The organism is Bacteroides sp. An19 (assembly GCF_002160215.1).
In the GTDB taxonomy this organism is placed as follows: domain Bacteria; phylum Bacteroidota; class Bacteroidia; order Bacteroidales; family Bacteroidaceae; genus Phocaeicola; species Phocaeicola intestinalis.
On the sequence record NZ_NFKD01000004.1, the window covers coordinates 57,672 to 115,342 of the forward strand.

The 57,671-nt window shown below is 48.1% G+C and carries 48 protein-coding genes (2 of these 48 cut by a window edge); 21 read left to right on the plus strand and 27 right to left on the minus strand.

Annotated elements, in window-relative coordinates:
* The 4 genes from B5F25_RS02620 to B5F25_RS02635 all read left to right on the plus strand — a co-directional run.
* Positions 1-886: the 3' portion of a DUF5687 family protein gene (locus B5F25_RS02620; RefSeq protein ID WP_022039344.1), read on the plus strand. It extends 599 nt beyond the left edge of the window; the window shows 886 of its 1,485 coding nt (coding positions 600-1,485); its start codon lies beyond the left edge, outside the window; its stop codon occupies positions 884-886.
* Between the two features lie 29 nt (positions 887-915).
* On the plus strand, positions 916-1,629 hold the full coding sequence (locus tag B5F25_RS02625) for an ABC transporter ATP-binding protein (RefSeq protein ID WP_087247410.1): 714 nt from the start codon (positions 916-918) through the stop codon (positions 1,627-1,629).
* Between the two features lie 211 nt (positions 1,630-1,840).
* Entirely contained in the window at positions 1,841-2,353 is a 513-nt protein-coding gene (locus tag B5F25_RS02630) for an NlpC/P60 family protein (RefSeq protein WP_087247412.1), read from the plus strand.
* A gap of 16 nt (positions 2,354-2,369) precedes the next feature.
* Complete coding sequence (locus B5F25_RS02635) at positions 2,370-3,272, plus strand: DUF4858 domain-containing protein (RefSeq protein ID WP_087247414.1); 903 nt, start codon at positions 2,370-2,372, stop codon at positions 3,270-3,272.
* Positions 3,273-3,299: 27 nt separating this feature from the next.
* Here the strand turns inward: B5F25_RS02635 and B5F25_RS02640 are convergent, their stop codons facing one another.
* The 6 genes from B5F25_RS02640 to pheT form a co-directional block, all read right to left on the minus strand.
* Positions 3,300-4,316, minus strand: a complete 1,017-nt coding sequence (locus B5F25_RS02640; protein WP_087247416.1) for an iron ABC transporter permease — start codon at positions 4,314-4,316, stop codon at positions 3,300-3,302.
* A 4-nt stretch (positions 4,317-4,320) separates the two neighbouring features.
* Entirely contained in the window at positions 4,321-5,463 is a 1,143-nt protein-coding gene (locus B5F25_RS02645; protein ID WP_087247484.1) for an ABC transporter substrate-binding protein, read from the minus strand.
* 184 nt (positions 5,464-5,647) lie between these two features.
* A complete protein-coding gene (locus B5F25_RS02650; protein WP_087247418.1) occupies positions 5,648-6,217 on the minus strand; it encodes a flavodoxin family protein in 570 nt (189 codons plus the stop codon).
* 4 nt (positions 6,218-6,221) lie between these two features.
* Positions 6,222-6,467, minus strand: coding sequence for a TIGR03905 family TSCPD domain-containing protein (locus B5F25_RS02655; protein WP_022039351.1), 246 nt, complete (start codon positions 6,465-6,467; stop codon positions 6,222-6,224).
* Positions 6,468-6,690: 223 nt separating this feature from the next.
* The gene (locus tag B5F25_RS02660; RefSeq protein ID WP_022039352.1) at positions 6,691-7,422 is read right to left on the minus strand and encodes a YebC/PmpR family DNA-binding transcriptional regulator; all 732 of its coding nucleotides are present in this window, start codon (positions 7,420-7,422) and stop codon (positions 6,691-6,693) included.
* 252 nt (positions 7,423-7,674) lie between these two features.
* Positions 7,675-10,137 (minus strand): phenylalanine--tRNA ligase subunit beta, encoded by a 2,463-nt coding sequence (gene pheT / locus B5F25_RS02665; protein ID WP_087247420.1) that lies wholly within the window; start codon positions 10,135-10,137, stop codon positions 7,675-7,677.
* 379 nt (positions 10,138-10,516) lie between these two features.
* On the opposite strand from pheT, the gene crcB reads away from it, so the two are divergent.
* From crcB to B5F25_RS02695, 6 genes are all read left to right on the plus strand, one after another.
* Positions 10,517-10,897, plus strand: coding sequence for a fluoride efflux transporter CrcB (crcB, locus tag B5F25_RS02670; protein ID WP_013616800.1), 381 nt, complete (start codon positions 10,517-10,519; stop codon positions 10,895-10,897).
* Positions 10,898-11,949: 1,052 nt separating this feature from the next.
* Entirely contained in the window at positions 11,950-12,759 is an 810-nt protein-coding gene (locus tag B5F25_RS02675; protein WP_087213089.1) for an RNA methyltransferase, read from the plus strand.
* Positions 12,760-12,953: 194 nt separating this feature from the next.
* A complete protein-coding gene (locus tag B5F25_RS02680) occupies positions 12,954-14,183 on the plus strand; it encodes an LL-diaminopimelate aminotransferase (protein WP_022038935.1) in 1,230 nt (409 codons plus the stop codon).
* 51 nt (positions 14,184-14,234) lie between these two features.
* Positions 14,235-16,424, plus strand: a complete 2,190-nt coding sequence (locus tag B5F25_RS02685) for a glutamine synthetase III (RefSeq protein WP_022038936.1) — start codon at positions 14,235-14,237, stop codon at positions 16,422-16,424.
* A gap of 198 nt (positions 16,425-16,622) precedes the next feature.
* Positions 16,623-18,284, plus strand: coding sequence for a putative transporter (locus B5F25_RS02690; protein ID WP_022038937.1), 1,662 nt, complete (start codon positions 16,623-16,625; stop codon positions 18,282-18,284).
* A 129-nt stretch (positions 18,285-18,413) separates the two neighbouring features.
* Positions 18,414-20,411 carry a fructose-1,6-bisphosphatase gene (locus B5F25_RS02695; RefSeq protein ID WP_087211328.1) on the plus strand — a complete coding sequence of 666 codons (1,998 nt, stop codon included), beginning with the start codon at positions 18,414-18,416 and terminating at the stop codon, positions 20,409-20,411.
* Between the two features lie 79 nt (positions 20,412-20,490).
* Here B5F25_RS02695 and panD read toward each other — a convergent pair whose 3' ends face one another.
* Together panD and panC are read right to left on the minus strand one after the other, a co-directional pair.
* On the minus strand, positions 20,491-20,841 hold the full coding sequence (gene panD, locus B5F25_RS02700) for an aspartate 1-decarboxylase (RefSeq protein ID WP_022038939.1): 351 nt from the start codon (positions 20,839-20,841) through the stop codon (positions 20,491-20,493).
* A 7-nt stretch (positions 20,842-20,848) separates the two neighbouring features.
* Positions 20,849-21,694: a pantoate--beta-alanine ligase gene (gene panC / locus B5F25_RS02705; RefSeq protein WP_022038940.1), complete on the minus strand. Its 846-nt coding sequence runs from the start codon at positions 21,692-21,694 to the stop codon at positions 20,849-20,851.
* Between the two features lie 201 nt (positions 21,695-21,895).
* On the opposite strand from panC, the gene B5F25_RS02710 reads away from it, so the two are divergent.
* From B5F25_RS02710 to B5F25_RS02720, 3 genes are all read left to right on the plus strand, one after another.
* Positions 21,896-22,717 carry a glycogen/starch synthase gene (locus B5F25_RS02710; RefSeq protein WP_087247422.1) on the plus strand — a complete coding sequence of 274 codons (822 nt, stop codon included), beginning with the start codon at positions 21,896-21,898 and terminating at the stop codon, positions 22,715-22,717.
* A gap of 30 nt (positions 22,718-22,747) precedes the next feature.
* Entirely contained in the window at positions 22,748-24,205 is a 1,458-nt protein-coding gene (locus B5F25_RS02715) for a DUF4270 domain-containing protein (protein WP_087211325.1), read from the plus strand.
* 114 nt (positions 24,206-24,319) lie between these two features.
* Complete coding sequence (locus B5F25_RS02720) at positions 24,320-25,099, plus strand: DnaJ domain-containing protein (RefSeq protein ID WP_087211322.1); 780 nt, start codon at positions 24,320-24,322, stop codon at positions 25,097-25,099.
* 48 nt (positions 25,100-25,147) lie between these two features.
* On the opposite strand, the gene B5F25_RS02725 is transcribed toward B5F25_RS02720, so the two are convergent.
* The 5 genes from B5F25_RS02725 to pulA all read right to left on the minus strand — a co-directional run bounded on the left by B5F25_RS02725 (position 25,148) and on the right by pulA (position 30,302).
* Complete coding sequence (locus tag B5F25_RS02725; RefSeq protein ID WP_022038944.1) at positions 25,148-26,278, minus strand: glutathionylspermidine synthase family protein; 1,131 nt, start codon at positions 26,276-26,278, stop codon at positions 25,148-25,150.
* Positions 26,279-26,290: 12 nt separating this feature from the next.
* Entirely contained in the window at positions 26,291-26,644 is a 354-nt protein-coding gene (locus tag B5F25_RS02730; protein WP_022038945.1) for a hypothetical protein, read from the minus strand.
* 46 nt (positions 26,645-26,690) lie between these two features.
* Complete coding sequence (locus B5F25_RS02735) at positions 26,691-27,728, minus strand: bifunctional oligoribonuclease/PAP phosphatase NrnA (RefSeq protein WP_022038946.1); 1,038 nt, start codon at positions 27,726-27,728, stop codon at positions 26,691-26,693.
* A 74-nt stretch (positions 27,729-27,802) separates the two neighbouring features.
* Positions 27,803-28,186, minus strand: coding sequence for a VOC family protein (locus tag B5F25_RS02740; protein ID WP_087247486.1), 384 nt, complete (start codon positions 28,184-28,186; stop codon positions 27,803-27,805).
* Positions 28,187-28,307: 121 nt separating this feature from the next.
* Positions 28,308-30,302 carry a type I pullulanase gene (gene pulA, locus B5F25_RS02745; RefSeq protein WP_087247424.1) on the minus strand — a complete coding sequence of 665 codons (1,995 nt, stop codon included), beginning with the start codon at positions 30,300-30,302 and terminating at the stop codon, positions 28,308-28,310.
* Positions 30,303-30,711: 409 nt separating this feature from the next.
* On the opposite strand from pulA, the gene B5F25_RS02750 reads away from it, so the two are divergent.
* The gene (locus B5F25_RS02750; protein ID WP_087247426.1) at positions 30,712-33,384 is read left to right on the plus strand and encodes a 4-alpha-glucanotransferase; all 2,673 of its coding nucleotides are present in this window, start codon (positions 30,712-30,714) and stop codon (positions 33,382-33,384) included.
* A gap of 91 nt (positions 33,385-33,475) precedes the next feature.
* A complete protein-coding gene (locus B5F25_RS02755; RefSeq protein WP_087211308.1) occupies positions 33,476-34,837 on the plus strand; it encodes an MFS transporter in 1,362 nt (453 codons plus the stop codon).
* A 171-nt stretch (positions 34,838-35,008) separates the two neighbouring features.
* On the opposite strand, the gene B5F25_RS02760 is transcribed toward B5F25_RS02755, so the two are convergent.
* The 4 genes from B5F25_RS02760 to B5F25_RS02775 all read right to left on the minus strand — a co-directional run bounded on the left by B5F25_RS02760 (position 35,009) and on the right by B5F25_RS02775 (position 39,583).
* Complete coding sequence (locus B5F25_RS02760; protein ID WP_241148341.1) at positions 35,009-36,862, minus strand: ComEC/Rec2 family competence protein; 1,854 nt, start codon at positions 36,860-36,862, stop codon at positions 35,009-35,011.
* A 100-nt stretch (positions 36,863-36,962) separates the two neighbouring features.
* Complete coding sequence (rpe, locus tag B5F25_RS02765; RefSeq protein ID WP_087211302.1) at positions 36,963-37,625, minus strand: ribulose-phosphate 3-epimerase; 663 nt, start codon at positions 37,623-37,625, stop codon at positions 36,963-36,965.
* A 120-nt stretch (positions 37,626-37,745) separates the two neighbouring features.
* A complete protein-coding gene (locus B5F25_RS02770; protein WP_087247429.1) occupies positions 37,746-39,032 on the minus strand; it encodes an outer membrane beta-barrel protein in 1,287 nt (428 codons plus the stop codon).
* A complete protein-coding gene (locus tag B5F25_RS02775; RefSeq protein ID WP_087212366.1) occupies positions 39,029-39,583 on the minus strand; it encodes a sigma-70 family RNA polymerase sigma factor in 555 nt (184 codons plus the stop codon). The genes B5F25_RS02770 and B5F25_RS02775 overlap by 4 nt, the downstream gene beginning before the upstream one ends.
* Before the next feature lie 157 nt (positions 39,584-39,740).
* On the opposite strand from B5F25_RS02775, the gene B5F25_RS02780 reads away from it, so the two are divergent.
* A complete protein-coding gene (locus tag B5F25_RS02780; protein WP_162614346.1) occupies positions 39,741-40,457 on the plus strand; it encodes a NigD-like C-terminal domain-containing protein in 717 nt (238 codons plus the stop codon).
* A 34-nt stretch (positions 40,458-40,491) separates the two neighbouring features.
* On the opposite strand, the gene fmt is transcribed toward B5F25_RS02780, so the two are convergent.
* The 3 genes from fmt to B5F25_RS02795 form a co-directional block, all read right to left on the minus strand.
* Positions 40,492-41,463: a methionyl-tRNA formyltransferase gene (fmt, locus tag B5F25_RS02785; protein ID WP_022038956.1), complete on the minus strand. Its 972-nt coding sequence runs from the start codon at positions 41,461-41,463 to the stop codon at positions 40,492-40,494.
* Positions 41,464-41,487: 24 nt separating this feature from the next.
* A complete protein-coding gene (locus B5F25_RS02790) occupies positions 41,488-43,287 on the minus strand; it encodes a chloride channel protein (protein ID WP_022038957.1) in 1,800 nt (599 codons plus the stop codon).
* A 128-nt stretch (positions 43,288-43,415) separates the two neighbouring features.
* Entirely contained in the window at positions 43,416-43,979 is a 564-nt protein-coding gene (locus B5F25_RS02795) for an L-threonylcarbamoyladenylate synthase (RefSeq protein ID WP_164470539.1), read from the minus strand.
* Positions 43,980-44,145: 166 nt separating this feature from the next.
* Between B5F25_RS02795 and dinB the strand changes: the two genes are divergently transcribed.
* On the plus strand, positions 44,146-45,246 hold the full coding sequence (dinB, locus tag B5F25_RS02800; RefSeq protein WP_087247435.1) for a DNA polymerase IV: 1,101 nt from the start codon (positions 44,146-44,148) through the stop codon (positions 45,244-45,246).
* 14 nt (positions 45,247-45,260) lie between these two features.
* On the opposite strand, the gene B5F25_RS02805 is transcribed toward dinB, so the two are convergent.
* From B5F25_RS02805 to ileS, 5 genes are all read right to left on the minus strand, one after another.
* The gene (locus tag B5F25_RS02805) at positions 45,261-45,596 is read right to left on the minus strand and encodes a hypothetical protein (RefSeq protein WP_022038960.1); all 336 of its coding nucleotides are present in this window, start codon (positions 45,594-45,596) and stop codon (positions 45,261-45,263) included.
* Positions 45,593-46,477 (minus strand): DUF4296 domain-containing protein, encoded by an 885-nt coding sequence (locus B5F25_RS02810; protein ID WP_022038961.1) that lies wholly within the window; start codon positions 46,475-46,477, stop codon positions 45,593-45,595. Before B5F25_RS02810 ends, B5F25_RS02805 begins: the two co-directional genes overlap by 4 nt.
* Positions 46,474-47,127, minus strand: coding sequence for a lipoprotein signal peptidase (locus tag B5F25_RS02815; protein WP_022038962.1), 654 nt, complete (start codon positions 47,125-47,127; stop codon positions 46,474-46,476). The genes B5F25_RS02810 and B5F25_RS02815 overlap by 4 nt, the downstream gene beginning before the upstream one ends.
* A 125-nt stretch (positions 47,128-47,252) precedes the next feature.
* The gene (locus B5F25_RS02820; protein ID WP_013619469.1) at positions 47,253-47,633 is read right to left on the minus strand and encodes a TraR/DksA C4-type zinc finger protein; all 381 of its coding nucleotides are present in this window, start codon (positions 47,631-47,633) and stop codon (positions 47,253-47,255) included.
* A 25-nt stretch (positions 47,634-47,658) separates the two neighbouring features.
* Complete coding sequence (gene ileS / locus B5F25_RS02825; protein WP_087247488.1) at positions 47,659-51,144, minus strand: isoleucine--tRNA ligase; 3,486 nt, start codon at positions 51,142-51,144, stop codon at positions 47,659-47,661.
* A 323-nt stretch (positions 51,145-51,467) separates the two neighbouring features.
* Here ileS and B5F25_RS02830 point away from each other — a divergent pair, with 323 nt between their 5' ends.
* On the plus strand, positions 51,468-52,376 hold the full coding sequence (locus B5F25_RS02830; protein ID WP_087247437.1) for an AEC family transporter: 909 nt from the start codon (positions 51,468-51,470) through the stop codon (positions 52,374-52,376).
* Positions 52,377-52,837: 461 nt separating this feature from the next.
* Positions 52,838-53,413, plus strand: a complete 576-nt coding sequence (locus B5F25_RS02835) for a hypothetical protein (protein WP_087247439.1) — start codon at positions 52,838-52,840, stop codon at positions 53,411-53,413.
* 460 nt (positions 53,414-53,873) lie between these two features.
* Here the strand turns inward: B5F25_RS02835 and B5F25_RS02840 are convergent, their stop codons facing one another.
* Positions 53,874-54,542, minus strand: a complete 669-nt coding sequence (locus tag B5F25_RS02840; protein ID WP_087211755.1) for a bifunctional 4-hydroxy-2-oxoglutarate aldolase/2-dehydro-3-deoxy-phosphogluconate aldolase — start codon at positions 54,540-54,542, stop codon at positions 53,874-53,876.
* Between the two features lie 101 nt (positions 54,543-54,643).
* Positions 54,644-55,666 carry a sugar kinase gene (locus B5F25_RS02845; protein WP_022038972.1) on the minus strand — a complete coding sequence of 341 codons (1,023 nt, stop codon included), beginning with the start codon at positions 55,664-55,666 and terminating at the stop codon, positions 54,644-54,646.
* 208 nt (positions 55,667-55,874) lie between these two features.
* Here B5F25_RS02845 and B5F25_RS02850 point away from each other — a divergent pair, with 208 nt between their 5' ends.
* Positions 55,875-56,957, plus strand: a complete 1,083-nt coding sequence (locus tag B5F25_RS02850) for a LacI family DNA-binding transcriptional regulator (RefSeq protein WP_022038973.1) — start codon at positions 55,875-55,877, stop codon at positions 56,955-56,957.
* A 106-nt stretch (positions 56,958-57,063) separates the two neighbouring features.
* Positions 57,064-57,671 carry the start of an altronate dehydratase family protein gene (locus tag B5F25_RS02855; RefSeq protein WP_087247441.1) on the plus strand. The gene runs 883 nt beyond the window's last position, so the window shows 608 of its 1,491 coding nt (coding positions 1-608); the start codon lies at positions 57,064-57,066; the stop codon falls past the right edge of the window.

The window sequence follows — 57,671 nt, forward strand, 5'->3', positions numbered from 1 at the left end:
GATGAATTTAGGTGAAGCCTTTATCCTGTGGAATCCGCTTGCCTTCATCGGCGCCCTGATACTGGCAGGTATGCTGGGTATGCTTAACCGCAAAGTGCAGCTACACCTTATTTACAACGAACTTTCCCGCGTAGAAGATACCCGCCTCAAACACATCAGCGACTATAGCTTCCTTGACCGTTACGGAAATGTAGGCGATTATATCCGGCTCGAACTGAAGATGCTCGTCCGGAACAAGACCCCCCGAAGCCAGTTCTGGAGTTTCACCATACTGACGGTGCTCTTTGCACTGGCACTGACTTTCGAAGTATATGGAGACGGACTCATGAACGATTTTATTTGCCTGTATTGTTATTGCGTAATGGGACTTTCTACCCTGATACAGACGATGGCAATAGAAGGGAACTACATCGACGGGCTGATGGTTCGCCGGGAAAGTATTTATAATATGCTTTGTGCCAAATACTACGTACAATGTGCCCTTCTTATCATCCCCTTTGTATGCTGCCTGATACCGGTATTCAGAGGAAGCATCTCCTTGCTCATGTCGGTGACTTACCTGATTTTTACAGCAGGCGTCATCTTCCCCGGTGTGATGCAAATGGCGGTGTACAATGACAAGACGGCCCCTCTCAATATGGGACTGATGGGCAAACGCCAAGGCAACAATGCCTATCAAACCGTTATACTGGTCGCTTCGTTCACCCTGCCACTGGTTATCTATAAAGGACTGGAACTGGCATTGGGGGCAACGACAAGTTACATTGTGATGTGCACCATGGGCATAATCGGATTTGTTACCCACCCTCACTGGATACGCAACATCTACATACGATTCATGGCACGGCGCTACCGGAACATGGAAGGATTCAGGAATACAAGATAAAAACAATCAGAAAACTTCAAACTCATAAAATGGATATAACAATCAACCATCTGAAGAAAATATATGGCAAGCGTACCGTGCTTGACGTAGACGACTATACCATACACAGTGGAGAAATCCTCGGACTGGTGGGCAACAATGGAGCCGGAAAAACCACTCTCTTCCGGCTTATCCTGGACCTGCTGAAAGCAGACGAAGGAAATGTTTACATCGGTGAAACCGAAGTGAACCAAAGCGAAGCATGGAAAGACACAACCGGTGCCTATATGGACGAAAGTTTCCTTATCGATTACCTCACGCCCGAAGAATATTTCTACTTTGTGGGCAAGATGTGTAACCTTGACAAGACAACCGTAGACCAGCGTCTGGTACCCTACGAACGCTTTATGAACGGAGAAATACTGGGACAGAAGAAACTTATCCGGAACCTCTCGGCGGGCAACAAGCAAAAAGTGGGCATCCTTGCCGCATTGCTCAACCAACCGCAACTCCTGATACTGGACGAACCCTTTAATTTTCTCGACCCCAGTTCACAATCGGCATTGAAACACCTGCTCCATACCTACAACCAGGAAACAGGAGCCACCATCCTCGTATCAAGCCACAACCTGACACACACCATCGAAATCAGTACCCGCATCGCCCTGCTGGAACACGGAAAAATCATCCGCGACATTACTCCCATCAATGATGAAGCCAAGCAGGAACTGGAAAACTATTTTGAAATCGAGACACAGGAATAAACAACATGCTCTCTGTAAAAGAAGGCTACCCTATCGGAAAAGGATAAACTTCTTTTGCAGAGAGAATACTGGTATGCTTTCTATTCCAAAATAGTGTTACGATTCCGTTTTATTCTACTATAATTAGTTATTATTACTCGAAAAAACCGAGCCTTCCACGTCTCTGTATTTGTATTTTCATTACATTTGTTTCCCAATAAATAAAGGAAACATGACCAAACATATCCATATACTCATCGGGACAATCCTGCTCATCCTCCTGTCCGCATGCGGTACACGTGCTCCACACTACAATTATCGCGAACTGGCACAAGCTGCCATCCGGCTGGATATGGACATCGCAATGGATGACAACCATTCCTTGTACGTGGAAGCCGCAAAATGGATAGGCGTACCTTATCGGTCCGGAGGGACTTCGCGAAGGGGAGTAGATTGTTCGGGACTAACCTACAACATTTACCGCAAGGTATACCGCAAACGGCTGGAACGGAACTCGGACGAACAACGCAAAGAAAACTGCCACAAAATACGCAAAGGAAAACTGCGTGAAGGAGACTTGGTATTCTTCCACAACGGACGCAATAAACGTCGCGCCACCCATGTAGGCATTTACCTGAAAAACAACCGATTCATCCATGCCAGCTCCAGCCAAGGAGTTATTGTAAGCGAACTGGATGAACCCTATTACCAGAAATGCTGGATGCAGGGAGGAAGAGTACGTTGAAAAAACAAAAAGCAAAATGAGGAACGAAGAATGGAACATCAAGTGGAAAGTACTGACTCTTGTCATACTCTTATCAAGTGAGGCATTTCCTCTGGCTGCCCAAACGCAGGAAAAGAATAAGGAAATCCGCCTGAATGAAGAAGCGGTACGGATGATACAGTTTGACTTTAGCGGCATCGAAAAACCGCAAGAAGAACTGAAAACACATCCGATGAACCAACCCTGGATGGAATTTAAGAAAGACCTGCGCATACCGCGAAGCCTTATCGACACTACGAAAGTAAAGAAACCCACAGGATACATCCGTGCCGAACCTTATACCATATGGACACGCTTTGGCGAGGACCCCGTGTATGATGTGCTGGTACTGGGACGCCCAAAAAAATGGACCATCCACTGGGAGCTCAACCCAGGTGCCGTTTCGCCGGAAGAATACGGGCAAAGTCTTGCGCCAGGGACGGGCATGATGTACGACCGTGCTTCCGGACGTGTCGGAGGCTCTTTAGGTGCCGGAGCTGTTATCGGAGGATTAGATTTCATCGGATTCATATACAACAACCTTACACCTCACGGACGGATGCTGAAACACAACCGTAAACATGCCAATGCCTGGAAAACCTACAAGAATTATCGCCCTACACGTGAGGACAGCCTGAAATTTCCTACTTATTACCGCTTACTACCCGTCTATGCACCGGCAGACAGCGATACCCTTACACACACAGTTCAGGCGGATACCCTTCCGAAAGCAGCCACACCTGCACAAACTCCCGATACAGACCGGTTTTCCAAATACATCCGCCAGCGACAAAGAGAAGACTCCATACGCCGGCAGGAGTATTTCCGCAAAGATAAAATACGAGGAAATTCGTACGACATAGAAAAACAAAACCGACGTTTGCGCGAACGTCAGGAATAATGCGATTTCAAGGAAGGAAATAACCGGCTAGCCTTTACGCCAACGAACCAAGACATAAAGAATGACAGGCGCACCCAGCACAGGAGTGACGGCACCCAAAGGAAGAATGCCACGCTCGCCAGGCAAAAGGCAAAGCAAGTTGCACAAAAGCGCCACGGCACATCCCGCCAGCAAGGTCACAGGAAGAAGAGAGCGGTGATTAGACGTACCCAATAACATACGCGCCACATGAGGAACGGCAAGCCCGATGAAAGCGATAGGACCGCAAAATGCCGTGACCACCGCCGTAAGCAAACCGGCTATCACCAGTAATATACCCCGGACACGGCGTACACGAATACCTAAATTTTCAGCATAACGGGGACCTAACAACAATGCATTCAAGGGTTTCACCATCAACAAGGCGGCCAGCAAGCCCATAAGGGCTATGAACGAAAAAGCGGGCAACTGGACCGAAGACACACCGCCAAAACTTCCCAATCCCCAAATAACAAAAGAATGCACCCCTTCATCGGTAGCAAAGAAATTCAGCAAAGAAATGGCAGACGATGCCAGATAGCCTATCATTATGCCTGCGATGAGCAACATCACATTGCTACGCACCAGCACCGAAAGAAAAAGTACAGCCGACATCACCACCATTGCCCCCACAAAAGCACCCGCCACCATCGAAAGAAAACCCGAAAGCACAAACTGACCTGCCACAATACTCCCGCCGCCTGCCAACAATACCAATGCTACCCCCAAACTGGCTCCGGAACTGATGCCCAAGACCGATGAATCGGCAAGCGGATTATTGAACACGGTCTGCAAAATCAATCCAGATACCGCCAATGCGGCACCACAAAGCAAAGCGGTGATACATTGAGGCACACGCGACTCCAATACGATAAAACTCCACCCTGCATCGGCAGAAGTATCCCCCAGCAGGATAGAGGTAACGGCAGAGGAAGGAATCGGGACCGAACCTACATAAACGGATGCCACCGCCAACGCCAACACCGATGCGGCAAGTAACACGACATAGAGAATGCTCTTCTTCATACGTTTATTCAAGGGGCGTGAAATAACGCGGCTGGTAATCCGGAAACAAGCCGGGATGAAAAACGGCTATCAGGTCTTTCAGCACATATTCGGGATGGAAAGGAGACTCTTCATAATACGGTATGCGCCCGGTATTACATCCGTAAACCGTCTTCCGGCGGAACGCATCAAAACCCGTGTATGGCCGATAGTCCTGCTCCAGCCCGGCATAGGTCTTGTCGTGCGACTGGTTATACTTAATGAGCCAGAAATCAGCATGGCGGGCACGGTCGTACACGGTTTCAAACGATAAGGGCACCGAACCACTCTCGCTGATATAGCCGAATACATAACGCGCACCGGCATCGGCATAGAGCTGACCGGTCGTACTCTTGCCTCCCGGCACATACCATGCCGAGCCTTGCTTCAACTCGGCAAACACCAGAGGCTTCTCTTCCACCTGTTCCACCGACCGCCGCAAAGCCTCATACTCCCGCTCTACCTGTGAAAACAAAGAATCGGCTTCCTGCTCCTTCCCCACCAGCATCCCATAAAAACGCATCCATTCGGCACGTCCCAACGGTGAGGTCTCCATATAGTCGGCACATTCTATCAACGGGACATCCAGTTGCCCGATACGCCCGTATGAACCATTCTCGAAAGGTGAAAGCAAGATACCGTCGGGATGCAAGGCAATAACCCGCTCAACGTCGGGACTCATACTGCTCCCTACATCCGCCACCCTGCCGGCACGCACACGCTCATGAATTTGAGGCATACGGATATACGACAAGTCGCACACTCCACTCACCGCATCCAGTGCCTGCAATTCTCCGAACAAGCTGCAATGCACCGACGAATAAACCAGCATCCGCTCTAAAGGAATACGCACCACCGTGCCCTCGGGCAATCCTTCGGGCAATACCCGATGCTTGTCCACCAGCAGATAGGTGTGCAGGATACGCGTAGAATCCCAAGGATTGCGCACCGTAACTTGCGTAAACATCTCATGCTTCACAACGGTAAGATAGCGCGCGTATGCCATCTGCAAGGTATCGCCTTCCTCGGATAGCTGCGCTTGCATATACCGCCTTCCACCGCAAGCCGAAAGCAGGAATGTGCATGCGATAATCCACAAAGACAGGTTCACCCACCATTGTTTCTTCATTTTCTTATTCATCATATACAGTAGATAGAAGAAGTTAGAAGGAGGTATGCCTTCGGCAGGAGTTAAAGGCAAATAGTCCTGCTAGGACTTCCATGAACAAAAGTATTGGCTTCTAACTCCTTTTAACTCCTTGAAATAACTCCCTTTTTACTCCTTGCCGGCTAAATGCCGGCATTCATTCTATTTATAACTTCCGGATCATCCGGCGGCAACGCTCCAATGTTTTCCCGCTTACAGGATGTTTTTTGGTGCCTCCCACTTCGAGCGTGGCGCTGATCTTAAAGCCACTCCAACGGAGGATTTCGCGCAATGCACGAATGGTGCCACGACTCTGGCGGAAAAAAACATTAAATGGAAAAGGAGTGGTGCACGTGCTGAGCAGCATAGCCCGTTTACCCTTGTGCAAAGGCTGGGGAATACCTTGCAAACTCTCGCCCATCATCCCATACACCAGCCGGTCGAACAACACCTTCAGCGTACCTGGCATATTGCCCCAATAGCAAGGAGCCCCGATAACCAGTACATCGCATGCTCCGATGAGCTGAAGCACACGCTGGGCATCGTCTTCAGGCAGTACGCATGCCTGCTTTGTGCGACACACCATGCATCCCTTACAAGGCACGACATGCAAATCGGAAACACGGACCGACATGACCTGCATCCCTGCCTTTACGGCTTCTTCTTCCATCGCGCCCAACATACGGGATATGTTCCCCTTCGGGCGGGGACTGGCATTGAGTATCAGCACATTCATACAACTATGCTTTTACCGTACGCAACGCCTTGCACAACTGGTCGGGACATGAAGTGGGTTTCGAACCGCACCGGATACCTTCCAGCCGGGCTATCACTTCGCTCACGGGCATCCCTTTCACCAGGGCACTGATGCCTTGCAGATTACCGTTGCATCCTCCGGTATAGCGCACGTCTTTCACGATTCCGTCTTCCACTTCTACCTCGATGCGCGTACTGCAAGTGCCCTCCGTCTGATAATCAATTCTCATAATCCAGCTTCTCCTAATAAAGATTATTCTAAGTAAGTGTGCAAAATTAAATGATATTATCAGAAACACAGATTTCCGCAGATTAGCGCAGATTAAGAACAAATATTAGAATAATAATCCGCGAAAATCTGCGTTAATCTGCGTTTCTGAGCCGACACATTATATCAACTAATTCTCAACATCTACTAATTAAACAATCCGTGTAATCTGTGGTGAAAAAAAATCATTCTTCTTCGGGCTTCATATTGGTATATACCGTCTGCACATCGTCGAACTCTTCCAGGCGTTCCACCATTTTGTTGATGGTTTCGCGCTGTTCGGGAGTCACATCCTTCAGGTCGTTCGGAATATAAGTAAATTCACCTCCTACATCCTCAAACCCGCACTCTTCCAAATGCTTCTGGATGGCAGCATAGCTCTTCGGGTCACCATAAATCGTGATAGTGCCTTCTTCGGGGTCTTCATCATATTCATCGTCTACATCGTAATCGATGAGGTCGAGAATCAGTTCTTCCATATCCAGCCCGTCTTTCTTCTTGAAAGTGAACACACACTTGTGGTCGAACAAGAAAGCCAGCGAACCGGTCGTACCCAAGTTTCCGCCGAACTTGTTGAATACCGAACGCACATCGGCAACGGTACGGGTAGTATTGTCGGTCAACGTATCGACGAAGATAGCCACCCCGTGCGGGCCGTATCCTTCGTAAGTCATTCCCTTGTACTCGCTCTGGTCCTTGCCCATCGCGTTTTTGATGGCACGCTCGATGTTGTCTTTCGGCATGTTCTCACGCTTGCAGGTAGCGATGACCGAACGCAAGGTCGGGTTGTTTTCGGGTTCCGGTCCGCCCGCCTTTACGGCAATGGCGATTTGTTTTCCCAGACGAGTAAATGTTTTGGCCATGTGGCCCCATCTTTTCAGTTTTGTAGCTTTTCTATATTCAAACGCTCTTCCCATTGGATTATATATTTTAAATGTTGTTGTTTTTTTAAGGGACTAGGTAACTAGGGACTAGGGGACTGGGTTTAGATAGTTCTATACCCTGCACGGTATGAATTTGTACACTTCCTTGAACATTTCGTACCGTTTCTGTAGAGACGATGTGCACATCGTCTCTACTACATGGCATATACAAAATGCACAAATTAATGCGCGAGAAGTATAAGTATTCAGAACCTTGTCACCTTGTCAACTTGTTACCTAAAAAATTTATCTCAATTTCGCTCCCAGCTTTGTTTCCAGGTTCTGCACCAGCTTGTTCATGAGCTTGTCTATCTGCTTGTCGTTCAGCGTGGCGTTTTCGTCCTGCAGGGTGAAGCTCACCGCGTAACTCTTCTTTCCGGCTTCGAGGTTCTTGCCTTCGTACACATCGAAAAGCTCTACGCGCTTCAAGAGCTTCTTGTCGGTCTCGTAGGCGATTTTCTCGATTTCGGCAAATTGCACCTGCTTGTCGAGCAAGAGCGCCAGGTCGCGCTTCACGGCAGGATACTTGGAAATGTCCTTGTAAGTCACCGCGTTGTTCTTGACCGCCTTCATCAGCTCCCTCCAGTTCAGGTCGGCATAATACACTTCGTTCTCGATATCGAACCTCTTCAGGAGCTTCTTGTGCAGGATGCCGAGCGTAGCCAGCAACTTTCCGCCACGGGTATGCACCGACATGGCGGCGGCATAGATGTCATCGCTCAAGGTGCCGAACACCAGCGCGCCGAAGTTCACGCCCAGACGGCGCAGGATGTTCAGCACGTATGCCTTCAGCTCGTACACCGACGAGTCCTCATCGGCGTGCGCCCACGAGTTGCTTACCCGCTTGCCGGTCACCCACAAGCCCATGTGCAGTTCTTCGGAGTAAGGCGCGAGCGCTTTTTCAGGGTTCCGCTTTCCGGCATTATAATGATAGCAATTGCCGAACTCGAAGAACTTCAGGTCGGCATTCTTGCGGTTGGCGTTGTGCTCGATGCTTTCCAGCCCGCCGAACAGAAGGGTGCCGCGCAATACGTTCAGGTCGTTGCTCAACGGATTCATCAGCCGCACCAGGTTTTCGGGCTTATACGTTTCCAGCCCTTCGTAATACGAAGCGGAGGTGAGCGAGTTGTTCAGGATTTCGTTGAACCCGCATCCCACCAGCTGCTCCGACACGAGGTTCTGGAGCTTCACCGACTTGTCTTCGGCTCCTTCCACGCTCAGGCACGCCTTTACCGAAGTGGGGATTTCCACATTGTTGTATCCGTAGATGCGCAGGATGTCTTCCACCACGTCGCACGGACGCTGCACGTCCACACGGTAAGGAGGCACCACCAGCGAAAGCCCTTCTCCGGTCTCGCCCGTGATTTCCATTTCCAGGCTCGAAACGATGCGCTTTATCACCCCGGCAGGGATTTCCTTGCCAATCAGCGAACGGACATACGCATACGGAAGCTCTACCGGGAAGCCGGCTATCGGGCTGGGATAGTTATCCTTGATTTCACAAGCGATTTCACCTCCCGCAAGCTCTTTCGCCAGGATAGCCGCCTCTTTCAGGGCATAAATCACGCCGTTCGGGTCGATGCCCCGTTCGAAACGGAACGAAGAATCGGTGCTCAGCCCTTGGCGGCGTGCGGTCTTGCGCACCCACGTAGGATGGAAATAAGCGCTTTCGAAGAACACGTTGCGGGTCTCTTCGGTAGTGCCCGAATCGAGTCCGCCGAACACGCCCGCGATGCACATCGGCTCTTCGGCGTTGCATATCATCAGGTCGCGGTCCGAAAGCTTGTGTTCCACGCCGTCCAGCGTCACAAACGGAGTGCCTTCCGCCACGGTCTTCACCACAATCTTGCCACCCTTTATCTTGTCGGCGTCGAAGCAGTGCATCGGCTGGCCGTAAGCGTGCAGGATGTAGTTGGTGATGTCCACAATGTTGTTAATCGGACGCAAGCCGATGGCTTTCAGCTTCGCCTGGAGCCATTCGGGGCTTTCCTTCACCGTGACGTTCTTTACCACCACGCCGGCATAGCGCGGGCAAGCCTCGGTGTTCTCTACCACCACGTCGATGTCCAGGTCGTGATTGTCTACCGCAAACGCCTCTACCGAAGGGCGCTTCAGTTCCGCCTCATGCCCGTTCTGCACGAGCCAGGCGTACAGGTCGCGCGCCACGCCGTAGTGCGAGCAGGCATCCGCGCGGTTAGGCGTAATGTCCACCTCCAGCACGTAGTCGCTCTTCACGTTGTAGTAATCCTTGGCAAGCGTGCCCGGCTCCACGTCATCGGGCAGCACGATAATGCCCTCGTGACTGGTTCCGATGCCGATTTCGTCTTCGGCACAAATCATGCCGTTCGATTCCACGCCCCGGAGTTTCGATTTCTTTATGGTGAAACACTCGTCTCCGTCATACAGCTTGGTGCCCAAGGTAGCTACCACCACCTTTTGCCCTGCGGCTACGTTCGACGCCCCGCATACAATCTGCACGGGGTCGCCCTGCCCCAAGTCGACCGTCGTAATGTGCATGTGGTCGGAATTGGGATGCGGCTCGCAGGTCAGCACTTTTCCGATGACCAAGCCTTCCAGCCCTCCTTTAATCGACTGGACTTCTTCCACTTCGCCTGTTTCCAGCCCGATAGAGGTAAGCGCCGCCGCCACCTGTTCGGGGGTCAAGTCGAAGTTGACGTATTCTTTTAGCCAGTTATACGAAATATTCATATTAAGTATGTTTTGATGTTTTCCTTGTTTTTGATGCGCAAAGTTACAATAAATCTATGAAAAACCATACAAAATTTAAGGACATCAACGAAAATATTCGGTTTTTACGGTGCACAAGAAGATGCGGAAACCTATTTTCTGAAACGCAGATTCACGCGGATTTCCGCAGACTATTTTCATTTGCGCCGCTTTTTTCATTCAAATCCACCGGAAAAAGGCCTATATTTTTGTACCTTTGCGCCCCGAAAACGGATGCGCGGAACGCTGATTCACGCAAACATCCCTACATGAATAAAAAATACAATCTGCGGAAATCCGCGTGAATCCGCGTTTCAAAAAAACCGTAAATCGTAAATAATAAAAACCGTAAATAAACAACATGTCCAACGCATTGATAACCATTTTCTTGGGAGGCGGCATCGGGAGCGTGATGCGCTTCGGGGTGCAGGCGGTGATGAACGGGCGCATCCCTCCTCTTTTCTTCCCGTGGGCTACGCTCGGCGTCAACGTGGCGGGAAGCTTCCTCATCGGGCTGTTCTACGCCCTCTCCGCCCGCTTCGGCTTCTCCGACGAGACACGGCTTTTCCTCACCACGGGGCTTTGCGGAGGGTTCACCACCTTCTCCACCTTCAGCCAAGAGAGCCTGACGCTGCTCCGCCAGGGGCATTACGCCGCCTTCGCGCTCTACACCCTTGCCAGCGTGGCGGCAGGCATTGCCGCGGCACTTGCCGGAGGGTGGGTAGGGAAAGCCCACGTATAGACGACCTTGTTTCAACCAAGGTCATCCCACGGGACAGGGTAATTTGAAATTACCTCGTCTCAGAGATGAGGTAGTTTGAAACAACCTCATCCCACGTACATGAGGCCGGTTGAAACGACCTCGTCTTACGTGCGGATGCAAGAGGAGGATTTATCCGATAAACACCCCTGCGCACGGCATGGTTTCAACTCATATCTCAGAGACGACCTGCTTTCAAGGTAGGTCGTTGTTGTCTTGCGCAGAGACCCCCTCTGTCAAACATACACCGTCTCAGCACGTATGTCGGTATGGAGAGGGGAATAGTGAGGGAGGATTCACTCCACAAAGATACGAAAAATTTTCAATTGGCAATGGATATTAGGCAATGGACAATGGAAATTTGACAATCGGCAATTATTTTTTTTGGCAAGTTATACTTAAACCGCTGAAATGCAACTATTTGCACAGGCGCGCGGAGCTATATATACCGGGCTTTGCATATAGATGCGTGATATATGCAAGATATAAGCATAATGATGACAATGACAAATGACAAATGACAATTAACTTTTTCCGGAAAAATTGCCTTAATGGCAGGTGAGCGACATTATAAATTATATTATATATATATTATAATATATATATAATATAATTTAATTTACAATTCTCTTTTCTTCTTCGTGGTGCGTTACATCACTTTGTTAATTGTCATTTGTCATTTGTCATTGTCACGATAATACAAGCATAGAAATAACATTTTCACATCTTATACAATTCTCATTTTCAGCAATATAGATAGAAAAACGATAATCAGTTAACAGATTTTTACGCCCACCTGTTCCAAATCCATTGCCACATGGAAAAGATTTCTTACCTTTGCAGAGGAGAGAGGGAGGAACATTATAGGCAACAAGGCTTTTTATAGGCAACAAGGCTTTTATAGGTAACAAGGTACCAGTTGACAAGTTTTGAATTGCCTTGTAGGGGCGTATCGCATACGCCCGAATGCGTCAACTAATCCACATGGATGTTTTCAGGGCGTATGCGATACGCCCCTACACAAAAAACAAATTATGGAGAAGGAACGAATCATCGAAATTACGTCGCTGGAGCAGCCGGGGGTGGAGCTGTTCGGCGCACTGACCGAGGCACAACTGCGCAACCGGCTGGAACCGGAGAAGGGCGTGTTCATCGCCGAAAGCCCAAAAGTAATCCGCGTGGCGCTGGACGCGGGCTACGAGCCGCTGGCGCTGCTGTGCGAGCGGAAGCACCTTGCGGGCGACGCCGCCGACATCCTTGCCCGATGCCCGGACATACCCGTCTACACCGGCGGACGCGAGCTGCTCGCCCGGCTTACGGGCTATACCCTGACACGCGGCGTGCTCTGCGCCATGCGCCGGCCGCCGGTGAAAAGCGTGGAAGAAGTATGCGGCGGGGCACGGCGCATCGTGGTGATTCACGGGGTGACCGACACGACCAACATCGGCGCCATCTTCCGCTCTGCCGCCGCATTGGGCATCGACGGGGTGCTGCTCACCCCCGACTCGTGCGACCCGCTGAACCGCCGTGCCGTGCGTGTCTCGATGGGTTCGGTGTTCCTCATTCCGTGGACGTGGGCCGACGCTCCCCTCGCCGCCCTGCACCGCCTGGGCTTCCGCACCGCCGCCCTGGCACTCTCGGATGACTCCGTCCCGCTCGACACGCCTGCCCTCAAGCAAGAGCCGCGGCTGGCACTGGTGATGGGCACCGAAGGCGACGGGCTTCCGCACGCCACCATCGCCGAAGCCGACTACACGGTGCGCATCCCGATGGCGCACGGGGTGGACTCGCTCAACGTGGCGGCAGCATCCGCCGTAGCGTTCTGGGAGCTGCGGACGATTTGAATTTACGATTTGGCGATTTACAATTTACGATTTTGCGATTTTTGAAACGCAGATTTTCGCAGCTCACACTTTAAATGATTTAGAAGCTGTGCGGGATATAAAAAAAGAAGTCCTCTTTACCCTGCAATACCGGCAAATTTTCGTACCTTTGCACCGGAAACAGACTAACGCATAAACTTCAACACATATCGAATATGGCACTGGTAAACGAACATTTCCTGAAATTGCCGAACAACTACTTCTTCTCCGACCTGGAAAAGAAAGTCAACTTGTTCAAGGTGACCCATCCCAAAGCCGACCTTATCCGGCTGGGTACAGGAGATGTCACCCTGCCCCTTCCACAGGCGTGCACCGAGGCAATGCACCGCGCTGTCGACGAACTGGCACACGCCGCCACCTTCCGCGGCTACGGGCCCGAAGAAGGATACCCGTTCCTTATCGATGCCATCATCAAACACGATTATGCGCCACGCGGCGTGCACCTGGAACGCAGCGAAATCTTTGTGAGCGACGGGAGCAAAAGCGACACAGGACACATCGGCGACATCCTTCGCCACGACAACAGCATCGGAGTGACCGACCCTATCTATCCTGCCTACATCGACTCGAACGTATCGTGCGGACGCGCAGGCGAGCTTTTGGCGGGAGGGAAATGGAGCAATGTAATTTATATGCCCTGCCTGCCAGAAAACAATTTCATCCCTCCCATCCCCGACCATCGTGTCGATATTATTTACTTATGCTACCCGAACAACCCTACCGGTACCGTGCTGGACAAATCCGAACTGAAAAAATGGGTGAACTACGCCCTCGAAAACGATACCCTCATCATCTTCGACGGTGCCTACGAAGCCTATATCCAACACGCCGGCATCCCTCACTCCATCTATGAGATAAAGGGAGCACGCAAAGTAGCTATCGAGATGCGCAGCTTTTCGAAAACAGCCGGTTTTACAGGTGTGAGATGTGGCTACACGGTTATCCCGAAAGAAGTGACCGGAGGCACACTGGCAGGGAAACGCATCCCCCTGGGCCCCCTGTGGAAACGGCACCAGGAAACGGTATTCAACGGCACCTCCTACATCACCCAGCGTGGAGCGGAAGCCATCTATACCCCCGAAGGGAAAGAACAGGTAAAAGCCCATATCCAATATTACATGAACAACGCCCGCATCATGAAGCATGCACTTACCAGCATCGGGCTGAAAAACACCGGAGGCGAAGACGCGCCCTACCTGTGGGTCAAAGCTCCCGACGGAATGTCATCGTGGAAGTTCTTCGAAAAACTACTGTACGAAGCGCAGGTGGTGACCACTCCGGGGGTAGGTTTCGGCCCAAGCGGGGAAGGCTACCTGAGACTGACCGCCTTCGGCGAAAAAGAACGCATCCAAGAGGCGATGCAACGCCTGTGCAGATGCCTGTAACCGGAATTTCATCAAACAGAACATAAACAAGAAACAACAGAGGTAATTATTATGTCAAAACTAAGATTCAGAGTAGTAGAAAAAGCTTTTCATAAAAAGCCGGTCGAAGTGGTCCCTCCATCGGAACGCCCCAGCGAATATTTCGGCAAATACGTGTTCAACCGTGAAAAGATGTTCAAGTACCTGCCCAGCAAGGTGTATGCCAAACTGACAGACGTCATCGACAACGGTGCGGCGCTCGACCGCAGCATCGCCGACGAGGTGGCGGCAGGAATGAAGAAATGGGCCATCGAGCTGGGTGTCACCCACTACACGCACTGGTTCCAGCCCCTGACCGAAGGTACGGCGGAAAAGCACGACGCCTTCGTGGAACACGATGGCAAAGGCGGCATGCTGGAAGAATTTTCGGGCAAACTACTGGTACAGCAGGAAGCCGACGGCTCATCGTTCCCCAACGGAGGCGTGCGTAACACGTTCGAAGCCCGCGGATATAGCGCCTGGGACCCCTCGTCGCCAGTTTTCGTGGTAGGCGACACCTTGTGCATCCCCACCGTCTTCATCGCCTATACGGGCGAGTCGCTCGACTACAAGGCACCGCTTCTGAAATCTATACAGGCGGTCAACAAATCGGCACTGGATGTCATGCACTACTTCGACCCTTCGGTGAGAAAAATCATCACCTACCTGGGCTGGGAGCAGGAATACTTCCTGGTAGACGAAGGACTGTATGCCGCACGCCCTGACTTGCTGCTGACCGGCCGCACCCTGATGGGCCACGAGGCTTCGAAGAACCAGCAGCTGGAAGACCACTATTTCGGTGCCATCCCGCCCCGCGTGGCCGCTTTCATGAAAGACCTCGAAATCCAGGCACTGGAACTGGGCATCCCCGTCAAGACCCGCCACAACGAGGTGGCTCCCAACCAGTTCGAGCTGGCTCCCATCTATGAGGAATGCAACCTCGCCGTAGACCATAACATGCTCATTATGTCGCTGATGCGCAAAGTGGCACGCAACCATGGTTTCCGCGTGCTGCTCCACGAAAAACCCTTCAAGGGCATTAACGGCTCTGGCAAGCACAACAACTGGTCGCTGGGTGCCGACAACGGCACATTGCTGATGGCTCCGGGCAAAACTCCCGAAGAAAACCTGCGCTTCATCACCTTCATCGTCAATACGCTGATGGCGGTATATCACCACAACGGCTTGCTGAAAGCCTCTATCATGAGCGCTACCAACGCGCATCGCCTGGGAGCACACGAAGCACCTCCGGCAATCATCTCCTCCTTCCTCGGCACACAACTGAGCAAGGTGCTCGACCACCTGGAAGAAAGTACCAACAGCGACCTGATAGCCCTGGGCGACAAACAGAGCATGCGCCTGGATATCCCGCAAATCCCCGAACTGCTCATCGACAATACCGACCGTAACCGCACCTCGCCGTTTGCCTTCACCGGCAACCGCTTCGAATTCCGTGCACCGGGCTCGGAAGCCAACTGTGCCAGCGCAATGATTGCCCTGAACACCGCCGTGGCAGAGCAGCTCATCCAATTCAAAAAAGACGTAGACAAACTGATAGAAGACGGCGAACCGAAAATCTCCGCCATCATCGAGGTGGTGCGCCGCTACATCAAGGAGTGCAAGCCCATCCGTTTTGACGGCAACGGCTACAGCGAAGAATGGAAAGCCGAAGCGGCACGCCGCGGACTGGATTGCGAAACCAGCTGCCCGCTCATCTTCGATAATTACCTGAAACCGGAAACCATCCGGATGTTCGAATCGACCGGCGTGATGAACCGTAAGGAGCTGGCGGCACGCAACGAAGTGAAATGGGAAATGTACACCAAGAAAATACAGATTGAGGCACGCGTGTTGGGCGATCTGGTGATGAACCACGTGGTACCCGTCGCCATCGAATACCAGACCAAACTGATAGACAATGCCTATAAGATGAAGTCGCTCTTCGATGCCGACGAAGCCACCCGCCTCTCATCCGAAAACATCGCCATCATCAAACAGATAGCCGAACACACCGGATACATCAAGGAGCACGTGGACGCAATGGTGGAAGCCCGCAAAGTAGCAAACAAAATCACCGGCGAACGCGAAAAGGCTATCGCCTATCACGATACCATCGCCCCCATGCTGGAGCAGATACGCTACCACATCGACAAGCTGGAACTGATTGTGGACGACCAGATGTGGACGCTCCCGAAATACCGTGAACTGCTATTCGTAAGATAATCTCTTTAAGGTGACTAGGTACTAGGTACTAGGTGACTAGGTACTAGGTACTAGGTGACGAGGTACTAGGTGACGAGGTACTAGATACCATTAGCAAAACTATTCAGAACCTTGTCACCTAGTCAACTTGTCACCTAGTCAACTTGTCACCTAGTACCTAGTCGCCTAGTCACCTTGTCAACTATAAAACAGACCAAAATGGAATGGTTATACGATTTGTTTTTTGAGCAGACTGCCCTACAGGCGGTTATCATCATTTCCCTGATTATCTCCACAGGGCTTGCCTTGGGGAAAATACATGTTTGCGGCATCTCGTTAGGGGTGACATTCGTGTTTTTCATGGGTATCCTTGCCGGTCATTCAGGACTTGCCATCAATCCCCAGATGCTGAACTATGCCGAAAGTTTCGGACTGGTATTATTTGTTTATGCACTGGGGCTGCAGGTCGGACCGGGATTCTTCAGTTCCCTACGCCAGGGTGGATGCCAACTGAACCTGCTGGGACTGGGGGTCATCTTACTGGGCACGATAATGGCAATCGTGCTGACCTTGTTCACCCCCATCTCGATGTCGGACATGGTGGGAATCCTTTGCGGAGCCACCACAAACACACCGGCACTGGGAGCTGCACAACAAACATTGAAACAACTGGGCGAACCTACCAGCGGTGCCGCACTGAGCTGTGCCGTCACCTACCCGCTGGGAGTGGTAGGAGTGATTCTTGCCATCGTAGCGGTAAGGAAACTGTTCGTACGCCCTTCCGATATGGAAGAGCATCCGCACGACGACCCTAACCACACCTATATCGGTACCTATCAGGTACACAATCCTGCCATCTTCGGCAAAAGCATCCACGAACTGGTGCATATGGGTTATTCCAAGTTTGTCATCTCCCGCCTGTGGCGCGACGGACAGGTGTGTATTCCCACTTCCGACAAGGTGCTGCAAGAGAACGACCGCCTGCTGGTAGTGACCACCGAAAAAGACGTGGAAGCCCTGACCATCCTGTTCGGCGAACAAGAACAGAAAGACTGGAACAAGGAGGATATCGACTGGAATGCCATCGATAGCCAGCTTATCTCGAAACATATCGTTATTTCCCGTCCCGAAATAAACGGGAAAAAGCTGGGTTCGCTCCGCCTGCGCAACGTGTATGGCATCAATATCAGCCGTGTGCTGCGCAGCGGTGTACAACTGCTTGCCACCCCCGAACTGGTATTACAACTGGGCGACCGCCTGACCGTGGTGGGCGAAGCCGCAGCTATCAAGAATGTGGAAAAAGTATTGGGCAACACCGTAAAAACCCTGAAAGACCCCAATCTGGCTTCTATCTTCATCGGCATCGTGCTGGGACTGATAGTCGGCTCCATCCCTATCGCCATCCCGGGCATATCGACACCTGTCAAGCTGGGACTGGCAGGAGGACCAATCGTCGCCGGCATCCTCATCGGCTCGTATGGCCCACGCCTGCACATGCTGACCTACACCACCCGCAGCGCCAGCCTGATGCTACGTGGCATCGGACTTTCCCTGTATCTTGCCTGCCTTGGACTGGATGCCGGAGCACATTTTTTCGAAACCGTGATGCGTCCGGAGGGTGCTTTATGGGTTGGTATCGGATTTATTATTACCTTTGTACCCGTAGTGATTATGGCACTGGTGGCATTACGGTGTTTCCACCTCGACTTCGGAAACACCTGCGGCATGCTCTGTGGAAGTATGGCAAACCCAATGGCACTGAACTATGCCAATGACATCATCCCGAACGATAACCCTGCCGTGAGCTATGCCACGGTCTATCCGCTGGGGATGTTCACCCGTGTCATCATCGCCCAACTGATACTGATGTTGTTTTTATGAATATATATACAATTAATAATTAATAATTAACAATTAATAGTTAACAATTACGACCGCTTTACCCGTTCTCCTTTAATTGCCAATTATTAATTGTTAATTGCTGATTATCATTTTTAACCTGAAGAAGATATGAAATCCTACAACCAAATCACAACGGAGATGATACAACAAGACCTCCGATACCTGGAACTGCTTTCGCACAACTTCCCGACCATAGCCTCTGCCAGCACCGAAATCATCAACCTGGAGGCCATTCTGAACCTTCCCAAAGGTACGGAACACTTCCTTGCCGACTTGCACGGGGAATACGAAGCGTTCCAACACGTATTGCGGAATGCTTCGGGTGCCATCAAACGAAAAGTGAACGAAATCTTCGGCAATACGTTGCGCGAAATGGAAAAAAAAGAATTGTGCACACTTATCTATTATCCCGAACAGAAACTGCAACTGGTAAAGGAAGTGGAAACCGAACTGGAAGACTGGTACGTCATCACCCTGAACCAGCTGGTAAAGGTATGCCAGAATGTATCATCGAAATACACCCGCTCGAAAGTGCGCAAGGCCTTGCCCGAAGAATTTTCCTACATCATACAAGAATTGTTGCACGAAAGCAGCATGGACCCCAACAAGCAGGCATACATCAACGTCATCATCAGTACCATCATCGACACACACCGTGCCGATGACTTCATCGTGGCATTGAGCAACCTTATCCAACGGCTGACCATCGACTCGCTTCACATCCTGGGCGATATCTTCGACCGCGGACCAGGTCCGCACATCATCATGGATACCCTGTGCGACTATCACAACTTCGACATCCAATGGGGAAACCACGACATCTTGTGGATGGGCGCCGCATCGGGAAACGATTGCAACATCGCCAATGTACTCCGGCTCGCCATGCGTTATGGCAACCTCTCGGTGCTGGAAGACGGCTATGGCATCAACCTGTTGCCTCTCGCCACATTCGCCATGGATACTTATGCCGATGACCCTTGCTCGTTCTTCGAACCAAAGATTGACGATACCCTTAATACAGACAGTGCAAAAACCATCCGCCTGATAGCACAAATGCACAAGGCTATCAGCATCATCCAGTTCAAACTGGAAGCCGAAATCATCCGCCGCCGCCCGGAATTCAGGATGGAAGACCGCATGTTGCTGCACCACATCGACTTCGAGAAACACACCATCACACTTAACGGCAAAGAATATCTGCTACGCGATAGTTTCTTCCCTACCGTAGACCCATCAGACCCCTACCGGCTGACCGACGAGGAACGTGATGTGGTAGACAAGTTGCACAAATCATTTACAAGCAGCGAAAAACTACGCAAGCACATGAAATGCCTCTTCCGCTACGGATGCATGTACAACGTATGCAACTCGAACCTGCTGTTCCACGCTTCCATGCCGCTCAATGCCGACGGTACCTTGAAAGAAATCGACATTTTAGGTGAAAGCTACAAAGGACAGGCTCTCTTAAAACGTGTGGGACAACTGATACGTACCGCCTATTTCGATGAAAGCGAAAGCGAAGAAAAGGCATTCGCCCTGGATTACATCTGGTACCTGTGGTGCGGAAAAGACTCACCCGCCTTCGACAAAGACAAAATGGCCACCTTCGAACGATACTTTATCGAAGACAAGGAAACGCACGTGGAAACAAAAGGATATTATTACCAGTTACGCGACCGCGAAGATATCTGCGACATGATCCTGGACGAGTTCGGTGTGGAAGGCGAACACCGGCATATCATCAACGGACATGTACCGGTAAAAGCCGGAAAAGGTGAAAAACCCATCAAGGCGAACGGAAAACTGATGGTAATAGACGGAGGATTCTCGAAAGCCTACCAGCCTGAAACAGGTATTGCAGGCTATACCCTGGTGTACCACTCGCGCGGATTCCAACTGGTACAGCACGAACCGTTCACCTCCACCCAGCGAGCCATCGAAGAAGGACTTGACATTAAATCGACCACTCAAATCGTAGAAATGAGTGCCAAGCGGATGATGGTGAAAGACACCGACAAAGGAAAAGAATTAAGTATTCAGATAGAAGACCTTAAAAAGCTGCTGGTGGGATACCGCACCGGTATCATCAAAGAAAAGGCAGACTGAAACAAACAAGGGGATGCCGGAATAAAAACAAACACTATTCCGACATCCCCCTTAATTATTAATTATTAATTGTTAATTGTCAAACAAGCTTGTTCGTCACCGTATCGGGAAAAATCACTGAGGGCTTGAAGTGTTTGGCTTCTTCAAAATCCATCAATGCATACGACATGATAATCACGGTATCGCCTACCTGGACTTTGCGGGCGGCTGCACCATTCAGACAAATGCACCCAGATCCGCGCTCACCTTTTATTATATAAGTCTCGAAACGCTCGCCGTTATTATTATCCACAATCTGCACCTTTTCGCCGGCTATCATATTGGCGGCATCCAGCAAATCCTCATCTACCGTAATACTGCCCATGTAATTCAGATTTGCCTCGGTAACACTTACACAGTGAATCTTCGACTTCAGTACTTGTATCATCATCACACGCTCACTCCTTATATTTAATGTTATCTATCAAACGTACATCCCCACAGAATACAGTAATACAACCTACAATGTAGCCGCTTTCGTCCCACGAACTTACAGGCTGCAAGGTATTCCCGTCTACAATTTCGAAATATTCCAGACGCAACCCTTCAGCATCTTCAATACCCTTTTCCACAAATGCTTTTGTTTCTGCCAGCGAATGCACCTTGGCATAATCTACACTGGCAAACAGGGTTTTCGATATCTGCAAAGCCTGCATACGCTGTTCTCCACTCAAACGGGCATTACGACTGCTCAATGCCAGCCCATCGGCCTCACGTACGATGGGACAACCCACAATCTGCAACGAAAAAGGATACTTACGTACCATTTCACGGATGATGGCAAGCTGCTGGAAATCTTTTTCACCAAAATAGGCACGCGTAGGCTCTACAATCAGGAAAAGCTTGCTCACAATCTGGCATACACCGTTAAAATGTCCCGGACGATATTTGCCCTCCATCACCGTATCCAGCGGAGCATAACTGAACGTACGTGTGTCCGGTTCGGGATAAATCTCTTCTACCGAAGGTGCGAATACGAACGTGACGCCACACGCTTCCAAAAGCCGGCAATCGGCATCCAGCGTACGCGGATACTTCGCCAAATCATTCTTATCATTAAACTGGGTGGGATTGACAAAATCGCTGACCACCACTACATCATTCTCGGCAACGGCGCGTTTCACCAATGAAGCGTGACCGGCATGCAAAGCTCCCATTGTGGGAACCAGACCAATGGTTTTCCCTTCGCCCCGAAGTACATCCAACTTCGCACGAAGCTCATGAATAGTTTGAATTAATTCCATTTTTCTGATAATTAAACCCAATGTTTTTCTAAAAACAGGTGCAAAGTAACCACATTTTTACCAAATAATAAAGCAGTTTTTACAAAAAAGCACCATCCACAGACAGATTAACAAACTATAAGGTAAATAACGTGCACAAATTAACAAAGTGGTCTGATTTTTTTGTACCTTTGCACAACCTTTATGAGCAATAGTAGAAACATGAGTGCAAAAAAAGTATTATTCATTACACAAGAAATTACTCCTTACGTACCCGAAAGTGAACTATCGTTAATCGGTCAGAATCTTCCCCAAGCTATTCAAGACAAAGGCTGGGAAATCCGGACATTCATGCCCAAATGGGGCAATGTCAACGAACGGCGTAACCAACTGCATGAAGTCATACGCCTGTCCGGCATGAACATTATCATCGATGATACAGACCATCCTTTAATCATCAAAGTAGCTTCTATACAAGCTGCACGCCGCCAGGTCTATTTCATCGACAATGACGACTATTTCCAACACCGGCTGATGACAACCGATGAAGAAGGAAAAGAATATGAAGACAATGGCGAACGAGCCATCTTCTATGCCCGGGGTGTATTGGAAACCGTAAAAAAATTACGCTGGTGTCCCGACATCATCCATTGTCACGGATGGATGAGTGCCGTGGTTCCGCTCTTCATCAAAAAAGCATACTACGACGAGCCTTCCTTTAGAGATTCTAAAGTGGTATTCTCGGTGTACGACAACGGATTCCAGTCAAACCTGAACCCGGACTTCACCAAACAAGTAATCTACAGAGAAATCACTCCCGATGATGTTAAGATGGTACAAAATCCTGTCGATTATGAAGAGTTATGCAAACTTGCTATCACTTATTCGGACGGCGTAGTGCAAAACAGCGAAAAGGTAAACCCTGCCATCATGGATTACGCACGCAGCTTGAATCTTCCTACCATAGATTACCAAGCCGATGAAAATACGTATGCAGACGCCTGCGATGCACTCTATAAAAAAGTGCTTGGCGACGCCGAATAAGACGAACTTATAACAATTAATCAGAAAACAATGAAACTTAAGTTCTGGGCGGCAATAGGACTACTGACAGCCGCTACACTCTACAGCTGTGATGATGAAACAACGGGAATCGGACAATTTGTCGCTGATGAAGACTTTATCCTTGCCAAATCCGATTCATATACAGTATCTACAGAATCGTATTTGCTGGACTCGGTCTATTCCCGTTCAAATACAGCCTATCTGGGCAAGTTTACCGATGAAGGATATGGCACATTTACGTCCGACTTCCTCGTACAGATAAACTGTCCCGAAAACTTCCAGCTTCCCGACCGCCTGCAAAGCATCGACGAAGCAACGCTGGGACTTTACTACACCAGCTATTTCGGTGATTCTCTGGCTACCTTACGTGTACAGGTCGACACCCTTACCACAGCCATTCAAGACAACGGACTGGACAAGAACCTCTATTATACCAACCTGGATCCCACACGTTTCTATAACCCGCAGAGTCTTCCGTTAGCTACGAAAGATTATACAGCATACGACAAAACCGTCAGTGACTCACTTTACAACACCAGCGACTATTACCCGCATGTGTCCATTGACTTGGGAAAAGCATTCTGTGACAATTTCAAAAGCAAATACGACTATAGCGTAGAAGAAAACGGCGTTACCGTACATCCTTATTTCAAAGATGCAGAATCTTTTATCAACAACGTCTTGAAAGGATTTTATGTACACGTAACAAACGGTGAAGGTTCCGTCCTTTATATTTCAGATATTTACCTGCACCTGACGGTTTCTTATCTAGGCAGGAACTCGGCCGATACCGCCGACTCTTTATATACGGGCGTTGTGCCGATGACGGCAACAAAGGAAGTCTTCATGTCTACCCGTTTCCAAAACTCAGGACTGCAAAATCTGGTGGAAGACCCTACACGCACGTATCTGAAGACACCTGCCGGGCTATGCACCAAAGTAACACTTCCTCTGGAAACAATCTACGAAGATCACAAGAGCGATACATTAAATTCTATTTCACTCTCGTTCGAGAAAATGAGAGACCAGAGCAGCAGTCCATATAAAATGGGAACCCCGACCACCCTGCTGATGATAAGGGCAAAAGACATGAAAAGCTTCTTCGAAAACAACGAAGTAAATGACAATCGTACATCGTTCCTTTCCACATATAGCAGTACAAACAATGCTTACTCTTTCTCACAACTGAACCGGTTGATAGCGAATATCTTCAGCGAAATCAGACCGGAAATAGAAAAAGGTGAAACCGAATGGGAACAGTGGAAAGCCGATAACCCGGACTGGGACAAAGTATTACTGATACCAGTAAGTACGGAAACCGATGCCAATAGCAATGTCATTGGTGTAGACAATGACTTGAGCGTCAATTCGGCCATGCTGATAGGAGGAAAAGACCTCAACGAATCGACCGATGAAGACCAGAAAATTCAAATGAACATTATCTATACACAACCCCAACAAAAGTAATTTCCCGAAAACACACAAAGACGCAAAAAACACGGAGATGCATACACAAACAAACAATAAATGACTCTCTGTGCTTTTTGCGTCTTTTGCTTTCGGCATAAAAACAACACGACTATGAAATTAGGAAAATGGATTGGCGGCATCATGGGATTCATCGCCATGGGAGGACCGCTCGGAGCTTTGGCTGGATACGTGCTGGGCTCCCTATTTGACAAGGCGACCGAGGCTCAAAACTCTTTTGACACGACAAACGGTGATACACAAACCAATACCGGACAACGGAACAGCTTCTTGTTCTCTATGCTTGTCATGGCCTCGTACATCATCCGCGCAGACGGAAGAATCATGCATAGCGAAATGGAATTCGTACGCCGCTTCCTGCGTACCAATTTCGGTGAAGAAGCTGTAAACGAAGGACAACAAATCCTACTTAACCTCTTCGAGGAGCAAAAACGGATGGACGCTACAAACCCGTATGCCTTCCGCAATACCATACACGAATGTGGCGCACAAATCGCTGCCAATCTCTCCTATGGAGAACGCCTGCAACTGCTGGACTTTCTGGTGAAGATTTCACAGAGCGACGGTAAAGTATGTGAAAAAGAAATTGAAGCCCTGAAAGAAGTGGCACAAGCCATGCAACTCTCAGAAAAGGAAGTAGAATCGATGTTAAACCTGGGAGGTGACTCGCTGGCCGATGCCTACAAGGTATTGGAAATCGACCCCTCGGCAACTGATGACGAAGTGCGTACCGCCTACCGCCGTCTTGCCTTGAAGCATCATCCCGACCGTGTAGCTACCCTTGGCGAAGACATTCGTAAAGCTGCCGAAGAAAAATTCCAGAACATCAATAATGCCAAGGAACGCATCTACAAGGCAAGAGGGATGAAATGACAATAATTAAGAAACAGTTTCTAATAAAGCCAACCAGAAGTTGGCCTATTAATTATTAACTATTACATGTGGCACGAACTCCGACAGGTTATCGGTTATCTCCATACGGTTTTCACGGATGCCGATACCTGCCGGCTCTCCACCCACAATCCACGAGCCGATTACCGGATAGCGCCCGCCATATACCGTAGGCCTTACATATCCCTGATAAACATACGCACCCTGATTATAATCACCCTCTGTCTCGCGAAGCAAAGGACGCTCCTCCCAGTTCCGTATCTCAACCACGCTTACATTATGCCCCTCGCGCGAAAAGACCGGCTTCTTACAATATACCCCCTCCTGGGGACGTGAAAGAAAACAAGGTAATACATAAGGCGAATCGGGAAACAACTCGAATATTTTTGTCAGAATGGCTTTGTTCGACATCACCAGTTTCCATATCGGCTCCAGCCATGTCAACGAAGCCAGACACCCGTCCGGACTTTCATCTGCCATCCACTCCCATGGGTATAACTTGAAGCAATGCTCAATGCGTTCCCCACTCGGGTCATAAAAACAACCGTCCTGCAAATCCATATCATTGATATCAAGCACACGGGTAGAATAGCCAGCCTCCATAGCCGTACTTGCCAAGTATTGCAGTGTCCCCGAATCTTCATGATTGTCGAGCACACCGGCAAAATGCAAGTTGCTTCCTGATGCGAAAATATCTTTCCACGACTGTACCAGACCTTCGTGAATGCCATTGTATTGGTCGCAATCCGGAAAAACATCTTCTTTCCATTGCCACTGGATCACGGAAGCCTCCAGCAACGAAGTAGGTGTATCAGCGTTGAATTCCAATATACGTGGTGTCCCCTTTTCATCCAGCATAAAGTCGAAACGTCCATATAAGCTCAGTTCATCCGCATTCCACGACTCCCGGATACGTTGACAAATCTCCGGCGGAAGCTGCAAGAAACGCTCCATCCATTCCGGTTCTTTTTCAATGATGTATCCTGCTGCCTCACAATACATACGATAAGCTTCTGCCGTAGCTTCCTCCAGCCGGCCGATTTCGTCCGATGTAAATTGGTAATAAGCCTCCTCACGCCAATAATCGCCGTGGAAATCAAATCCCAATGCTTCTATCTTTTCACGATAATCTGCCCGGGGGGTAACATATTTCCTTTCCATATAGCCTCATCTTTATGCATGAACACCCGAAGAACGGTGTGACGAACCGAACACACGACCGCTCGATTTCGACTTGCTTCCAGCAGGAGAGCTTACTTTCACTCCCGAAGGTGCATTGACCCGCGTACCATTAGCGTCTGTCCACGACCCCGTGTTCGGATAATAATAATGTGTCGTAGTCAACCCGTTCATCGCCGAAGGCATTAATGCCCAGCGCATCAGCATCGCGTTGTATATCCAACTGTTGCCTTGGCTGTCACGATATTCTTCCTTGTCTTTCGGGTCTTCGGGCAATTCAGTCTTTTGGGTACATGCAGCAAGCGTCATCAGACACATTGCCGCCATCAGGTAATGCCGTTTGTTCATATAGCTGCTCTTATTTAATGTTATACGGTACAAATATAACACAAATTCAATTCTTCAGCAACAAATCTTCATATTTCACCAATGCCTGCTTGAAAAGTTGGACAGCATCTGCCATCGTGCCATAAAACTCACCACCGGAAGCATTCAGGTGTCCCCCTCCATTGAAAAACTCGGCCGCCACCTTATTACAAGGGAAATTCCCTACCGAACGGAGCGAAATCTTAATCATATCTTTTTCAGTATCCTCACGGAGGAAAGCCGAAAAACAAATATTCTTTATCTGTAACGGAATATTGACGAATCCTTCCGTATCCCCCTTCACATAATGAAATTTGCCCTGCTCGCCCTTGGTCAGTGTTATCAGGGCAGAACGGAACTGAGGAAACACCTGCATCTTGTCATACAGCACATAACCCATCAGCCGCAAGCGGTCTTCAGAATAAGTGTTGAACACCTTGCGGTAGATTTCATCCTTATCAATGCCTTTCGAAAGCAACTCGCTGATGATAAAATAGATTTCCTGATTATTTGAATTGTATGTGAAACCGCCCGTGTCGGTCATCATCCCCGTGTAGATACACTCGGCACATTCCTTGGTAATGTCTTCAAAACAGCCCATCCGGCAAATCAGGCGGAACACCAGTTCAGAAGTTGAAGAGATTTCGGGATGTGAAATGACAATTTGGCAAAAGGTCTCCGGATTCAAATGATGGTCTATCAGAATTTTCTTCCCTTGCGCTGCCGCCACCGGACTTGCTAATGCATCAATACGCGAAAGAGCATTGAAATCCAGACAACAAACCACATCCGCTTCGGCAACCAACTTGTCGGCAAATTCAGCATATTTATCATAACGGAGTACGTCCTTGGCTCCCGGCATCCATCTCAGAAAATCCGGAAATGCATTCGGCACAATGACCCGAACCTCCTTCCCTTGTGTCTCCAGAAAATGAAGCAATCCCAGTGAAGAACCGATAGCATCCCCATCGGGCGACACATGGGAAACAATCACTATTTTTTCAGCAGCCTCGAAACACTTGGCTACCTTATCGATATTGGCTTGAAGAATGATTTTAGATAACATACCTATATTATTTGAAATTGAGGGTACAAAGATAGGGATAAATTGAAAATATCAGGATTCCCCAAGCCAAAAATTCATTCGGTTATCTCAATCAGATTGCCTTCCGGACCCTCAATACAACTCTCATAATAGCCGTCACCTGTAATACGCGGACCGCTTACCACCCGATAACCATTGTCATAAAGAAGTCCGGTCAACCGATCTACCTCCGATTGGCTACCCACAGCGAAAGACAAATGAATGTACCCGGTGCGGAACATATCTTTCGCCTCATCTTTCATATCGGGACGAGACATGATTTCCAGCCTTGCCCCATCACCAAACGACAAGATATACGTACGTAACCCTGTCCGAGGATTATGATACATCTCATTGGAAACCGCCCCGAAGAAGCGGACAAAAAACGTCTTCACTTCTTCCAATTCATTAACATACAAAGCAATATGGTCTATTTTCATCATACAAATCCTTATATAAAGAAATTCTGTTTTATCAAGCTGAAAATCCCCTCAGAGTGTCTTATTTTTAGAAAAGGCTGGCTCTTCTTTATGAGTCAGCCTTTCCCAAAATAAAACATTATCAACGATGCAGAATCAACGCCGAACGTGCGCCCACACTCACCTTTCCTCCTTGCAACGTGCCCAATCCAGCATCCGGAGCAATCCGTCCGTCACGGCATACTACCTGCCAAACACCTGCCGGCAATTCTACAGACGTAGCATGGTCGCGTGCATTCAGTATCACCGTTATATCCGTCCACGCATCTCCATTAGGCTGTCCTTTCAAGCGGAACGCAACCACATTATCTTCAGTTGCAGGTAAGAACTCCAGATATTTACGTACCGAATCGGCATCCCCCATACGGAAAGCCGGATGAGCACGCCGCATTGCGATAAGTCCGCTTACATAATCGAACAAGTCCCGGTTTTGTTTTTTAAGTTCCCAATGAATGGCATTGATTTCATCCGGACTATTGAATGAATTATGAACACCCTGCTTGTCGCGCATCACTTCATCGCCCGCAAAGATAAACGGCACGCCTTGAGAAGTCAATACAGCTGTCAATGCCAACTTATGCAAATCTTTACGCACATTTACCGAAGCCTGTGGCATAGTAGCCTTCAGCCTGTCTGCCAAGCACATATCATCGTGACAACTTACATAACTGATAAATTGTGTAGGCTGTAATGCCCAGAATTTAGGCACTTTATGAGCCCCTTCGCCATTGACTTGCGGATGCTCGATGCCGCCTGCAATACCGAAACGAATACCAGCCTCATGCCCTTTCAATCCGGCAAGGAAAGCACCTTGGGCATCATTGCCGAAAGGACCACGCAAGCTATCGCGAAACTCATCGCTAAATGCGGCGATGCGGGACAAGCGGTCAATATTGTTTTTCATCGCCAACGAATCCATCGGCAATTGAGGCGCACCTGCAGCCCAACCTTCTCCATATATATAAATAGTAGGGTCTATTTCGTCTACAGCTTTACGGATGGCACGCATGGTTTCCAAATCGTGAATGCCCATCAGGTCGAAGCGGAAACCATCGACATGATATTCGTTCACCCAGTATTTCACACTTTCCACCATATATTTACGCACCATGGCACGCTCAGACGCTGTCTCATTACCACACCCCGAAGCATTGGCAAAATTCCCTTCCGGTGTCTGACGATAAAAATAACCGGGAACGGTACGCTCGAAATTGCTCCCTTCGGTCACTGCCGTATGATTATACACCACATCCATCACCACACGGATACCTGCCTGATGCAGCGCCATCACCATTTGTTTAAATTCACGGATACGAACCTCCGGAGCATACGGGTCGGTCGAATAAGAACCATCTGGCACATTATAATTCTTCGGGTCATATCCCCAATTGTACTGAGGAGTATCCAGCTTCGTTTCGTCCACTGATGAATAATCAAACGAAGGCAAAATATGAACATGTGTTACACCCAGCTCTTTCAGATGGTCGATGCCTGTTTTCTGCCCGCGAGCCGTTTTTGTCCCATTCTCCGTCAGAGCCAAAAACTTGCCTCGGTGGTCGATTCCCGATAAAGAATCGATGGAAAAATCCCGGTGATGCATCTCATAAAGAACTATGTCGGCAAAGCTTTTCAGTTCGGGACGCACGTCTTTGTCCCAACCTTCAGGGTCAGTCGCATTCAGATCGATGACAGCGGCCCGGTCTCCATTCACGCCAACTGCCTTCGCCCATACTCCCGGCGTATCGCCCAACCATACCCCTTTTACCTTTACATCGAACGTATAAAACTGACCGTCCAAGTCTTCAGATACCTCGGCACGCCATAAACCATTTTCGGCTGCCTTCATCGCCACCGTACGCGTAGGCTGCCCTCCCTGACCTTCGGCATACAGCTTCAGGTTCACTTCTTCTGCTGTAGGCGCCCACAGTGCAAACCGGGTTTCCTGCGGTGAATAAACCATCTCTTCCCAGTCACCTTTCACGACCGGATAATCAGCAAACGATTCATAATCGTTTTTTACGGACTGGCAACCCATAGCCGCCAATACCGGCAAAATCAGCAAGTGTCTTAACTTCATGGATTATTTTTATTAAGTTAGATAATGAATTTGTAGCTAAAGATACACCTTTTCATTACATGAGAAAAACCGATAGAAAAAATATAGAACTTTAACGTAGTTTTATTAAGTTGATTATTAGGCATTTTCATCACTCCGCATGAGGTATTTATAGAAGCATTCACTTTTATTTCATACCGGTTTTCTCCCGATACAAACAAAAGAAACCACTAAAACTTACCTTGCTAAAACAGGAAAAGCAACTACAGCTTTTTTATATTTTTATTATCCAAAATCGCGTCTACAAATATCTGAGACCGCTATTTCCACTTAATTTAATTTATATTTTCATTATTCGAAGGGTGGTTTCCGTCCAGTCTCCCTATCTTTGTGAGATAATTCTTAAATCACTCTAATACCAAGATAACGTATGACAATTATTTTTCGAATTCAGTATCACACGAACTGGGGTGAAAACCTCCGCGTTCTTATAGACGAAAAGACCACTGTAGAACTGACCACTGTAGACGGTTATTGTTGGCAAGGACAAACCGATTACCTGCCCGATACACCCGTCCCACTCGTCACTTACCGTTATGAAGTATGGCAAGACAACTGCTGCATCCGACGTGAATGGGGTATCCTGCCACACATTTTGTATATAACCGACACACAAGAACGTCATTATCTGGTGCAAGATACGTGGCGAGACCTGCCTGCCGCTTCTTATCGGTTCAGTTCTGCATTTTGTGGTGAAAATGTTTCACAACGCATCGAAACACTCCAGACACCCGGAAACGATACAGCCATCGTCATCCGTGCCTTATGCCCGTCGAATGGGAAAAGCACGCGCATATTAGGCATCACCGGTAACTGCAAGACATTAGGCAACTGGGGCGAAACAGCTCCCCTCCGCATGCACGAAGTAAAGCCTAATGAATGGCAAGTAGCAATAGATGCTACCATATTGCCCCCTGACTTCACATATAAGTATGTCACCCTCTCTCCAGAAGACGGTAGCATAACCGAATGGGAAGCACACGAAAACCGCAGCATCACACCTCCGTCGCTCCAGCCTGGTGAGACCTATGTCACTCCCGAAGAAGAAGTATTCTTCGCCAGCGAAAGCTACAAGATAGCCGGATGTGCCATTCCTGTATTCTCGCTCCGCTCTGAAGGCAGCTATGGCGTGGGCGACTTTGGTGACCTGAAGAGTTTCATCCGCTGGGCTGCACACACACACCAGCGTGCCGTACAGGTCCTCCCCATCAACGACACGACAATGACCGGTACATGGACCGACTCGTATCCATACAGTAGCATTTCCATCTATGCTTTCCATCCGATGTATGTCGATTTACGGCAACTTCCAGCCTTGAATGACCAGGCATCTGCCATCACATTCGAACAGAAGCGCAACGAACTGAACGCTTTGCCACAAGTAGACTACGAAGCTGTGAACCAGTGGAAACGAGCTTACCTAAAAGCTATTTTCCAACAGGAACAAGATACAGTACTTAACTCGAACGGATTCTGCGAATTCTATCGTGAGAACGCCGAGTGGCTACGCCCGTATGCAGCATTCTGTTACCTGCGCGACAAGTTCCAGACACCTGACTTCCACCAATGGCAAGACTACAGCACTTACCATCCGGAAACAGCCGAACAACTGTGCACACCTGACAACGAAGCCTATCCCGAAACCATGTTCCACTGCTACGTGCAGTACCTGCTTCATGTCCAACTGCTGGATGCCTGCAACTACGGACGTAAACTAGGAGTCATCGTCAAAGGCGACATCCCCATCGGTATCAGCCGTACCAGCGTAGAAGCATGGGTAGAACCTTATTATTTCAACATGAACGGACAGGCCGGTGCACCGCCCGATGCGTTTTCTACCAAAGGACAAAACTGGGGCATGCCAACCTATAATTGGAAGGTAATGGAAAAAGACAATTACCAGTGGTGGCAACGCCGTTTCCGTAAAATGGCAAATTACTTCACCGCTTACCGCATCGACCATATCCTGGGGTTCTTCCGCATTTGGGAAATTCCTATCCACTCTGTTCATGGACTGCTGGGACAGTTCGTTCCATCGCTCCCGATGAGCGTGGAAGAGATAGAAAGTTACGGACTGCATTTCCAGAAAGATTTCATGACCCGTCCTTTCATCAACGACCACATGCTGGACGAAATGTTCGGAACACGCAGTCAGGAAGTGCGCGACACCTTTGTGCGCCATGAACACCACGACATCTACTCGATGCGCCCCGAATTTGACACCCAACGGAAAATAGAAGCATACTTTGCCGGACGCACAGACACCGAAAGTATCAACCTGAAAGAAGGACTGTATGCACTGGTAAGCAATGTTCTGTTCATCCCCGACCGCGACAACTCCACAATGTACCATCCACGCATTGCTGTGCAGAACGATTACATCTACCGCCAACTGACCGGACAGGAACAGGATGCTTTCAACCGATTGTATAATGATTATTATTACCGCCGCCACAATGAATTCTGGTATCACGAGGCAATGAAAAAGCTACCAATACTCACACAAGCCACTTCGATGCTGGTATGCGGCGAAGACTTGGGAATGGTGCCCGACTGCGTACCCTGGGTAATGGAACAACTGCAAATCCTTTCGCTCGAAATCCAACGCATGCCGAAAAACCCGCAAGATGAGTTCGGACACGTACACTCCTATCCGTTCCGCTCGGTATGTACCATTGGTACACATGACATGTCTACCTTCCGGGGTTGGTGGGAAGAAGACCGAAACGTAGCTGCCAGATTCTTCTATCACGAACTGGGACACTGGGGAAATTTGCCTGAACATGCTCCGGGATGGCTGTGCGAGGATGTTGTGCGCCGTCACCTATACAGCCCATCAATGCTCTGCATCCTGACATGGCAGGACTGGCTGGCAATGGATGAACAATTGCGCAACCCCGATGTAACCATCGAACGCATCAACGTACCCGCCAACCCGAAACACTACTGGCGTTGGCGTATGCATCTCACACTGGAAAATCTGATTAAACAAGATGCCTTCAATGACAAAGTACGCCGGATGATAGACGAAAGCGGAAGATAAAAATAATTACGCGACTGCACGGACGATTGTAGTTCGTCCGTGCAGTCGCGTGCTATTCGAAACAATAAGATTATAAAAACACTCATAAACCATGAAAGAAATACCTAACCTTAGTTTCTGGAAACTGTGGAACATCAGTTTCGGCTTTTTCGGCGTACAGATAGCCTACGCCCTGCAAAGCGCCAACATTAGCCGCATCTTCTCCACGCTGGGTGCCGACCCTCACAGCCTGAGTTACTTCTGGATACTACCTCCCCTAATGGGAATCATCGTACAGCCGCTCATCGGAGTGTTCAGCGACCGTACATGGTGCCGTTTCGGCAGGCGCATCCCTTATTTGTTCATCGGAGCCATCATCGCCGTATTGGTAATGTGTATGTTACCCAATGCCGGGAGCTTCGGTATGACCGTATCGGCAGCTATGGTTTTCGGTCTGTTCTCACTGATGTTGCTCGACACCTCCATCAACATCGCCATGCAACCGTTCAAAATGATGGTAGGTGACATGGTGAACGAGAAACAAAAGGGACTTGCCTATTCCATACAAAGTTTCCTCTGCAATGCCGGAAGCCTTGCAGGCTACCTCTTTCCCTTTATTTTCGCTACTCTTGGCATCAGCAATATCGCTCCCAAAGGTGTTATCCCCGACTCGGTCATCTACTCATTCTACGTAGGCGCCACCATCTTAATCCTATGTGTTATCTACACCACCGTGAAAGTGAAAGAATATCCACCGCAACTCTATGCCGAATACCATGGCATTGCCACTAGCGGAGAAGAAGAAAAAACAAATGTGTTCCGCCTGCTGGTCAAAGCACCGAAAGCTTTCTGGACGGTAGGGCTGGTACAGTTCTTCTGCTGGGCAGCATTCATGTTCATGTGGACATACACTAACGGAACGGTAGCCGCCAACGTATTCGACACACCTTCTGTCGAAATCGTGAAAGACGGAATAACCTCGCTGGTACTCGATACACAATCGAAACAATACCAAAATGCAGGCGACTGGGTGGGTATTTTATTTGCCGTACAGGCCATCGGTTCGGTTATATGGGCGGTAATCCTGCCTTCTTTCAAGAGCCGCAAGCTAGTTTATTCCTTGAGTCTGGTACTGGGAGGCATCGGCTTTGTGTCTACCTTCTTCATCCACGACCAATACCTGCTGTTTGTTGCATTCCTGCTGATAGGTTGCGCTTGGGCTGCCATGCTGGCTCTTCCGTTCACCATCCTGACCAACTCACTATCGGGCGGCCACATGGGAACATATTTGGGACTTTTCAATGGAACCATCTGCATCCCACAAATTGTAGCAGCCGCTACAGGAGGACAAATACTTCATTTATTCACCCGTGAAGGCAATGTTCCTCCCGAAGTAAATATGCTGGTACTGGCTGGCATATTGCTCTTTGCCGGTGCTTGCTGTGTGGGATTCATCAAAGAAAAGAAAGCGTGAACAAAAGATAGAATTCATAGCAAGACGCAGCCGGTTGCGGAAGCCCGCGGATATAGGTGCGTCGGCAAACTCATATAAGTCCATCCGCTGTAAGATTAATAATCTTCAGGCTGTAAGATTATTAATCTTACAAGCGGAAGATTATTAATCTTACACCAGACGAAGTTATCTTCACTTTATCAACACACCATACGAACCCTTTTCTGTCATATCCACACAAGCTATCCCTAATGATTCACATTCGTCCCTCAATCGTTTTTTATACGATTCATTCAATGCATTATCAAACACAACCTTCCTCAACTGGAAAAGAGCAGTCAAATCCTCCATATCTCCTTTAAATCCTTTACATATATAAATATAGTCAAGCGGAAGCCGTTCCGTTACTTCTTTGTCTTTCCAGCGTGCATCATTAGCCAGTGCTACCCGTAATGTTTTTATTTGACAGATACCATTCTTTGCAAATAATTGCACGACATTGTGCTCGCGCTTTGTATAGATGCCAGAACGAGAAAAATAAAGATAATCCTCTGTCGAAGCCAGACGGTCAACAAGAAATGTAACCATTAAAACATCCAAACAACACAAAACTGCAATCAGTTTCCGGGCAGACCTACGGGAAACATACAATAAAGCTGCCACTATACACAAAGCCAACAGCCACGCCTGCAACGGAGAAAAATAAACAGACGTAATTTGAGACCCAGACAACCCCTGTACCCACTCCATTATCCCATTCAATACTTGCACTGACAAAGACAATCCTTTCACCAGCCAAGATATCGCTCCGCATACCAAACAGATTAGCGTCAATGCTAAAATAACAACAGATAAAGGAGTCACAACCAGATTGGCAAGTAAAAAATAAGTAGGAAATGTACCGAAATAACACAAGATAAAAGGAAGTGTCCCCAGCTGGGCTGCAAACGATATTGCCAAAGATTGCCAAAGATAATTGAGTACCCACCAACGACTATGCAACAGCCTTTCCACCAACGGATAAATAACCAGCAAAGACAATACAGCCACAAAAGACAACTGAAAACTGACATCAAACAGATACATCGGTTGATAAAGCAACATCAAAAAAGCAGCCAACGAAACGGATGAGACACCTGCGAACCTACTTTCTGTAAATACGGCAGCCACCACACACAAAGTATACATGACCACCGCACGAATCACCGAAGGACTTAAACCTGAAAGAAAAGCAAAGCTCCATAAAAAAATTACAATCAAAATACTTAAGAGCCATTTTCCACCACGCACATATCGCAAAGGATAAAGTATCCACGACACAATGAAAGCCAATAGAACAATATGCATTCCAGACAATGCCAATATGTGACTGGTTCCTGCAGCCGTATACGAATCTTTCAGTTCTTGTGTCAACTCGCTCTTATCCCCTACCGTAAGTGCCGAAACCACAGCAAGAACTTCTCCTTCCAACCCCCACGACTGGAAAATACGAACAATCTGCTCACGATAAAGCAGAGCACGCTGCCGGAAAGAAAGACTTGTATGGCTCTTCAGTTTCTGCCAGTCTCCGGCAAAGGCTACCGCAGTACCTGCGATACCTTGACGCTCCAGATACAATCCATAATCAAAACCGGAAAGTTCAACATCCGAAACCGGACGACTGATACGTGAACGAAAGACCAAACGATCACCGCATGACAATACACCTTGAATAGAATCCGGCATCCAGTATAACACAATTTTCCGGTCCACAGCCTGCCAGCACTGTGCCGAATCGACTTTCATACATTCTACTTGCACCACTGCCTGCATGGTTTTCGGCTTATGATGAGGAACATCCATGATTGTACCGATGTAAACAACCGGTTTTTTTACCCATGCATAACGAATCGCCTCCCGCTCTGATAAAAACAAGACTGCCCCTAATAAAGCGACATTCATATAAACCACTATCCCGAAAAGCATCCGCCACCGGTAAACTTTCAAAGGATAGCATGCCAAAGCAATTACAAAAGTACATCCCCATGCTATCTCCAGCTCTGACACACATGTGATCTCCGAAAAGAAAAATCCGGAAACAAAAATTCCGGTTGCCAAAGCAAGAGTCAACCGGAACAACGGGTAAGCAGTCAAACGGTCAAGCACATCAATGAGCCAATGATTTCAGTTGATGCACCATTTCTCCAAAATCGGGTGCCTTAAACACCGTACTTCCTGTCACCAACACATCTACTCCCGCTTCTACCAGCCGGGCACCTGTTTCCAAGTTTACTCCTCCATCCACTTCTATCAACACATCAGCCTGCTTTCGGTCAATCAATGAACGTAAGGCGCGTACTTTATTTATGGTATTTTCAATAAACTTCTGTCCACCAAATCCAGGATTTACACTCATCAGCAGTACCATGTCCACATCATTGATAATGTCTTCCAACATTGACACCGGGGTGGATGGATTCAGTGTCACACCAGCCTTCATACCGGCATCTTTTATCTGTTGTATTACCCGATGCAAGTGCACACAAGCCTCGTAATGCACATTCATCATCATTGTCCCCAACTCTTTCACTTCACGGAGAAACTTCTCGGGCTGCACAATCATCAGATGTACATCCAATGGCTTCTGTGAAAGTTTCGCCACATATTTCAATACGGGAAATCCAAAAGAAATGTTCGGTACAAACACACCGTCCATGATATCAATATGCAACCAGTCGGCATCACTCTGATTTACCTTCTCAAGTTCTAGTTCCAGATTGCTGAAATCGGCAGCAAGCAGGGAAGGAGATATTTTCAAGTCTGTTTTCATACGTCTTAGTTATTAATGAATAACAAACATACGTAAATTTATTCAGATATCCTGCTGTTTTTAAGAAAAATTGTGCAAAACAAACTCACCCCCCATTTTAAGAAACTGTTCCTATGACACCTACTTCGTCAAGCTGAACCGCAAACCCACTTGAAGATTAAAATTAAGTGGATGTTCCTTCCGGATAGTTTCCACATCACTTCCATCATCAAAATAATATGCAATACCCGGCTCGGCATACAATCCTATCTGCGGTGTGATGTTCACTTGTACACCTGCAGCCGCCGTTACCGACCATTGCCATTCCTTAATATGCAACGAGTGATGTTCCGTCTCACGCGAAGTCATTCCGTTGACATAAACCACATCCTGACTGGCAGACACACATTTTTCCACCATTCCACCTGCCGAAGCATAAAGCGAAATCCACCGGCTGTCAAACAGTGAACGATGCAATTTCACCGGTACGCCGATATAATGCAACTTCTGCTCTTCTTCGAGATAGGTATCCGTCCCCGAACGAAGGTCGGACGAAAGGAGCGTATAAGTTAACCCTGTCTCAAGTGCCCATCGGGACGAGAAATTCCATTTAAACGATGCCCCCACTGTGACAGGCATCTTGTGATGTATCTCGGTCTTCGAAGTCTGATCACGATTATTAAACAATAACTGATTATAAGCAGTACGTCCGGCATCTTCGGAAGCCATCACCATATCCGATACCGAAACTTGCGCAGCCTGTAAACTCAATCGACCTACCCCATTGAATGAGTTAGACGAACTGAAAGGCATATTTCCTGTATTGAGCCCTATTGACCAATGACGGTTTTCAGCATTTTCCTTTTTCCCTTCCCACACTTCACGGTTCCGCTGCATCTGTTCCTGATCAAATGCACGGTGATGCTTACGCACCTTTGATTCGGAAGCAGAGAGAAGATTTTCTCCTGTTTGTCGTGTACTCTCCTCACCTTCTGGCGTCGCAACCGTTTCCGAATCATCCACCTCCGACAAAGACTGCACCGGCGACTCACTTAGCGAATGTGTCATTCGGGCATCAGCCAGTAAAGGTGTTTCGACTGCCACCTTCGATAAAGGACAGGATACAGAAGGAAGCAAAGGTTTTTCATCAGGAGCAACTGGGAAGGTATTCTTTTCTGCCACCACAGCATCGGGCTGCTCAAGTTCTTCAGCCCAGAATCCTGCTAACCAAGCAGTAAGAACCGATACAGATACCACCAACGCCGCTGCAACAGCTACAGCAAAACGCCGCATCCGCCACATCGGCACAACCTTCGGCGAAGATGACATTTCTGCTTCCAGTCTTTCCCACAACCCTTCAGGCAAAGGTTCGGAATAGTCCTCCATCTTTTTCTTAAAATGTGCAGCCCATCTGTCTTTGTCCATCATTGCAACTCCTTTTTTCTATAATTATTAATTTTTTTAATCAGCAAATTCTTTGCCCGATAGAACTGGGACGATGAAGTATGCTCCGTGATTCCCAGCATCGAAGCTATTTCCTTATGACTCTTATCCTCGAACACATAAAGATTAAACACTGTGCGGTAGCCTTCAGGTAATTCCTTGACCATCTGCATCAAAACCGAGGGAGGTATGCCATTGAAATCGTCTTCGTCAGCATCGGGCATATCGGGAATCTCATCCAGCAACACTTCCTGCTGTACTTGGGCATTCCGCTTACGCAGATAGCCAAGTGCCTCATTGACCATCACCCGCGAAAGCCATGCCTTTAACGAACCTTCGCCCTGATAGGTAAACTGTTGGCTTATAGATTCAAAAATGCGCAGGAAGCCATCGTGCAAGATATCCTCGGCAACCTCTTTGTCTCCTGTATAGCGAAGACAAATAGCCAGCAAAGCACCACCATAACGCTCGTAGAGCAAACGGCGTGCCTGCATATCTTTCTGCTTACATCGAAGCACCAGTTCTTCTTCTGATATGTCTGCTTTCTGTTGCATTTTTATTGAAAATGTAATGATTGTGCAAATACTGCATCGACTCTTCCAAAAATATGCGTTAAATTGTTTTAACAAAGGCAGATGCAGTAATTATGCCCCTCTCGCATTTATTCATAAAAATGACAAAGATACAGATTTTATGATGAAAGCAAAATACTTTTTAGTTGCCTTGACTATTGCGGGGCTTATGGGAACTCTTCCCTCTTGTACACTGACCAAGGACGATACCCTCGACAACCTGACCCAAAGCGATGCTGGCACATTCTCCACCTTGGGCACTGTAATGATGAACGGAGAACTCTTGTCCATTGAATCGGACAGATACGGCACTCTGATGCCCGAAAACCCAGAAATGATCAGCCAAATAGACGCCGACTCTACCGGACAACGCGTACTGATAGGATTCGTCTACTTAAACTATGTCACTCCACGAAGCACCCACGAAAGTTACCCTGTGCGTATTGTCGACCTGCTTTATAAAGTGGAAACCCGAAGAGCCGAAATGCTAAAAGCAGACAGTGTAGACATTTTTGGAACTGACCCGCTGCAAATCACCAATGCATCGCTCAGCAAAAATCACCTCAATATCCAATATACTTACGAAGGAAGTGCACAAACTTATCATCGGTTCAATCTGATAGTGAAAGAAGGCAGCAGTCCCGATACCGAAGGCCTGCTACCCGTAGAATTACGACACGATGCCGGAGGTGATTACGCCACCACCTCCACCGAATCGATGATTTCGTTCACACTGGAAAGCATCGACCAGTTCTCCCCTTCCGGTTACAAAGGTTTCAGAATTTTCTATAACAGTGGGGCAAACAGCCGTGCCGAATGGAAAGCACTGAAAGAATAAATTCTTTCATCTGCTGGAAACTATAATTTTACCCTTACCTCACCGTTGCCGCGTCCGTATGGCGATAACCTCGCAGAAAATCGGAAACATCCATCCGTTTCTTGCCTGCCAGCTGCAACGACAGGAGATGAAGGTAACCATCTGTAGTAGCTACCTTGAAATAAGACTTTCTGTCGGTCACAATGGTACCAGGAACCAGCGAATGGCTGGCAAATTCCTTGGTTGTCTCATATATCTTCAATGTAACAGGCAATGCATCCGGTTCACACAGTTCTGTCCACGCAGCAGGATAAGGTGACAATCCACGGATAAAGTCGTATACCGCCTTCACGCCTTTCGTCCAGTCGATGCGACACGTTTCCTTGAATATCTTTGGTGCCGGATGAAGGACGGTTCCTTCTGCCAATTTTTCCTGTGGAACAGTCTTCACACTATTATTAAGGATAGCATCGACAGTCTTCAGCACCAGATTACCCCCTAGCCTCATCAGTCGGTCATAAACCATACCTACATTGTCCGTGTCGGCTATGGGAACACGGACCTGGTCGATAATTTCTCCCGTATCGATTTCGTGCTTTAGAAAGAAGGTAGTGATACCCGTTTCTGTCTCTCCATTGATGACCGCCCAATTGATAGGAGCCGCTCCCCGATATTGAGGCAATAAGGAAGCATGAAGATTAAATGTACCCAAACGGGGCATTTGCCATACCACTTCGGGCAACATCCGGAACGCCACCACGATTTGAAGGTCAGCATGCAAGGCACGAAGTTCTTCCAGAAAATGTTCGTCTTTCAGTTTTTCTGGCTGCAACACCTTTAATCCTTGTGAAACAGCATACTCTTTTACCGGACTGGGCTGGAGCACACTTCCGTGACGTCCCACCGGCTTGTCGGGCATCGTGATAACCCCTACTACATTGTATCCGCCCTCTACCAGACATTTCAGGCTCTCCACTGCAAATTCGGGAGTACCCATATAGACGATACGTAAATCAGTCTTTTCCATATATCTTTTTCTTGTTTATGTTTCTCATTCTGCCGAGAGGTCTACCAACACCTGACGATAGGTATTCAGCATTTTCGACTTCGACACGAATCCCAAATAACGGTTAGCCTCATCTACTACCGGCAAGTTCCATGCACCCGTAGTATCAAATTTCTTCATCACCTCTTCCATCGAATCGGTTTTTACGATGCGTGCCTTAGGCTTTTCCATAAAGCCTTCCACCCAATACCGGTGATACAGCTCCTGGCGAAAGATAATGTTCCGTATGTCGTCCAGCTTCACGATGCCTATCAATTCATCGTTGACATCAACCACGGGAAACAGATTACGTTTCGACTGAGAGATAACTTTCACCATCTCGCCTAAATCCATGTCTGGGCGAACTTTCAGAAAATCGTTCTCCACAATACTCTCGATGTTCATCAATGTCAGCACTGCCTTGTCTTTATGATGAGTTATCAGTTCGCCCTTCTTCGCCAGCCGCATCGAATAGATGCTATGAGGTTCGAACACAATAATAGTAAGGTAGGCACACACCGAAACAATCATCAGTGGCAAGAACAAGGCATAACCACCTGTCAGTTCTGCAATCAGGAAAACACCTGTCAGAGGAGCATGCATTACGCCCGACATCAGACCCGCCATTCCCATTAAAGCAAAGTTCTTTTCCGGAATATAAGTAGTGGCCAAATCACATTCATTGCATACGTACGAGAAAACGAAACCGGCAATACACCCTAGGAAAAGGCTCGGAGCAAAAATACCACCACAGCCTCCACCGCCGTTCGTAGCACTGGAAGCAAACACCTTAAACAGGATAATCAGTAACAGGTAAGGTATCAGTAAGTGCGTATCGCCATAAAAAAGCGAATTATTCATTACCGTGTCCCATTCGCTCTCCTTGGTACCGTTCAGCAGCAGTGTAATAGTATCGTAGCCTTCACCGTAAAGCGGCGGGAAAAGGAAAATCAGAACACTCAACATCGCTCCTCCTATCACAAACTTCACGTACGGGTTGGGATAACGGCGAAAGATATTCTCTATCCAGTTCATTGCACGGGTAAAATACCATGCCACCAATCCGCAGAAGATACCCAGCCCGATGGCATAAGGAATACGCTCCAGCGAAAAAGGATAATCCAGATGAAACTGGAACATCGCCTCCGTACCCGTCAACAGGTAAGACACCGAAGCAGCTGTCACGCTAGTGATAAGCAACGGAAGCAAGGATGCCATTGTCAAGTCAATCATCAGCACTTCCAGCGTAAACACCAGCCCCGCAATGGGTGCCTTGAAGATACCAGATACTGCCCCGGCTGCCCCGCATCCCACCAGAAGCATTAACGTCTTATGGTCCAGGCGAAACAGGCTTCCCAAGTTAGAACCGATAGCCGAACCAGTCAGCACAATCGGCGCCTCGGCTCCCACTGAACCACCGAAGCCGATGGTTATTGCCGAAGCACACACTGACGACCACATATTATGCCGCTTGATGTGACTCTGCTTCCGCGAGATAGCATACAAGATTTTTGTCACCCCATGACTGATGTCATCACGCACTACCTTACGGATAAACAATCCTGTAATAAAAATACCGACCACCGGATATACCAAGTACAGCCAGTTGGCACCCATCGGGTCGAAACGGTCAGTCAGGAACTCTTTGATATATTCTACCAGAAACTTCAACACGTAAGCTGCCAGTGCCGTAAACACACCTACCAGCAAGCTCAGTATCAGAATGAACTGTTTGTCTTTAATGTGCTTCTCGCGCCACTTGATGAAACGCTGAAGCACATCCCATTTCTCTTCAGAAGTCCTCATTATTTTCAGTTATTTAATTCACCCGGAAGAAACACGGATACATGCAGATTTTCATGAATTATCATTCCATAAATAAAAAATCGCTTCATCGTGTTAACCCCCGTTTCTTTCCTCGCATGGAGTTCATTTCATTCACGGATAATCTTCACTTCGCCCCCTTTACCCAACTTAATGATGCTGGATGGTTTGGGATGACCGGTTTCTTCCCGACGATAATCTACCACATAATCCACAGCCTGCTTGATTTCCTCACTTATTTCGCTGAATACTGCCGGTGACGGCTGCCCGCTGATATTTGCCGAAGTGGAAACGATAGCCTTGCGGAAACGAAAACAAAGTTCTTTCGAAAAAGCCTCATTGGTCACACGGATACCTACACTCCCGTCTTCGGCAAGCAGGTTAGGTGCCAAATTTCTCGCGCCATCGTAAATGATGGTCAAGGGTTTGGTGGTCATCTCTATCAGATCCCATGCTACAGGAGGAACCTCACGTACATAAAAGTCGACCTTCACCGGACTATCTACCAGCACAAGCATCGCCTTACTGTCTGCCCTCCGCTTGATTTCATACACCCGTTTCACTGCTTCCTCGTTGGTAGCATCACACCCGATGCCCCATACCGTATCAGTGGGATAGAGAATCACTCCTCCTTTATACATCACTTCACATGCTTTCCTGATTTCTTCTTTCATCATATCATACCTATTTATATAAGGAATACAGAAGCGTCGAGACACAAAAACACAAAAAAATCTTCAAGAAAACGCTTTGCGCCTCCGCGTCCTTGTGTTCCAAAAACCACAAGTCGCACAAAAGTACAAAACTTTCATTAAATTTGCACGAAGAAAGCCTTACTTTATGACAACCGAACGAAAAATCATCCATATTGACATGGATGCCTTCTATGCATCTATCGAACAACGCGACCATCCCGAGTTGAAAGGAAAACCCGTTGCCGTAGGCCACGCCGACAAACGCGGCGTAGTGGCTGCTGCCAGCTACGAAGCCCGCAAGTACGGTGTACGTTCTGCCATGTCGTCGGTCAAAGCGCGTAAACTCTGCCCTCATCTTCATTTCATCGAAGGCAGAATGGACGTGTACAAAGAAGTATCAGCACAGATACACGAAATCTTCCACCGCTACACCGACCTCATCGAACCCATCTCGCTGGACGAAGCCTTTCTCGATGTGACCGAGAATAAGAAAGGCATGGAACTGGCGGTAGACATAGCCCGTGAAATCAAACGAAGCATCCGCGATGAACTGCACCTCATAGCTTCGGCAGGTATATCCTACAACAAATTCCTCGCCAAAGTAGCTTCCGACCTCCGCAAGCCTGACGGCTTATGCACCATCCATCCGGCACAGGCACAAGACTTTATCGATCACTTACCTATTGAGGCTTTTTGGGGTGTAGGCCCCGTCACGGCACAAAAAATGCATATTCTAGGTATCTATAACGGACGGACATTGCGCGAATGTTCGCTGGAAATGCTTGTGCGCCAATTCGGTAAAGCTGGACAGATTTACTACGATTTCGCCCGCGGTATTGACAACCGGCCTGTAGAACCAACCCGTATCCGTAAATCCATCGGGTGCGAGCATACCCTGGAAAAAGACATATCTGTACGTTCTGCGGTCATCATCGAATTATACCACGTGGCCTGCGAACTGTGCGAACGCTTAGAACGGAAAAACTTCCAAGGCTCTACCCTGACGCTTAAGGTGAAATTCCATGATTTCACCCAAATCACCCGTAGCTTGAGTACAGACAAACCGCTCCGCACCCTGAAAGAAATCCTCCCTCTCGCCAAGCAATTACTGAATGGAGTAGATTACGAAACTCACCCTGTGCGCCTGCTGGGACTTTCCGTATCCAATCCCAAAGAAAATTCGTTTACCTCTTGCAACAGCGAGAAAAAAGAATGGATTCAACTCCGGCTAAACTTTGACGAATAAGTATTAACAGACAACTATAATGCAATGATACGGCTTTCCGAAGTAAATTCTAATGCAGAAAGATTGAAAGAAGTAAGCCAATAGGCACGGCAAGACAAAGAACTGACAGGCAAGCATGCCACTTCCTGATTCAGCCGATGAAAAAAAACAGAAAACGGCTCGCTACCTTTTCTTTCTATAAAAAAAGGAGACACGAAAATCATGCCAGGCAACCATTCTGTATGACTGATTTCCTCTGCCAACGGATATATCCGGACAACATTCCCAGCTTCATCCAATTCAAGCACCGGAAAAGACAACCAATCCCCTGTATTCACTTGGTAAACACGGTGCGTAGCCACACGTCTCATTTTCTGTTCTCTATTTTCCTGACAGGTTGTATTTGACTACGGCCTACCACTCTTTCTTTCCGCTCCAGCCTTGATGTATCTCTGACTGCAACAGTATCCGGCACAGAAACAGCTTCTTTCTCTTTTACGTGATAACGGGTCAAATGGATATCATTTACCAATAACGATGTTCCCGTAGACTCTTCATCCATAAAATAAACAAAACCACTGATGCTTTGAATGGCAAAAGCCGAATCGGGACGCAGATACAAACGCTGCATCCCCGAATGTGTAACCATGCGGGTCAAGCCTTGCACACTGTCGTTATCGAAATAAAAATTAAGTGCCATGACAGCCTTGCCCGATTGTTTCGCCGAAGAAGGGATAAAGTGGAAATCAGCCTTCAGCTCCATGGCATCATAAGGCTTAAATGTCGTATCCGTCTTCAAATCAAAAACCACCTTGTTGGTCAACGGAGAAGCAGAGAGCCAATACAACGGACGGTCTTGCCATACATCTACCGTATCGCCCGACATCGAGACATCAATCTGATTGTCCCGCTTTGCCACTACTTCCTTCATCTGCTTTTCCTCTTTCTCCAACCGTTCCTGCAAGCTGCGGTAAATTGTTGCCAGTTCCTCTGCATGACGGGTATACCATACCATCGACGAGTCAAACTCGGCCTCGGTCACCTGATGCTTTTGGAAAACATAATCCAAATAAGCGTCTTTCTTGTACGATTCGGCATACGGCAACGAGGTGCTCATGGTAGAAGCCAGATGATAATCATACAGCAGGCTCTCCATGGCATCCGGCTGGATAATGTCATCGGGAATCTTCTTCCCGCAACTTGCCAGCAAGCCTAAAGCCAATACTACATACAATCCAGTCGTTGTTCTCATGATTGTTTTTCTTCCTTGGTATTCTCCATTTTCTGAAACTCTTGTCCCAATGTCCGACTATAAAACAAAAATGCAGCAATCACTCCACAACTGATTGAAGCGTCTGCAAAATTAAAAATGGGACTGAAGAAAATAAAGCGGTCACCGCCACAGAAAGGCATCCAGTCGGGCCAATAAGTATCAATAATAGGGAAATAGAACATATCCACCACCTTGCCATGCAGCCAAGAGCCATATCCTTCACCTACCGGCACCCAATGGGCCAGTGTATAAGAAGTACTCTCGCTGAAAATTTCACCATAGCACACACAATCAATGATGTTGCCTATGGCTCCAGCCAGCATACAAGCCAAACAAACGATATACCCTGTTTTCAACTTTTCTGCCCGATGCGTAGCCTTATACAAATACCACGTAATGAATATGACTGCCACAATACGGAACATCGTAAGAAGTAGCTTCGGAAGGATTTCCATTCCAAAAGCCATTCCTTTATTTTCCACAAAAACAAGATAAAACCAATCTGTAATATGAATGCTTTCGTGTAAGTACATTCCTGTCTTCACACAAATCTTGATTACCTGGTCTATTACCAATACCACGAAAACTATCAAAGCCGCCAGACGCCCTTGCGTCAGAATCTTCTTCATCTATCCACTTTATTATAGGTGACAAGCCAACGAGTTGACAAGTTGACAAGGTTCTTTCGGACATTTTATCTTTCTATCTTACAGCCCTGTCACCTTGTCAACCGATACCTTGCCGACTCAATCATTTATTTTACTCCGTGCTGCTTTGCCTCAATGCTCAGCGTGGCATGAGGCACGGCACGCAACCTTTCTTTCGGAATCAGTTTCCCCGTCTCGCGGCAAATGCCGTACGTCTTGTTCTCAATACGCACCAATGCGGCACGCAAGTTCTGGATGAACTTCAGCTGACGGGCTGCCAGGCGGGTTGTCTCTTCTTTCGACAACGTGTTGGCACCTTCCTCCAATACTTTATAAGTAGGGGAAGTATCATCCGTATCGTTGCCGTCCGTATTCATGATACTGCTTTTCAATTTTTCATAGTCGCGCTCGGCGAGCTGAAGTTTCTCCATGATAATAGCGCGGAATTCTTCGAGTTCTGCGTCAGAATATCTTGTCTTTTCAGCCATAAAATAATAATTTTAAAGTTAATAATTAGAGTTTCGACACTTTCACATACAACGTGAAATCATCAAAGTTCAGTTCAACACCACCCGGCACCTCATCAGACAGTTCCAATGAGTTTGCCAGCACTTGGTTGCAAATATACGTATTATATTCTTTTACCGCATCATCTGTATTCGGATTTTTTGACAATACCAAATGAATCTTGTCGGTTATCTCAAAACCACTGTTCTTACGGATATTCTGAATGCGGTTCACCAGTTCACGTGCTATACCTTCACGGCGCAAGGATTCAGTGATGGTCACCTCAAGTGCTACCGTCAGCTTGCCTTCGTTAGCAACCAGCCAGCCGGGGATATCTTCGCTGTAGATTTCCACATCAGTGGCTTCGATGAGTGCCTCGCCGTCTGCCAGCTGAAGATTGTATTTGCCGTTCCGTTCCAGTTCGGCAATGGCTTCCTGCGACAATTCTGCCACAGCTGCCGCTACGGCTTTCATCTGCTTACCGAACTTCGGCCCCAGCTTCTTGAAGTCACATTTCACCTTCTTCACCAGCACACCGGCTTCTTCTACAAACTGAAGCTCTTTCACATTCACCTCACTTAAAATCAAATCCTTCACTGCCTCGATGTGACGTTTCTGTTCCTCATCCACTACGGGAACCATGATGCATTGAAGCGGCTGGCGCACCTTGATATTCACCTTGCGGCGCAAAGCCAGTACCATCGAAGTCACATCCTGCGCCATCTGCATACGCGCTTCCAGTTCCTTGTCTATCAGGCTTTCATCCGCTACGGGGAAGTTTGCCAAGTGTACCGATACCACATGGTCACGCTCCGTCACCTTTATCAGGTCCATATACAGGCGGTCGGCATAGAACGGTGCAATCGGAGCCATCAGTTTCGCCACCGTTTCCAGACAAGTGTATAAGGTCTGGTAAGCCGACAATTTGTCTTGCGACATCGCGCTTCCCCAGAAACGTTTCCGGTTCAGGCGTACATACCAGTTGCTCAGGTTATCGTTTACGAAATCCGTTATCAAGCGTCCTGCCTTTGTAGGCTCGTAATCATTGAAGCAAGCATCTACATCTTTTATCAACGAATTGAGCAAAGACAGAATCCAGCGGTCGATTTCCGGACGTTCTGATACCGGCACTTCTTTCTCGGCATAGGTAAAGCCGTCTACATTGGCATAAAGAGCAAAGAACGAATACGTATTATATAAAGTGCCGAAGAACTTGCGGCGCACTTCATCTACTCCGTCCGTATCAAACTTCAGGTTATCCCACGGAGCCGAGTTCGTAATCATGTACCAGCGCAAGGGGTCGGAACCGAACTTCTCGATGGTACTGAACGGGTCTACCGCATTGCCCAAACGTTTCGACATCTTGTTTCCGTTCTTATCCAACACCAATCCGTTGGAAATGACATTCTTGTAAGCCACGCTATCGAATACCATCGTAGCTATCGCATGGAGGGTAAAGAACCATCCGCGGGTCTGGTCTACACCTTCGGCGATGAAATCTGCCGGATAATACGAGCGGCTATCCACCAGTTCCTTGTTCTCGAACGGATAGTGCAATTGCGCGTAAGGCATCGAACCCGAATCAAACCATACGTCTATCAGGTCCGCCTCGCGCTTCATCGGTTTGCCCGCAGGCGAAACCAAGATGATATCGTCCACATACGGACGGTGCAAGTCTATCTTGTCGTAATTCTCTTTCGTATATTTGCCCGGCACGAAGCCCAGTTTCTTGTACGGATTCTCCGCCATGAAACCAGCCTCAACCGCTTTCTCGATTTCATTATACAGTTCTTCTACCGAACCGATGCAGATTTCGGCACCGTCTTCGTCACGCCAGATAGGAAGCGGAGTCCCCCAATAGCGCGAACGGCTCAGATTCCAGTCGTTCAGGTTCTCCAGCCACTTGCCGAAGCGTCCCGAACCGGTCGATTCCGGTTTCCAGTTGATGGTCTTGTTCAGTTCAATCATCCGGTCCTTGCAAGCCGTAGAGCGGATAAACCAGCTGTCCAGCGGATAGTAAAGCACCGGCTTGTCGGTACGCCAGCAGTGTGGATAGTTGTGTACGTGCTTTTCCATCTTGAACGCCTGGTTTGCCTGCTTCATCTTCATGCAGATATATACATCGAGCGATTCAGCCGCTTGCGCCGCCTTCTCATCATACTTGCCATCAACGGTGAACTGTGGGTCGTAAGCGTTCTTCACCCATCTGCCCTGATACTCTTTATAGGTATCCACGTCTACACATTCGGCTACGAACTTCTCGTCCAGCTCGTCCAGCAGGTAGAACTTACCGGTCAGGTCCACCATGGGGCGTGTCTCGCCTTTCTTGTTAATCATAAAGAGCGAAGGGATGCCTGCGGCTTTTGCCACGAAAGCATCGTCAGCACCGAACGTAGGAGCGATATGTACGATACCCGTACCGTCTTCTACGGTCACATAGTCACCCGCAATGACACGGAAAGCTTTTGCAGAAGCGTCATGCCAGTTTCCGTCTTCGTCCAGCTCTACCGGCTTCACCCACGGGAAAAGCTGCTCGTATTCCATGCCTACCAAGTCGGGACCCTTGTATTCGCCCACTACCTTAAACGGCACCAGCTTGTCGCCCGGCTTGTAGTCTTCCAGCGCCATGCCTTCCGCCTTCTTGTTGAAGTGTGTGTAAAGCAAAGCCTTTGCCAGGACCACCGTTATCTTCTCGCCGGTATAAGGATTGTAAGTCTGCACGGCTACATAGTCTATCTTCGGACCAACGCAGAGCGCGGTATTCGAAGGCAATGTCCACGGTGTAGTGGTCCATGCCAGGAAATAAGGAGTTCCCCACTCCGCCATTTCGGGTTTCGGGTTCTTTATCTTGAACTGGCCTACTACAGTAAGGTCTTTTACGTCCCGGTAACATCCCGGCTGGTTCAGTTCGTGCGAGCTAAGTCCCGTGCCTGCCGCGGGAGAATAAGGCTGGATGGTATATCCCTTATACAGCAAGCCTTTCTTATAAAGTTGTTGCAAAAGCCACCACAAGGTTTCGATGTAGCGGTTGTCATACGTAATATACGGATTATCCAAGTCTACCCAATAGCCCATCTTATGGGTCAAGTCGGTCCATTCCTTGGTGAACTTCATCACGTCCGTGCGGCAATGCTGATTGTATTCAGCCACTGATATGGTCTTGCCTATGTCTTCCTTCGTAATGCCCAACGCTTTCTCTACACCCAGTTCCACCGGAAGCCCGTGCGTATCCCAGCCTGCTTTGCGCTTCACCTGAAAGCCTTTCATCGTCTTGTAACGGCAGAAAGTATCCTTAATGGTACGCGCCATCACGTGGTGGATGCCCGGCATACCGTTTGCCGAGGGAGGTCCTTCGTAAAACACAAAAGAAGGATGCCCTTCACGTTCCGTCATACTGCGGGAGAACACATCGTTCTCGTCCCATTTCTTCAGCACTTCCTTGTTGATGTCAGAAAGGTTCAGTTGTGAATATTCAGTAAATTTCTTACTCATATAGAATGCATTTATCTTTTTCGTTTTTTCTTCGGAAATACCCTTCCCGAATTTAGGCTGCAAATTTATAAGAAAAAAGAATATCCGGAAAACTTTTCAGCTAATATTCACATAAACAAGCGTTAATTTGTTTCGGCACATGGTAAAGACGATGTGCACATCGTCTCTACGGAAACGGTGCGAAACGTATAGGAAGATTCTAAGCCGTTCCATCATACATTAGTTCATACCCTGCCCAACAAACTTATCGGAGAAAATAAGGTGAAGAGTTTCACACTATCAAAACTCTTTTCTATCTTTGCAACGACAATAAACAAAGACTTATGAACGCTATTGTGACGCAGATGGTTATTCTGTTCATCATCGTAATCATCGGCTACTTCCTGAGCAAAAAGAAAATGATGGACGCGGATTTCGACCGCAAACTATCTGTTTTAGTGATTAACGTAACCTGCCCCAGCCTGATTCTGTCTTCCGTAATGGGCGACACGCTTCCCGATAAAGGTTTTATCCTGCCTCTGCTCGTCGTGGGATTCGCTACCTATATCGTTCTTATCGGCGGAGCTTTCCTGCTTCCACGGCTCCTGCCCGTAAAGGCTGCCGACCGGGGTATCTATAGTTTTATGCTGGCTTTCGGCAATGTAGGCTTTATCGGCTATCCCATTGTGGCTTCCATTTTCGGAGCAAACGCAGTGTTTTATGCCTGCATCCTCAATTTCCCCAGCACCTTGCTGATATTCGTGTTCGGCACCCTCTTCGTTTCGGGAGGAGAAGGCAAGGTACGCTTCGATTGGCGCACACTCTATTGTCCGGCGATGATAGCTTCTTACCTTTCCATTCTGATTGTAGTGACCGGCTGGATACCTCCCAAAGTGCTCAGCACGCCTTTCGTCCTCTTGGGCAACATCACCGTGCCCGCCGCCCTGCTCATCGTAGGCTCTTCCATTGCCCAGGTCCCTATCTGGCGCATGTTCAGCAATACGGCTATCTACCTCATGTCTGCCCTCCGCCTGATGCTGGTTCCCCTCCTGATATTATACCTCTCGCGCCTGTGCCGGGTAGAGGAAACCATCGCCAACATCAACGTGGTATTGGCAGCAATGCCCGTAGCTTCCTACGGCACTCTGTTCTGCATCCAGTATGGGAAAGGGGAAGTCATCATGGCGGAAGGCACGTTTATCACCACCTTGCTTTCGGTGATTAGCATTCCTTTGCTAACGATGTTTTTATAAAATGAATATCCACAAACATCCCATGTAGGGGCGTATCGCATACGCCCGAATGCATCTACTTATCCACGTGGATGTCTTCGGGGCGTATGCGATACGCCCCTACAAGCAAATTGGGTAAAATGCGGACATTCATTAACTATTTTTATTAACCCATTTTTTGTCTTGATTATTGCAACCATTTTAGGTGGATGCAATAACCATCCGGCAAGCCCTACTCTATTAAATAAGGTGGAAAGCCTGATGCAAGCACAACCGGACAGCGCATACACCTTATTGGCTTCTATCAATACAGATACACAGAAATCAATGATTCCTTATCTATTGCTTCCAACGAATCGAAAATACTCGAAATAGAAAACCGCTACAAGCACCAAAAACTGAAAACCGAGAATGCCGAGCTTCGGCTCAGGCAAACAGGCTATCTGCTGGCTTGCGCCGTATGCCTGATAGTAGTCTTAATCGTGCTTTGGATTTACTTCGGCTACCGCAAGCGGACGGAAAAGAGACTCCTGCTGCAACAAGCCGACCTGCGCGATACACGCAACCGCCTGCTGGAACTGTCCATCGAGATGGAGCGGAAAAACGCCCTGCTGAAACATTCGGAAGAAGAGGAAAAGGCACTGGAGCGGATGCGCGAAGAAATGGAAACACTGACCGCACGCTATCGCACCCTGCGGGAAAACATGCTGGAAAGCTCGCCTGTATACAAGAAACTGCACCAGCTGGCAAAGCAGAAGAAGCCGCAAAACACCCAGACGCTCATTAGCGAAGAGCTATGGGAGCAAATCAAGCAACAAGCGCAAAAGGTATATCCCAGCCTGCGCCGTTACGTCATCAACCGCTGTCCCGACCTGAACGAATCGGAATGGGCATACTGCTGCCTCTACCTATTCGGGTTCGACACCAACGACGAGGCATTGCTGCTTGGCATCAACACTTCTTCGGTACGCACCAAAACCTTGCGCCTGCGCTCGCGGCTGAACATCGACCTGCCCGCACAAATGTCACTTTATGAATATATTACCATGCAGATATAAGCTGCTTCTGCACATTTTTTTACCGCACTGGGTATAACGCAAATAGCCAATGTAGGGGCGTATCGCATACGCCCGGATGCACCAACTTACCCACGTGGACGCTTTCGGGCGTATGCGATACGCCCCTACAAGCAATTTGGCAAAATGAGGACATTCATTTAACAATTTATTTTCGAAAGGAAGACAATCGGTTTTCAGATGTCTCCTTTTTACGTTCTCCAATTGGAAACCGTACGTTTTTGATATCAAAACCGTATGTTCTCCAATTGAAAACCGTACGGTTTCCAATTGGAGAACGTAAAAGGGAGATGCCCGAAACAACAATAGGAGGCTTCCGCAAAGGCAATGGCATCCTTCCGAATATGCTTTGCACAAAAAGAAAGCGTCGCAAAACATGCTTCCGCATGCCTGCGACGCCTCTCGCTTTATACACCTTTAAACAAAATGAACTTTCGTTCCTTTATTTGCGCGCTTCGGCAATATAGCCTAACGCTTCCTTACACTTATCGGTAATGTAAGCCCAGTCTTCTGCCGCTACCTTATCCTTCGGGAAGAGCTTCGAACCCATGCCTACGCAGAACACGCCAGCCTTGATCCATGAAGTCAGGTTTTCCTGGGTAGGCTCTACACCGCCAGTCACCATCAGTTTCGACCACGGCATCGGTGCCAACATGCCTTTTACCAATTTCGGACCTAATACATCACCCGGGAATATCTTACACAGGTCGCAGCCTACTTCTTGTGCAAAGCCTACTTCGGACACGCTTCCGCATCCCGGAGTGTAAGCTACCAAACGGCGGTTGCATACCTTAGCGATTTCGGGATTGAACAACGGACCTACCACGAAGTTGGCTCCCAACTGGATATAGAGTGCAGCCGTAGCAGGGTCTACTACAGAGCCTACGCCCATCGCCATTTCAGGACATTCCTTAGCGGCGAACTTCACTACTTCGGCAAATACCTCGTGAGCGAAGTCACCACGGTTTGTAAACTCGAAAGCACGCACGCCGCCATCATAGCAAGCCTTAACCACTTTCTTTGCCACTTCTGCGTCTTTATGGTAGAACACAGGCACCATTCCGGTTGAACCGATTTTGTTCAACACAGCTATCTTATCAAATTTTGCCACAATTTAAAGTTTTAAGTTTATGAAATTTCTCACCACAGATTACACAGATTATTTTAAAATCAAATGAACCTATCTGTGTAATCTGTGGTGAATAAAAAGATTTAGCGTTGTACGCGACCGCTTGCATCACCGCCAGCCAGTGCTTCTACCTCTTCTACCGAAACAAGGTTGAAGTCACCGTTGATGGTATGTTTCAATGCAGAAGCAGCTACGGCAAATTCCAATGCTTCGCCTTGATTCGGCTTCGTCAGCAGACCGTGGATGATACCGCCTGAGAACGAGTCGCCGCCACCTACACGGTCGATAATGGGGTTGATGTCGTAACGCTTCGATGTATAGAACTCTTCGCCGTTATAAATCATTGCTTTCCAGCCATTGTGAGTAGCCGAGAACGATTCACGCAACGTAGAGATAACATACTTGAATCCGAATTCTTTCGCCATGGCAGTGAAAATGCCTTTGTAACCTTCCGCATCGGTCTTTCCGCCTTCTACATCAGCATCGGGCTTGAATCCCAGGCAGAGTTCCGCATCTTCTTCGTTTCCGATGCAAACATCCACGTATTGCATCAACGGGCGCATGATAGACTGGGCTTTTTCCTTGGTCCACAATTTCTTACGGAAGTTCAAGTCTACAGATACCGTTACTCCGTGACGCTTGGCAGCCTCGCAAGCCAATTTGGTCAGTTCTGCAGCTTTATCGGAAATAGCCGGCGTGATACCCGACCAATGGAACCAGTCAGCACCTTCCATGATAGCATCAAAGTCGAAGTCAGAAGGATCAGCTTCAGCGATAGCTGAGTGTGCACGGTCGTAAATCACTTTACTCGGGCGCATAGAAGCACCTGTTTCAAGATAATAAATACCCAGACGGTCACCGCCACGGGCAATATAATCGGTCTTGACACCATATTTGCGCAAAGCGTTGAGGGCACATTGTCCGATTTCATGCTTCGGCAATTTGGTTACAAAATAAGCATCATGTCCATAATTGGCACAGCTGACAGCTACATTCGCTTCGCCGCCACCATACACTACATCGAAACTATCCGACTGTACGAACCGCGTATTGCCCGGCGTAGACAGCCGCAACATAATCTCGCCTAAAGTAACAATTTTTCCCATTGCTAATAATTTTTATATCGTTTATACTTCTTGTTTGATTAAATTCCATACTTTCCATAAAGGAAAACATTTATCCACTCTGTGTACGCACACAAAGGTACGATTTATTTTTTAAATACCAAAAAAAGTAATATATTTGTATCGATATTTTTTCAACACACACATTTTAAACCATCTTTTAAAACACATTTTATTAAGGTATAGAGACATGGACAAACAAGCAGAACGAATCCGAATCAAAGACATAGCCCATCTGGCAGGGGTATCAGTAGGCACGGTCGACCGTGTGCTTCACGGACGCAGCGGAGTATCTGAAGCCAGCCGGAAAAAAGTAGAAAATATCCTGAAACAACTAGACTACCAGCCGAATATGTATGCCAGCGCACTGGCATCGAACAAGAAATACGTCTTTGCCTGCCTGCTGCCCCAACATTCAGCAGGAGAATACTGGACGTATGTAGAAAACGGGATGAAACGTGCTATCAAGGCATTCTCGGATTTCAATATATCACTGGTAAGCGGATATTACGACCAATATATGCCAGGCGACTTCAGGCGGGCAGGAGAAAAACTGCTGGAAGAGGCTCCCGACGGACTGGTCATCTCTCCTACCATCGAATCGGAAACTACCGGATTTGCCGGCGAGCTGCAGGCACGTTCTATACCTTATATATTTATAGACTCGAACATCCCAAGCCTCAAACCGCTTGCCTTTTACGGGCAACATGCCAAACAAAGCGGATACTTTGCCGCACGCATCATGAAAATGCTGATGCAAGACCAAACCGAACTGGTAATATTCCGCCAGATAAACGAAGGCAGGCTGGGTTCGAACCAGCAGCTGCATCGCGAAGAAGGATTTTACAGCTATATGAAAGAACATCATCCCAACCTGACAATGCTGGAACTGAACCTGTATGCCAAACGACCGGGCGAGGATGAAACGTTGCTGAATGATTTCTTCCGGGAACATCCGGAACTGTCCTATGGCATTACATTCAACTCGAAAGCATATATCATTGGCGAATACATGGAAAAGCAGCACCGGAAAAACTTTCACCTGATGGGATATGACCTGTTGGAGCGTAATGTCAACTGCCTGAGAAAAGGCAGTATCGACTTTATTATCGCCCAGCAACCCTCACTTCAAGGCTATAACAGCATTGCAAGCCTGTGCGACCATTTAATCCTGAAGAAAACTATCAAAGAATGCAACTATATGCCCATCAATTTCCTTTCGATAGAAAACATCGACTTCTATCTGGACATGCACCGGAACAATCATAACTAACCTTTAGTTCTTGAGCCTGTGACTTCTTACGTTCTTCATAACAGAAACCCACAAACTCAAAAACCCAAAAACTTAAAAACTCAAAAAAACAAAAACCCAATTATTTATGGAAACAACTTATTTGAAAATCAACCCTGCCGACAATGTAGCCGTTGCAATCACCCCGTTGAAATCAGGCGAAACCATTACCGTAGACGGTCAGGACATCGTGCTGAAAACAGACATTCCCGCCGGACACAAGGTGACACTGACGGACTTTAATGAAGGCGACAACATCATCAAATACGGATATCCCATCGGACACGCCACAAAGCACGTACCGCAAGGAAGCTGGATTTCGGAAAAGGAAATCAAGACCAACCTTGCCGGATTGCTGGAATACACGTACCAGCCGGCCGAAGTAGCGCTAGACATCCCCTACGAAAACCGTACATTCAAAGGTTACCGGCGTAAAAACGGTGACGTGGGCATCCGCAACGAGATATGGATTATTCCGACCGTGGGCTGCGTGAACGGCATCGTAAACCAACTTGCCGAAACCTTGCGCCGGGAAACAAACGAGGAAGGCATTGATGCCATCGTAGCTTTCCCCCACAACTATGGCTGCTCGCAACTGGGAGATGACCACGAAAACACCAAGAAAATCTTGCGCGACATGGTGCTTCACCCCAATGCCGGAGCCGTACTGGTAGTAGGACTGGGATGTGAAAACAA

What these genes read in the sequence shown, in the direction of transcription:
- B5F25_RS02710 (WP_087247422.1), top strand. Translation starts at nt 21,896, where the DNA reads ATGAGTGCAAAAAAAGTATTATTCATTACACAAGAAATTACTCCTTAC.
- B5F25_RS02795 (WP_164470539.1), bottom strand. Translation starts at nt 43,979, where the DNA reads ATGAAAGAAGAAATCAGGAAAGCATGTGAAGTGATGTATAAAGGAGGA.
- B5F25_RS02635 (WP_087247414.1), top strand. Translation starts at nt 2,370, where the DNA reads ATGAGGAACGAAGAATGGAACATCAAGTGGAAAGTACTGACTCTTGTC.
- rpe (WP_087211302.1), bottom strand. Translation starts at nt 37,625, where the DNA reads ATGAAAACAGACTTGAAAATATCTCCTTCCCTGCTTGCTGCCGATTTC.
- B5F25_RS02805 (WP_022038960.1), bottom strand. Translation starts at nt 45,596, where the DNA reads ATGAGACGTGTGGCTACGCACCGTGTTTACCAAGTGAATACAGGGGAT.
- B5F25_RS02750 (WP_087247426.1), top strand. Translation starts at nt 30,712, where the DNA reads ATGACAATTATTTTTCGAATTCAGTATCACACGAACTGGGGTGAAAAC.
- crcB (WP_013616800.1), top strand. Translation starts at nt 10,517, where the DNA reads ATGTCCAACGCATTGATAACCATTTTCTTGGGAGGCGGCATCGGGAGC.
- B5F25_RS02680 (WP_022038935.1), top strand. Translation starts at nt 12,954, where the DNA reads ATGGCACTGGTAAACGAACATTTCCTGAAATTGCCGAACAACTACTTC.
- B5F25_RS02625 (WP_087247410.1), top strand. Translation starts at nt 916, where the DNA reads ATGGATATAACAATCAACCATCTGAAGAAAATATATGGCAAGCGTACC.
- B5F25_RS02675 (WP_087213089.1), top strand. Translation starts at nt 11,950, where the DNA reads ATGGAGAAGGAACGAATCATCGAAATTACGTCGCTGGAGCAGCCGGGG.
- pulA (WP_087247424.1), bottom strand. Translation starts at nt 30,302, where the DNA reads ATGAAGTTAAGACACTTGCTGATTTTGCCGGTATTGGCGGCTATGGGT.
- B5F25_RS02725 (WP_022038944.1), bottom strand. Translation starts at nt 26,278, where the DNA reads ATGGAAAGGAAATATGTTACCCCCCGGGCAGATTATCGTGAAAAGATA.
- B5F25_RS02660 (WP_022039352.1), bottom strand. Translation starts at nt 7,422, where the DNA reads ATGGGAAGAGCGTTTGAATATAGAAAAGCTACAAAACTGAAAAGATGG.
- B5F25_RS02730 (WP_022038945.1), bottom strand. Translation starts at nt 26,644, where the DNA reads ATGAACAAACGGCATTACCTGATGGCGGCAATGTGTCTGATGACGCTT.
- B5F25_RS02790 (WP_022038957.1), bottom strand. Translation starts at nt 43,287, where the DNA reads ATGAGGACTTCTGAAGAGAAATGGGATGTGCTTCAGCGTTTCATCAAG.
- B5F25_RS02695 (WP_087211328.1), top strand. Translation starts at nt 18,414, where the DNA reads ATGAAATCCTACAACCAAATCACAACGGAGATGATACAACAAGACCTC.
- B5F25_RS02780 (WP_162614346.1), top strand. Translation starts at nt 39,741, where the DNA reads ATGATGAAAGCAAAATACTTTTTAGTTGCCTTGACTATTGCGGGGCTT.
- dinB (WP_087247435.1), top strand. Translation starts at nt 44,146, where the DNA reads ATGACAACCGAACGAAAAATCATCCATATTGACATGGATGCCTTCTAT.
- B5F25_RS02740 (WP_087247486.1), bottom strand. Translation starts at nt 28,186, where the DNA reads ATGAAAATAGACCATATTGCTTTGTATGTTAATGAATTGGAAGAAGTG.
- B5F25_RS02685 (WP_022038936.1), top strand. Translation starts at nt 14,235, where the DNA reads ATGTCAAAACTAAGATTCAGAGTAGTAGAAAAAGCTTTTCATAAAAAG.
- B5F25_RS02770 (WP_087247429.1), bottom strand. Translation starts at nt 39,032, where the DNA reads ATGATGGACAAAGACAGATGGGCTGCACATTTTAAGAAAAAGATGGAG.
- B5F25_RS02640 (WP_087247416.1), bottom strand. Translation starts at nt 4,316, where the DNA reads ATGAAGAAGAGCATTCTCTATGTCGTGTTACTTGCCGCATCGGTGTTG.
- panC (WP_022038940.1), bottom strand. Translation starts at nt 21,694, where the DNA reads ATGGAATTAATTCAAACTATTCATGAGCTTCGTGCGAAGTTGGATGTA.
- B5F25_RS02810 (WP_022038961.1), bottom strand. Translation starts at nt 46,477, where the DNA reads ATGAGAACAACGACTGGATTGTATGTAGTATTGGCTTTAGGCTTGCTG.
- B5F25_RS02755 (WP_087211308.1), top strand. Translation starts at nt 33,476, where the DNA reads ATGAAAGAAATACCTAACCTTAGTTTCTGGAAACTGTGGAACATCAGT.
- B5F25_RS02850 (WP_022038973.1), top strand. Translation starts at nt 55,875, where the DNA reads ATGGACAAACAAGCAGAACGAATCCGAATCAAAGACATAGCCCATCTG.
- fmt (WP_022038956.1), bottom strand. Translation starts at nt 41,463, where the DNA reads ATGGAAAAGACTGATTTACGTATCGTCTATATGGGTACTCCCGAATTT.
- B5F25_RS02735 (WP_022038946.1), bottom strand. Translation starts at nt 27,728, where the DNA reads ATGTTATCTAAAATCATTCTTCAAGCCAATATCGATAAGGTAGCCAAG.
- ileS (WP_087247488.1), bottom strand. Translation starts at nt 51,144, where the DNA reads ATGAGTAAGAAATTTACTGAATATTCACAACTGAACCTTTCTGACATC.
- B5F25_RS02715 (WP_087211325.1), top strand. Translation starts at nt 22,748, where the DNA reads ATGAAACTTAAGTTCTGGGCGGCAATAGGACTACTGACAGCCGCTACA.
- B5F25_RS02690 (WP_022038937.1), top strand. Translation starts at nt 16,623, where the DNA reads ATGGAATGGTTATACGATTTGTTTTTTGAGCAGACTGCCCTACAGGCG.
- B5F25_RS02645 (WP_087247484.1), bottom strand. Translation starts at nt 5,463, where the DNA reads ATGAAGAAACAATGGTGGGTGAACCTGTCTTTGTGGATTATCGCATGC.
- pheT (WP_087247420.1), bottom strand. Translation starts at nt 10,137, where the DNA reads ATGAATATTTCGTATAACTGGCTAAAAGAATACGTCAACTTCGACTTG.
- B5F25_RS02815 (WP_022038962.1), bottom strand. Translation starts at nt 47,127, where the DNA reads ATGAAGAAGATTCTGACGCAAGGGCGTCTGGCGGCTTTGATAGTTTTC.
- B5F25_RS02845 (WP_022038972.1), bottom strand. Translation starts at nt 55,666, where the DNA reads ATGGGAAAAATTGTTACTTTAGGCGAGATTATGTTGCGGCTGTCTACG.
- panD (WP_022038939.1), bottom strand. Translation starts at nt 20,841, where the DNA reads ATGATGATACAAGTACTGAAGTCGAAGATTCACTGTGTAAGTGTTACC.
- B5F25_RS02650 (WP_087247418.1), bottom strand. Translation starts at nt 6,217, where the DNA reads ATGAATGTGCTGATACTCAATGCCAGTCCCCGCCCGAAGGGGAACATA.
- B5F25_RS02820 (WP_013619469.1), bottom strand. Translation starts at nt 47,633, where the DNA reads ATGGCTGAAAAGACAAGATATTCTGACGCAGAACTCGAAGAATTCCGC.
- B5F25_RS02630 (WP_087247412.1), top strand. Translation starts at nt 1,841, where the DNA reads ATGACCAAACATATCCATATACTCATCGGGACAATCCTGCTCATCCTC.
- B5F25_RS02830 (WP_087247437.1), top strand. Translation starts at nt 51,468, where the DNA reads ATGAACGCTATTGTGACGCAGATGGTTATTCTGTTCATCATCGTAATC.
- B5F25_RS02655 (WP_022039351.1), bottom strand. Translation starts at nt 6,467, where the DNA reads ATGAGAATTGATTATCAGACGGAGGGCACTTGCAGTACGCGCATCGAG.
- B5F25_RS02720 (WP_087211322.1), top strand. Translation starts at nt 24,320, where the DNA reads ATGAAATTAGGAAAATGGATTGGCGGCATCATGGGATTCATCGCCATG.